Annotated in this window: 57 protein-coding genes, 1 other RNA gene and 1 other annotated feature (2 of these 59 running past the window's edge); of the genes, 13 read left to right on the top strand and 45 right to left on the bottom strand. The window is 37.1% G+C overall.

Features of this window, described 5'->3' with window-relative positions:
• The 7 genes in view from IGL56_RS04515 to ulaG are tightly spaced (at most 17 nt apart) and all read right to left on the bottom strand, a layout consistent with a single transcriptional unit that may run on beyond the window.
• Positions 1 to 565: the 5' portion of an L-ribulose-5-phosphate 4-epimerase gene (locus IGL56_RS04515; protein ID WP_002358015.1), read on the bottom strand. The gene continues 146 nt to the left of window position 1, outside the view; 565 of the gene's 711 nt are visible here — the first part of the coding sequence; the start codon lies at positions 563 to 565; its stop codon lies off the left edge, out of view.
• Positions 555 to 1,415, bottom strand: a complete 861-nt coding sequence (locus IGL56_RS04510; protein WP_002358016.1) for an L-ribulose-5-phosphate 3-epimerase — start codon at positions 1,413 to 1,415, stop codon at positions 555 to 557. The genes IGL56_RS04515 and IGL56_RS04510 overlap by 11 nt, the downstream gene beginning before the upstream one ends.
• Before the next feature lie 4 nt (positions 1,416 to 1,419).
• Positions 1,420 to 2,058 (bottom strand): 3-keto-L-gulonate-6-phosphate decarboxylase UlaD, encoded by a 639-nt coding sequence (locus tag IGL56_RS04505; RefSeq protein ID WP_002381985.1) that lies wholly within the window; start codon positions 2,056 to 2,058, stop codon positions 1,420 to 1,422.
• 13 nt (positions 2,059 to 2,071) lie between these two features.
• A complete protein-coding gene (locus tag IGL56_RS04500; RefSeq protein WP_002358018.1) occupies positions 2,072 to 2,371 on the bottom strand; it encodes a PTS sugar transporter subunit IIB in 300 nt (99 codons plus the stop codon).
• A 14-nt stretch (positions 2,372 to 2,385) separates the two neighbouring features.
• On the bottom strand, positions 2,386 to 3,873 hold the full coding sequence (locus IGL56_RS04495) for a PTS ascorbate transporter subunit IIC (RefSeq protein WP_002381988.1): 1,488 nt from the start codon (positions 3,871 to 3,873) through the stop codon (positions 2,386 to 2,388).
• Positions 3,874 to 3,885: 12 nt separating this feature from the next.
• Positions 3,886 to 4,344, bottom strand: a complete 459-nt coding sequence (locus IGL56_RS04490; RefSeq protein WP_002358021.1) for a PTS sugar transporter subunit IIA — start codon at positions 4,342 to 4,344, stop codon at positions 3,886 to 3,888.
• A gap of 17 nt (positions 4,345 to 4,361) precedes the next feature.
• The gene (gene ulaG, locus IGL56_RS04485) at positions 4,362 to 5,429 is read right to left on the bottom strand and encodes an L-ascorbate 6-phosphate lactonase (RefSeq protein ID WP_002358022.1); all 1,068 of its coding nucleotides are present in this window, start codon (positions 5,427 to 5,429) and stop codon (positions 4,362 to 4,364) included.
• A 193-nt stretch (positions 5,430 to 5,622) separates the two neighbouring features.
• On the opposite strand from ulaG, the gene IGL56_RS04480 reads away from it, so the two are divergent.
• Complete coding sequence (locus IGL56_RS04480; RefSeq protein ID WP_429861289.1) at positions 5,623 to 6,387, top strand: DeoR/GlpR family DNA-binding transcription regulator; 765 nt, start codon at positions 5,623 to 5,625, stop codon at positions 6,385 to 6,387.
• Positions 6,388 to 6,480: 93 nt separating this feature from the next.
• On the opposite strand, the gene IGL56_RS04475 is transcribed toward IGL56_RS04480, so the two are convergent.
• Genes IGL56_RS04475 through racE form a run of 3 tightly spaced genes read right to left on the bottom strand, consistent with a single transcriptional unit; the run spans position 6,481 to position 9,181 of the window.
• Complete coding sequence (locus IGL56_RS04475) at positions 6,481 to 6,993, bottom strand: metallophosphoesterase (RefSeq protein ID WP_002381991.1); 513 nt, start codon at positions 6,991 to 6,993, stop codon at positions 6,481 to 6,483.
• Between the two features lie 12 nt (positions 6,994 to 7,005).
• Complete coding sequence (gene rph / locus IGL56_RS04470; protein ID WP_002358026.1) at positions 7,006 to 8,361, bottom strand: ribonuclease PH; 1,356 nt, start codon at positions 8,359 to 8,361, stop codon at positions 7,006 to 7,008.
• A complete protein-coding gene (gene racE, locus IGL56_RS04465; RefSeq protein ID WP_162783342.1) occupies positions 8,354 to 9,181 on the bottom strand; it encodes a glutamate racemase in 828 nt (275 codons plus the stop codon). Before racE ends, rph begins: the two co-directional genes overlap by 8 nt.
• A gap of 264 nt (positions 9,182 to 9,445) precedes the next feature.
• On the opposite strand from racE, the gene IGL56_RS04460 reads away from it, so the two are divergent.
• The 4 genes from IGL56_RS04460 to IGL56_RS04445 are packed head-to-tail and all read left to right on the top strand — an operon-like array spanning position 9,446 to position 12,475.
• Positions 9,446 to 10,177, top strand: coding sequence for an amino acid ABC transporter ATP-binding protein (locus IGL56_RS04460; RefSeq protein ID WP_010815953.1), 732 nt, complete (start codon positions 9,446 to 9,448; stop codon positions 10,175 to 10,177).
• A 34-nt stretch (positions 10,178 to 10,211) separates the two neighbouring features.
• Complete coding sequence (locus tag IGL56_RS04455; RefSeq protein ID WP_002360586.1) at positions 10,212 to 11,039, top strand: transporter substrate-binding domain-containing protein; 828 nt, start codon at positions 10,212 to 10,214, stop codon at positions 11,037 to 11,039.
• A gap of 45 nt (positions 11,040 to 11,084) precedes the next feature.
• A complete protein-coding gene (locus tag IGL56_RS04450) occupies positions 11,085 to 11,798 on the top strand; it encodes an amino acid ABC transporter permease (protein ID WP_002363695.1) in 714 nt (237 codons plus the stop codon).
• 11 nt (positions 11,799 to 11,809) lie between these two features.
• On the top strand, positions 11,810 to 12,475 hold the full coding sequence (locus IGL56_RS04445) for an amino acid ABC transporter permease (protein WP_002382114.1): 666 nt from the start codon (positions 11,810 to 11,812) through the stop codon (positions 12,473 to 12,475).
• A gap of 197 nt (positions 12,476 to 12,672) precedes the next feature.
• Here IGL56_RS04445 and pheT read toward each other — a convergent pair whose 3' ends face one another.
• The 9 genes from pheT to IGL56_RS04400 form a co-directional block, all read right to left on the bottom strand.
• Entirely contained in the window at positions 12,673 to 15,096 is a 2,424-nt protein-coding gene (gene pheT, locus IGL56_RS04440) for a phenylalanine--tRNA ligase subunit beta (RefSeq protein ID WP_002358033.1), read from the bottom strand.
• A 7-nt stretch (positions 15,097 to 15,103) separates the two neighbouring features.
• A complete protein-coding gene (gene pheS / locus IGL56_RS04435) occupies positions 15,104 to 16,150 on the bottom strand; it encodes a phenylalanine--tRNA ligase subunit alpha (protein ID WP_002358034.1) in 1,047 nt (348 codons plus the stop codon).
• 56 nt (positions 16,151 to 16,206) lie between these two features.
• Positions 16,207 to 16,425: a binding site (T-box leader), on the bottom strand.
• Between the two features lie 43 nt (positions 16,426 to 16,468).
• Entirely contained in the window at positions 16,469 to 16,813 is a 345-nt protein-coding gene (locus IGL56_RS04430) for a winged helix-turn-helix transcriptional regulator (protein WP_002358035.1), read from the bottom strand.
• Positions 16,814 to 16,882: 69 nt separating this feature from the next.
• A complete protein-coding gene (gene addA / locus IGL56_RS04425; protein WP_002358037.1) occupies positions 16,883 to 20,677 on the bottom strand; it encodes a helicase-exonuclease AddAB subunit AddA in 3,795 nt (1,264 codons plus the stop codon).
• The gene (locus IGL56_RS04420; RefSeq protein WP_002386005.1) at positions 20,670 to 24,260 is read right to left on the bottom strand and encodes a PD-(D/E)XK nuclease family protein; all 3,591 of its coding nucleotides are present in this window, start codon (positions 24,258 to 24,260) and stop codon (positions 20,670 to 20,672) included. Before IGL56_RS04420 ends, addA begins: the two co-directional genes overlap by 8 nt.
• A 110-nt stretch (positions 24,261 to 24,370) precedes the next feature.
• Positions 24,371 to 24,919, bottom strand: coding sequence for a signal peptidase I (gene lepB, locus IGL56_RS04415; protein WP_002358039.1), 549 nt, complete (start codon positions 24,917 to 24,919; stop codon positions 24,371 to 24,373).
• Between the two features lie 220 nt (positions 24,920 to 25,139).
• Complete coding sequence (locus IGL56_RS04410) at positions 25,140 to 25,859, bottom strand: LutC/YkgG family protein (protein WP_002361597.1); 720 nt, start codon at positions 25,857 to 25,859, stop codon at positions 25,140 to 25,142.
• On the bottom strand, positions 25,852 to 27,324 hold the full coding sequence (locus tag IGL56_RS04405) for a LutB/LldF family L-lactate oxidation iron-sulfur protein (protein WP_002358041.1): 1,473 nt from the start codon (positions 27,322 to 27,324) through the stop codon (positions 25,852 to 25,854). Before IGL56_RS04405 ends, IGL56_RS04410 begins: the two co-directional genes overlap by 8 nt.
• A 12-nt stretch (positions 27,325 to 27,336) precedes the next feature.
• The gene (locus IGL56_RS04400; protein WP_002365495.1) at positions 27,337 to 28,098 is read right to left on the bottom strand and encodes a (Fe-S)-binding protein; all 762 of its coding nucleotides are present in this window, start codon (positions 28,096 to 28,098) and stop codon (positions 27,337 to 27,339) included.
• Positions 28,099 to 28,467: 369 nt separating this feature from the next.
• Here IGL56_RS04400 and IGL56_RS04395 point away from each other — a divergent pair, with 369 nt between their 5' ends.
• The 4 genes from IGL56_RS04395 (at position 28,468) to IGL56_RS04380 (ending at position 31,156) form a co-directional block, all read left to right on the top strand.
• On the top strand, positions 28,468 to 28,755 hold the full coding sequence (locus tag IGL56_RS04395) for a hypothetical protein (RefSeq protein WP_002386008.1): 288 nt from the start codon (positions 28,468 to 28,470) through the stop codon (positions 28,753 to 28,755).
• Between the two features lie 180 nt (positions 28,756 to 28,935).
• Entirely contained in the window at positions 28,936 to 29,121 is a 186-nt protein-coding gene (locus tag IGL56_RS04390) for a hypothetical protein (protein ID WP_002358046.1), read from the top strand.
• Positions 29,122 to 29,291: 170 nt separating this feature from the next.
• Positions 29,292 to 30,644 carry an amino acid permease gene (locus IGL56_RS04385; RefSeq protein WP_002382100.1) on the top strand — a complete coding sequence of 451 codons (1,353 nt, stop codon included), beginning with the start codon at positions 29,292 to 29,294 and terminating at the stop codon, positions 30,642 to 30,644.
• Between the two features lie 110 nt (positions 30,645 to 30,754).
• Positions 30,755 to 31,156 carry a YxeA family protein gene (locus IGL56_RS04380; RefSeq protein WP_002358048.1) on the top strand — a complete coding sequence of 134 codons (402 nt, stop codon included), beginning with the start codon at positions 30,755 to 30,757 and terminating at the stop codon, positions 31,154 to 31,156.
• On the opposite strand, the gene IGL56_RS04375 is transcribed toward IGL56_RS04380, so the two are convergent.
• The 3 genes from IGL56_RS04375 to IGL56_RS04365 all read right to left on the bottom strand — a co-directional run bounded on the left by IGL56_RS04375 (position 31,153) and on the right by IGL56_RS04365 (position 35,419).
• A complete protein-coding gene (locus IGL56_RS04375; protein ID WP_002386010.1) occupies positions 31,153 to 31,887 on the bottom strand; it encodes a class I SAM-dependent methyltransferase in 735 nt (244 codons plus the stop codon). The two genes, IGL56_RS04380 and IGL56_RS04375, sit on opposite strands and share 4 nt — an antisense overlap.
• A 69-nt stretch (positions 31,888 to 31,956) precedes the next feature.
• The gene (locus tag IGL56_RS04370) at positions 31,957 to 33,552 is read right to left on the bottom strand and encodes an ATP-binding cassette domain-containing protein (protein ID WP_002358050.1); all 1,596 of its coding nucleotides are present in this window, start codon (positions 33,550 to 33,552) and stop codon (positions 31,957 to 31,959) included.
• 124 nt (positions 33,553 to 33,676) lie between these two features.
• Complete coding sequence (locus IGL56_RS04365; RefSeq protein ID WP_065813839.1) at positions 33,677 to 35,419, bottom strand: collagen binding domain-containing protein; 1,743 nt, start codon at positions 35,417 to 35,419, stop codon at positions 33,677 to 33,679.
• A 334-nt stretch (positions 35,420 to 35,753) separates the two neighbouring features.
• Between IGL56_RS04365 and IGL56_RS04360 the strand changes: the two genes are divergently transcribed.
• Positions 35,754 to 36,059, top strand: coding sequence for a DUF898 family protein (locus IGL56_RS04360; protein ID WP_002358053.1), 306 nt, complete (start codon positions 35,754 to 35,756; stop codon positions 36,057 to 36,059).
• A 138-nt stretch (positions 36,060 to 36,197) separates the two neighbouring features.
• Positions 36,198 to 36,564: a transfer-messenger RNA gene (gene ssrA, locus IGL56_RS04355) on the top strand.
• A 134-nt stretch (positions 36,565 to 36,698) separates the two neighbouring features.
• On the opposite strand, the gene IGL56_RS04350 is transcribed toward ssrA, so the two are convergent.
• The 3 genes from IGL56_RS04350 to IGL56_RS04340 all read right to left on the bottom strand — a co-directional run bounded on the left by IGL56_RS04350 (position 36,699) and on the right by IGL56_RS04340 (position 37,944).
• Complete coding sequence (locus tag IGL56_RS04350) at positions 36,699 to 36,884, bottom strand: hypothetical protein (RefSeq protein WP_002384733.1); 186 nt, start codon at positions 36,882 to 36,884, stop codon at positions 36,699 to 36,701.
• Complete coding sequence (gene entV / locus IGL56_RS04345; RefSeq protein ID WP_430599874.1) at positions 36,869 to 37,381, bottom strand: enterococcin EntV; 513 nt, start codon at positions 37,379 to 37,381, stop codon at positions 36,869 to 36,871. Before entV ends, IGL56_RS04350 begins: the two co-directional genes overlap by 16 nt.
• Before the next feature lie 359 nt (positions 37,382 to 37,740).
• Positions 37,741 to 37,944 carry a DUF378 domain-containing protein gene (locus tag IGL56_RS04340; protein WP_002381996.1) on the bottom strand — a complete coding sequence of 68 codons (204 nt, stop codon included), beginning with the start codon at positions 37,942 to 37,944 and terminating at the stop codon, positions 37,741 to 37,743.
• A 194-nt stretch (positions 37,945 to 38,138) separates the two neighbouring features.
• Here IGL56_RS04340 and IGL56_RS04335 point away from each other — a divergent pair, with 194 nt between their 5' ends.
• Positions 38,139 to 38,432 (top strand): hypothetical protein, encoded by a 294-nt coding sequence (locus tag IGL56_RS04335; protein ID WP_002358125.1) that lies wholly within the window; start codon positions 38,139 to 38,141, stop codon positions 38,430 to 38,432.
• Positions 38,433 to 38,499: 67 nt separating this feature from the next.
• On the opposite strand, the gene srtC is transcribed toward IGL56_RS04335, so the two are convergent.
• The 4 genes from srtC to ebpA form a co-directional block, all read right to left on the bottom strand.
• Positions 38,500 to 39,354, bottom strand: a complete 855-nt coding sequence (gene srtC / locus IGL56_RS04330) for an Ebp pilus assembly class C sortase (RefSeq protein ID WP_002358126.1) — start codon at positions 39,352 to 39,354, stop codon at positions 38,500 to 38,502.
• A 93-nt stretch (positions 39,355 to 39,447) separates the two neighbouring features.
• Positions 39,448 to 41,331 (bottom strand): endocarditis and biofilm-associated pilus major subunit EbpC, encoded by a 1,884-nt coding sequence (ebpC, locus tag IGL56_RS04325; RefSeq protein ID WP_002358127.1) that lies wholly within the window; start codon positions 41,329 to 41,331, stop codon positions 39,448 to 39,450.
• Complete coding sequence (ebpB, locus tag IGL56_RS04320; RefSeq protein WP_002358128.1) at positions 41,328 to 42,758, bottom strand: endocarditis and biofilm-associated pilus minor subunit EbpB; 1,431 nt, start codon at positions 42,756 to 42,758, stop codon at positions 41,328 to 41,330. The genes ebpC and ebpB overlap by 4 nt, the downstream gene beginning before the upstream one ends.
• A gap of 3 nt (positions 42,759 to 42,761) precedes the next feature.
• The gene (gene ebpA / locus IGL56_RS04315; protein WP_002358129.1) at positions 42,762 to 46,226 is read right to left on the bottom strand and encodes an endocarditis and biofilm-associated pilus tip protein EbpA; all 3,465 of its coding nucleotides are present in this window, start codon (positions 46,224 to 46,226) and stop codon (positions 42,762 to 42,764) included.
• A gap of 174 nt (positions 46,227 to 46,400) precedes the next feature.
• Here ebpA and IGL56_RS04310 point away from each other — a divergent pair, with 174 nt between their 5' ends.
• A complete protein-coding gene (locus tag IGL56_RS04310) occupies positions 46,401 to 47,822 on the top strand; it encodes a helix-turn-helix domain-containing protein (RefSeq protein WP_002382000.1) in 1,422 nt (473 codons plus the stop codon).
• 185 nt (positions 47,823 to 48,007) lie between these two features.
• On the opposite strand, the gene IGL56_RS04305 is transcribed toward IGL56_RS04310, so the two are convergent.
• From IGL56_RS04305 to IGL56_RS04230, 16 genes are all read right to left on the bottom strand, one after another.
• Positions 48,008 to 48,403 (bottom strand): DUF805 domain-containing protein, encoded by a 396-nt coding sequence (locus IGL56_RS04305; protein WP_002358131.1) that lies wholly within the window; start codon positions 48,401 to 48,403, stop codon positions 48,008 to 48,010.
• Between the two features lie 70 nt (positions 48,404 to 48,473).
• Positions 48,474 to 49,187, bottom strand: coding sequence for a DsbA family oxidoreductase (locus tag IGL56_RS04300; RefSeq protein WP_002358132.1), 714 nt, complete (start codon positions 49,185 to 49,187; stop codon positions 48,474 to 48,476).
• A gap of 139 nt (positions 49,188 to 49,326) precedes the next feature.
• Positions 49,327 to 49,773, bottom strand: a complete 447-nt coding sequence (locus IGL56_RS04295) for a GNAT family N-acetyltransferase (RefSeq protein WP_002386013.1) — start codon at positions 49,771 to 49,773, stop codon at positions 49,327 to 49,329.
• 369 nt (positions 49,774 to 50,142) lie between these two features.
• Positions 50,143 to 50,385 carry a hypothetical protein gene (locus IGL56_RS04290; RefSeq protein WP_002358134.1) on the bottom strand — a complete coding sequence of 81 codons (243 nt, stop codon included), beginning with the start codon at positions 50,383 to 50,385 and terminating at the stop codon, positions 50,143 to 50,145.
• A gap of 70 nt (positions 50,386 to 50,455) precedes the next feature.
• Complete coding sequence (locus IGL56_RS04285) at positions 50,456 to 50,887, bottom strand: universal stress protein (RefSeq protein WP_010815952.1); 432 nt, start codon at positions 50,885 to 50,887, stop codon at positions 50,456 to 50,458.
• A gap of 52 nt (positions 50,888 to 50,939) precedes the next feature.
• Positions 50,940 to 51,245 carry a hypothetical protein gene (locus IGL56_RS04280; protein ID WP_002397742.1) on the bottom strand — a complete coding sequence of 102 codons (306 nt, stop codon included), beginning with the start codon at positions 51,243 to 51,245 and terminating at the stop codon, positions 50,940 to 50,942.
• A gap of 17 nt (positions 51,246 to 51,262) precedes the next feature.
• Positions 51,263 to 51,460, bottom strand: a complete 198-nt coding sequence (locus IGL56_RS04275; protein ID WP_002360617.1) for a hypothetical protein — start codon at positions 51,458 to 51,460, stop codon at positions 51,263 to 51,265.
• Positions 51,461 to 51,531: 71 nt separating this feature from the next.
• The gene (locus IGL56_RS04270) at positions 51,532 to 51,921 is read right to left on the bottom strand and encodes a hypothetical protein (RefSeq protein ID WP_010815951.1); all 390 of its coding nucleotides are present in this window, start codon (positions 51,919 to 51,921) and stop codon (positions 51,532 to 51,534) included.
• Between the two features lie 4 nt (positions 51,922 to 51,925).
• Positions 51,926 to 53,248 (bottom strand): Y-family DNA polymerase, encoded by a 1,323-nt coding sequence (locus tag IGL56_RS04265; RefSeq protein ID WP_002386016.1) that lies wholly within the window; start codon positions 53,246 to 53,248, stop codon positions 51,926 to 51,928.
• A 144-nt stretch (positions 53,249 to 53,392) separates the two neighbouring features.
• Complete coding sequence (emeA, locus tag IGL56_RS04260; RefSeq protein ID WP_002358140.1) at positions 53,393 to 54,547, bottom strand: multidrug efflux MFS transporter EmeA; 1,155 nt, start codon at positions 54,545 to 54,547, stop codon at positions 53,393 to 53,395.
• 192 nt (positions 54,548 to 54,739) lie between these two features.
• The gene (locus tag IGL56_RS04255; RefSeq protein WP_002378167.1) at positions 54,740 to 55,180 is read right to left on the bottom strand and encodes a GNAT family N-acetyltransferase; all 441 of its coding nucleotides are present in this window, start codon (positions 55,178 to 55,180) and stop codon (positions 54,740 to 54,742) included.
• 23 nt (positions 55,181 to 55,203) lie between these two features.
• Positions 55,204 to 55,962, bottom strand: a complete 759-nt coding sequence (locus IGL56_RS04250) for an aminoglycoside adenylyltransferase domain-containing protein (protein WP_002386017.1) — start codon at positions 55,960 to 55,962, stop codon at positions 55,204 to 55,206.
• Positions 55,963 to 55,992: 30 nt separating this feature from the next.
• Positions 55,993 to 56,505, bottom strand: coding sequence for a GNAT family N-acetyltransferase (locus tag IGL56_RS04245; protein ID WP_002386019.1), 513 nt, complete (start codon positions 56,503 to 56,505; stop codon positions 55,993 to 55,995).
• A gap of 66 nt (positions 56,506 to 56,571) precedes the next feature.
• Positions 56,572 to 56,871: a hypothetical protein gene (locus tag IGL56_RS04240; protein WP_002384750.1), complete on the bottom strand. Its 300-nt coding sequence runs from the start codon at positions 56,869 to 56,871 to the stop codon at positions 56,572 to 56,574.
• A gap of 27 nt (positions 56,872 to 56,898) precedes the next feature.
• Positions 56,899 to 57,465 (bottom strand): kinase, encoded by a 567-nt coding sequence (locus IGL56_RS04235; protein ID WP_002386021.1) that lies wholly within the window; start codon positions 57,463 to 57,465, stop codon positions 56,899 to 56,901.
• Between the two features lie 9 nt (positions 57,466 to 57,474).
• Positions 57,475 to 57,671: the final stretch of a LacI family DNA-binding transcriptional regulator gene (locus tag IGL56_RS04230; RefSeq protein WP_002358146.1), read on the bottom strand. 808 nt of this gene lie beyond the right edge of the window; 197 of the gene's 1,005 nt are visible here — the last part of the coding sequence; the start codon falls outside the window, past its right edge — the gene reads right to left on this strand; its stop codon occupies positions 57,475 to 57,477.

The following is a 57,671-nucleotide window of genomic DNA, read 5'->3' as shown; positions in this document are numbered from 1 at the left end:
CTGCTTTTTCCGGAGTCATTCCCCAAGTAAATGGGCCATGTCCATAAACTAGCACTCCTGGAACTGCTAAAGGATCTAGTTCTTGTTCATGAAATGTTTCAACAATGACTTTGCCAGTCTCTTCTTCATAGTTTTCTTTAATTTCACTTTCAGAGAGCGCTCTTGTGCAAGGTACAGCGCCATAAAAAGCATCCGCATGGGTGGTACCGTAAGGAGGTAAGGCTCGCCCTGCTTGAGCCCACGTAACACTATTCAGGGAGTGCGTGTGCGCAATCGCTCCAATTTCTGGCATTTTTTGATAAAGATAAAGATGCGTGGGTAAATCAGAAGACGGCTTTAATGCATTGGTTTCCAATAGTTGTCCGTTTAAATCAGTCACTACCATCTGTTCCTTGGACATTTCTTGATACTTGACGCCGCTTGGTTTAATTACGATAATCCCTAATGACCGATTGATTTCACTAACATTGCCCCACGTTAATTTGACTAAGCCCAGTTTTGGCAAAGCCAGATTCGCTTCATAAACACGTTGTTTCATTGCTTGGATGATCGCTTTATTGTTCATAATAACCCACCTCTGCTAATTTGGGATAGAGATACTGCTGCGCGGCTTGAATTTTTTCTTGAAAATTCAAATCCGTTTCATTCCACATTTCAATTAAAAAAGGACCACTATAGTTTAAACGCTTGAGTGTTTTCAATAAGCCTGTAAAATCAACACAGCCTTCTCCAAAAGTAACTTCCCGAAACTTCCCTTCAAATGTGTCTGTTACAGCGAAGGTATCTTTTAAGTGAATAGCAGCGATTTCAGCAATTCCCTTTTCAAGCTCAACCGCCGGATTATTTTCCGGCCAAGCAGACAAATTACCTAAATCAGGATAGACATGCAAAAAAGGAGACGGAATTTGTTCCTTAATTTCTAGAAATTTTTGTATGCTATTCATAAAAGGGTCATCCATAATCTCAACAGCCAGAATGACACCGTATTGTGCAGCTTCCTCAACGCCCTTTTTCAGACCTTGAAGAAAAAATTCCCTTGTTTCGGCAGTTTTTTCTTCGTAAAAGACGTCATAGCCAGCTATTTGAATTACCCGTATGTTTAATTGATGAGCCAAACGAATCGCTTGAGATAAAATTTTCCGTCCTTTTTCACGTGTTTCTTTATTTAAAGAGCCTAAAGGGAACCGCCGATGACCACTTAAACACAAAGAATGGATAAAAAAATCTTCTTTCACCATTAATTGAGAAAGTTCTTGTAACTGGCTTGGTGTCCAAGCCAATCGTGCTAAACGTTCATCGGATTCATCAATTGACATTTCTAAAAAATCAAACCCTAACTTTTTGGCCCATGTTAATCGTTCTGCCCAAGTTAAATTTTGCGGGAGTGCTTTTTCATACAGTCCAATTCGTGCCATTTTATCACTTCCAAATCTGATCGATTTTTTTTTGAAAATCTTTGGCTGCTTGTTCAGGATTTTTTGATTCAGTAATCCCACGGCCCGCAATAAATGTTGCAACTGCCATTGTTTGAAACAATTCAAGCGTTTCGACAGTTAAACCACCTGTGACGGACACTTCAAAGCCTAAGTCAATTAGTTCTTGAACTTTATTCAAATCTTTTTCTCCCCAGCTGCCGCCAGCTAAAAGAGCATCTCTACTTTGATGATAAATCACCTGATTAATCCCTAATTCTCGCCATTGTCGAGCTTGTTGCATTGTCCAATTTCCATATAGTTCTACTTGTAATTCTCGGACTTCTTTTTGAGCTGCAGCCATCGTTGGTAAGGTGGCGCAACAAATGACCGTCATGAAATCAGCGCCTGCTTGTGCGACATTACGAGCAACTGTACCGCCCGCATCAGCACATTTTGTATCAGCAACAATCGTTTTATTAGGAAACATGCGTTTTAAACAACGAATTGCTTTTTGGCCTTCTTGTAAACACAAAATAGTGCCAACTTCGATAATATCGACAATTTCTCCGACTTTCATACAATCTGCTAAAGCGTCTTCTAAGCTATTATGATCTAAAGCGATTTGTAAGTTTGGTCTTTTCATCTTTCCCATCCTTTTATTCAGATTTTTGATAACGATCTGAAGCCATATATTTTTCTTGAATTTCTTTTGCAGACATTACATTTTTAATGCCAATCACTGTGACTCCACGTTTTTCTGCTTGCTGAAACATTTGTAAAAAATTGACTGGAGTAAAAACAACGTCGTATTGGCTAGCAGAGCTTTTTCCTTCTGAAATGGCGCAATGATGAATTTTTGTAATCGGTACACCTAGTTCTTTCATTGCTTTTTCAACACTCCGCATCATCATTAGACTCGTGCCAGAACCATTGGCACAGGAAACAAGTATTCTCATTTTAAATTCCTCCTTTAATTCTCTTGAAATTTTTTAGCATATTGTTCATAATCATTGACAATCATAAAGTAACCTTCTGGATTTCTCCGATACTGAAGTTGCGGAATTATTAGTAACCCAATCACCACCACTGCTACGCCAACATAGCCTAGAACTTTCATAATGATTGTAAATAACGGCCAAGCTGTTGCCCAATCGAACATACCCAAATAACCGCCATATTGAGATAATCCAATCCATGTAGCAAATAAAGCTGAGCCACCTACTTGGATTAAACCTGAAAGGAAGGGGAATAAACAAGCAGCTTTTACTCCGCCACGATTATTTGCATAAACAGCTATGACAGCGTTATCAAAAAACAATGGGATAAAACCCGCAATAACGATTGTCGGAGACTTTAATAGAATCAGTAAGCCAATCATTAAAAACTGGCCTAATGCGCCAAAGAGAAACCCAATTGTTACTGCGTTGGGCGAGCCAAACCCGAAAGTCGCTGCTACATCAATCCCAGGAACAGCGCCTGGTAAAATGGTATTTGAAATCCCTTGGAATGACTGCGTCAACTCGTCGACAAAGGTTCTAACGCCTAATTGTAAGATAGCTAAATAGACAGCAAAATTTAATGAAGTGGTCATGATATAAAAGAAGAAACTCTGCCCTTCTTGCATAAATTTAGCTTGAATTAAATAATCTTGTCCCAAAACAAGCAAGATAATGCCAAAGAAAAAGAGCATCAAAATGGACGTAGCAACCATATTTTCATTAAAAATGGATAGAAATCCTGGTAATTCAATATCTTCCAATTTTTTATCGGCCTTCTCTGAACGATGTTTCTTTTGATCACGTTTTTTCAACCATTCTGCTAATTTTGCAAAAATAAATATGCCAAACATTTGTTGATGGGCTACCGCAAAACCAGCACCTTCTGTTAATTCCTGCGTAATCCCTACCGTTAAATTTGAAGCAACTGCCCAATAACACCCAAGAATTAAGCCCATAAAAATTAGTACTTCGATTCTACCTAAGTTAGGAAAACAAAAGAGTAAAATCCAGAAAGCGGTAGCTGCTTGTTGAATCTGAACATTCCCTGTTGTAAAAACGGCTCTCAATTTTGTATATTTTTGAAAACGAACCAACAAAATATTCATAATAAATGCGATCAATAACAAAATCATCACATCACCAAAGGTTCGTCCAAAGGTTTTCATCAATCCAGCATCGACTGCATTTTGCCCGAAATATGGATCGGTAACCATTGCCTGTAAATTAAATCGCTCTTTCAAGCCTACTAGAATAGGGCGAAAATTATTAACCAAACCACCAGAACCAACACTCAAAATAAAATAACCAACTGTCGCTTTCAGAAAACCTGCTAAACATTCATAAAAGGGCCTCCGTAACAAGAGATAACCTAATAACACGATGAAACCAATCAAATATGCTGGCTGTGTTAAAACGTTCGTAGCAAAATAAGTCCAACTATTTAACAAGAACTCCCCCATTGATTTTTCCCCCTATAATTGATATTTCTCCATAACTTCTTTAAAATCCATTGGCGTATTTGTTTCTAACAAGTCAGCAATCACGCCATCCGTCATCAATAAATCCATCAATTGCTGAATATTTTCAAGATGTTCGGCGGGATTTTGGGCTGCCAATGTAAAAAATAATGTTGCTGTTTTTGCTTCTTGATCGCCAGCAAAAGTGACTGCTTGCTTAAATTTTGTAAAAGAAATGGCCGTTCCAAAAACGCCTGCGCTTTCCTCTGATGAATGTGGCATGGCTACTTCAGGAGCAATGATGATATAAGGTCCAAACGTTTCGACACACTGGATAATCTCATCGACGTAACTCTGATCGATGATGTGTTTTTGGAGTAAAATCAAACAACTTTCCTGAATCGCCTCTTGCCAACTAACCGGTTCTTTATCAGGGTAATGAATAAGCTCTTGCTCCCAAAAATAAGTTAACATTGTACATCCAGCCTTTCTTACAAGAATGAAGGAAATGGTGTATCATTTTCTTTAACAAAAACATCATCAAAGCCACGATCAAAGTTAAATTCTAAGTTGTCTTTGTCATCTGGATAAACAAATTTGCCACCCACTTGCCAAATATATGGTTTAAATTGATAATGTAAACGATTTTTTTTAAATTTCCAAATTTCCATGATTTCTTTTGGATCCGCCATAAAATTAGACCAAATATCATAATGAACAGGAATGACTACTTTCGCATTTAAAGATTCTGCCATTCTCAACATATCAACAGAAGTTATTTTATCTGTGATACCGCGAGGATTTTCGCCATATGCTCCTAAGCAAACATCAATTGCATATTGATTACCATGTTTCGCAAACAAGTTAGAATAATGAGAGTCTCCGGCGTGATATACCGTACCACCTGAGGTTTCAAATAGATAATTGACAGCTAGTTCATTCATGTCCTGAGGCATTTTACCTTTAAATGTATTTTCAGGATCATCAGAAGTAATTAGCGCGGTTCGATCAAAAGCTTCCAAGGCCAATACGTTCACATCATTCACTTTTATTTCTTGACCAGGCTCTATAACCCGTGTTTTTTCTGACGGAACACCCCAACGCTGCCATGTTTTCACTACTTCTTTTGGACCAATAAATAGAGCCTTAGGACAATTTTGATGAACAGCAGCAGCTGTGTGAATATCCAAATGGTCTGAATGAATATGTGTGACAACTAAAGCATCTACCTCTTTTATTTCAAAAGGATCAATCACAAAAGGTTGTGTTCTTAAATTAGGTTGCATTTTTTGGCAACCACTCATGCGCATCATTTGATGGCCATTTTTCATTAAGCCGTTCCCGTGCGTTTGTTTTCCTGTTCCACACCATAAATCACATAAAATATTCGTGTTCTCATGCGTTTTCAGCCAAATGCCTGTACAACCAAGCCACCAGAGTGCAACCGTTCCTTGAAGCACATTTGTCTGATTAATTTCTTCGTTTAAATAAGTGCCCCATTCTGGAAATGTCGCCTTCAACCAACTTTCTTTTGTAATTTCATGAATCGATTTGCTCATGCTACCACTCCTCTTCTCAAATGATTGTGTTATGCTTTATAAGAAAATCATAGCCGCAAAAAATCACAATGAAAACCCTTTTATATGATTGTTTGCACTTTTAATGATTCTTTTACGTGTTTTGTTTTCCTATGAGTTATACTATTTCATGGGGGACCGTGTCCAAAAAAATAACTAAAGGAGGTTGTATTACTTGAAAAGTTCATTAGAAACCATTGAAAAAAGGCAACAAAACATTCTCGCGCTGCTGCAAAAAAACAAACAAATGACTACCTATAAATTAGCAGATGTTTTAAATGTTTCCTTAAGCACAATTCGTCGTGATTTAAATGTCTTAGAAACTAAGAATGACATCATTCGAAAATATGGGTATTGTATTTACAACGACCAAAATCAGAAAGACTTTGATCAATCAGGACCGGAGTTATTAAAACAAGCCATTGCTCGTGTTGCTTGTAGCTATCTAAGTGATTATGATATCGTTTTCATCAATTCAAGTTCCACTGCTTTGAATATTCTCCATTATTTAAAGGCCGACCATCTGACCATCGTAACGAATAATTTAAAAATTGCCACCAAGCCTCATGTTTCTCAATACAATTATATTTTGACCGGAGGCGAATTACGTTTTCCCAAAGAAGTTCTGGTAGGAGATATTGCCATTAACACAATCACCGCAACGCATGCCGATGTTTGCGTAATTGGCTGTAGCGGGGTCAGTTTAGAACATGGCGTCACTACAAAAATTTTCAATGAAGCAAAAATTAATGAGCTTATGATAAAACAAACAACAAAAGTAAAAATTCTGGTCGCGGACCATCGAAAAATCGGCTTGACATCTAAATTTAAAATTGCTGATATTACCGCTTTTGATTGTTTGATTACAGACAAACATTGCTCATCAACTTTAATTACAGAACTTCGTAAGACCGGCTTAAAGGTTATCCAAGTCGACTAAAAAAAGAGCGTAGGACAAAAATCAAAAAGAGATTTTTGTCCTACACTCAAAATCTGATAAATAAAAAAGTAGCACTTATTTCTTAACATTCACTTACTTCGTAAACGTTGCCTTTAATCGTTCCAATGGTTGGTGCTCTTTGTTATAGTACTGAACGAGATATTGTTCAGGTGTACTTTCAATTATGGCATATGTTTTCTCTTGAACTGGTCCACGAGGTAAACGAATACTTCCCGGATTAACAAAGAGAATGTTATTGTGTCGCTCTGCGCCCAGTACATGAGTGTGACCAAATAAGGCAATTGTCGCTCCTGCTTCTTCCGCTTGTAAAGCAAGTGTCGTGAGCCCCATTCTAACATTGGCCAAATGACCATGTGTCATATAAATAACTTGATCCCCCACTTTTTTAGTCACAGTTTTGGGAAATTCATCATAAAAATCACAATTTCCTTGGACTACAATTAATTTCTGCCAAAGTTCATCTGTCGGTTCTAATTCAGAATCACCACAGTGAAAGAGTGCATCGACTTGTCCTTCATAATGATTCACTAAGTCAACTAAACAGTCACGGTCGCCATGATTATCGCTTACTACCAAGATTTTCATACGTTTCAACTCCTATTTTTTTAGCCATTCTTCCCATTGTTCTTTTAATTTTGCCACTGCTTGTCCACGATGACTAACTTTATTTTTCTCTTCTCCAGACAATTCAGCTGCCGTCTTACCAAGCTCTGGGACATAGAAAAGTGAATCGTACCCAAAGCCTCCTTCACCACGAGGAATCGTGCCGACTTCTCCTGGCCATTCAGCTTCGACCACCAGACTTTCTTTCTTTGGTTCAGCAAAAACCAATGTACAATGGAAACGCGCTTGTCTTTTTTCTTTTGGCACGCCCGTTAACTCGTGCAATAGTTTCGCATTATTTGAAGCATCATTAGTTGGTTCACCAGCAAAACGAGCAGAATAGATTCCTGGCATTCCCCCTAACGCATCAACAATTAATCCCGAATCATCTGCTAATACTGGTTTCTGTAAAATTTCTGCAATTGTTTCAGCTTTTAGACGAGCATTTTCTTCAAATGTTCGACCAGTTTCTTCTACATCTGGCAAATTCGGATAATCTAATAACGTCTTAACTGTATATCCTTTTTCACCAAAAATTGAACTAAACTCTTTCGCTTTACCAGGATTTCTAGTTGCAATGACAATCACTTTCTCTTCTGAATCTTGCGAAGGGACTTCTTCAGAGGCTAAAGCATAAAGCGCTTCTTTCTGATACGCAATTAATTCCTCGATCCCTGTTTTTCCATAAAAGAGCATGGCATTTAACTCATCTCCTGAGAAGGTAGCTTCTTCACCCGTTCCTTGAATTTCCACAAATTCACCAGACTCGGTCATCACGATGTTCATATCCACTGCAGCATTCGAGTCCTCTGCGTAATCTAAGTCCAGCACACAATAACCATCGGGTAAAATACCCACGCTGACAGCAGCTAAATGCTCTTTAATTGGGTCTTCCGCTAGCGCACCAGTCATCAATAAATGATTAACTGCTAAGCGTAGAGCAACAAAAGCGCCTGTAATACTAGCAGTACGGGTTCCCCCATCTGCTTGAATCACATCACAATCGACAACAATGCTCCGTTCCCCTAACTTTTCTAAGTCAACAACAGCTCGCAATGACCGCCCAATCAAACGTTGAATCTCCATTGTTCGCCCTGTTAATTTTCCTTTCGCACTTTCCCGAATATTTCTTGTGTTCGTCGCGCGAGGGAGCATGCTATATTCAGCTGCTACCCAACCTGTTCCCGCGCCTCGTAAAAATGGGGGAACCTTTTCTTCGACAGTGGCTGAGCAAATTACTTTGGTATCGCCAAACGAAATAACCACCGAACCTTCTGGATGTTTAAAAACATTGGTTTCAATAGTGATCTTTCGCAATTCTTTTGGTGCACGACTATCATGTCTAATCATTTTCGTTTCCTCCTAAGTGAATCTGTTGTGCTTTTAAGTTCTCTATACCAAGCCAACTGCTTGCAATCTCTTCAAACATTTTTGCAGAACCAGTTGTATAAAATTCATGGGGCTGTGTAGGCGCTTCAGGCGTGTGGGCAATGTCAAAATAATCGAGAAGCATGCTGACTTCGCCAACTGTTTCGGCTCCTGAGTCAATTAATGTCACATGACTCCCCATCACATTTTGAATCACCGGACGTAACAACGGGTAATGGGTACAACCTAAAATCAACGTATCAAGTCCTTTTAATTGTAGTGCTTGAAGTGTTTCTGCCACAATTTTTTTTGCTACGGAAGAACGATATTGATTACTTTCAACAATGGGGACAAATTTAGGGCAAGCTAAACTAGTCACCTCAATTGCTGGTGCCTTACTTTTAATGGCGATTTCATAGGAAGCACTTTTGATTGTCCCTAAGGTACCTATGACACCAATTTTGTTATTTTTTGTGACTTTAACGGCTGCTCGTGCGCCAGGTAAAATAACACCGACAACTGGAATTGACAAGGCAGCTTTAATTTCTTCTAATGCGACAGCCGTCGCGGTATTACATGCGATTACTAGCATTTTTATTCGTTTTTTCAATAAAAAATCGGCCATTTCCCAAGTAAACTGAACGACTTGTTCGGCTGGTCGTGGACCATATGGGCAACGGGCTGTATCTCCTAAATAAATTAATCGTTCATTTGGTAATTGTTTTAGCGCTTCCTTTAAAACAGTTAATCCACCAACGCCAGAATCAATTAATCCAATGGCTTCTTGATTGCTCATTCTCATCCTACCTTTGCCTTTTATTCACTGCCTTTATTTTCTACTTTTTAAGGACTATTGTCAATTTTTCCTGTTTTGCTCTCATTTATTTCTTTTTTTGAAGGAAATCTTTTTCGATTAAAAAACTAGTAATTCATTTTTTTGTATGTTATAATTCCTAACATTGAGAATACAATTAGAAATACATTTGGTTAATTTAATTTAAATAACACGTTTCTCACCGAATCCTCTGTTATCTTTTCTACCAAATGATTGCAAAGGAGACTGCCTATGATTTCTTTAGAACATGTAAATAAGTATTTTGGGGAGCATCACGTTTTAAAAGATATTACTTTGAATGTAGAGCAAGGAGAAAAAATTGTCATTATCGGACCCTCCGGCTCTGGCAAAAGTACATTAATTCGGTGTATGAACCAATTGGAAAAAGTCAATGATGGTTCCGTCGTAATTGATAACATTGACATCACCAAACCGAAAGCACCGATTCAAAAGGTTCGCCAGAAAGTTGCCATGGTCTTTCAAAATTTTAACTTATATGCTCACAAAACGATTATTGATAATTTAACGTTAGCACCGATTAAAGTGATGGGCGTTTCCAAAGACGAAGCGATTCGTACTGGCATAGAGTATTTAGAACGAGTCGGTTTGGCTGATAAAGCTTCTGCTTATCCTTCGCAGCTTTCTGGCGGGCAGCAACAACGGGTCGCTATTGCTCGTGCCTTAAATATGCATCCTGAGATTATCCTTTTTGATGAACCGACTTCGGCACTTGATCCAGAAATGATTCAAGAAGTTTTAGATGTAATGGTCGATCTTTCCAAACAAAATATTACCATGGTTTGTGTCACACATGAGATGGGCTTTGCTCGTCAAGTGGCTGACCGTGTAATCTTCATGGACCAAGGACAGATTATTGAACAAGGAACGCCTGAACATTTCTTTACAAGCACTGAAAACCCTCGTGCAAAAGAATTTCTAAGTAAAATTATTCATAACGGGTAATGAATAAAAAACAAAAAATTGGAGGAATGAAGGAATGAAAAAACAAAATAAATGGCTGGCTGGACTCTCCTTACTTGTATTAGCAGGCATCATTGTGGGCTGTGGTAGCGGCAACAATGACTCAACTTCCAAAAGTGCTTCATCAAACAAAACGGTCACAGTAGAACAATTAAAAAAAGCGGGGAAAATTAAAGTAGGTGTCAAAGAAGACATTCCTAATTTTGGCTATATGAATCCTGATACAAACAAAAATGAAGGAATGGAACCAGATATTGCACGCTTGATTGCGAAAGAAATTACCGGCAGCGAAGAGAATGTGGAATTTGTGGGCGTGACAGCGAAAACGCGCGGTCCCCTTTTAGACAATGGTGAACTAGATATGGTAATTGCTACATTTACAATTACTGATGAACGTAAAAAGACTTATAATTTTACAACTCCTTATTATACAGATGAGATTGGTTTCCTTGTGCGCAAAGAGGATAACTTCTCAAGTATGAAAGATTTAGACGGAAAAACAATCGGCGTTGCACAATCTGCTACGACAAAAGAAAACTTAGAGAAAAAAGCGCAAGAGGAAGGAATCAAATTTACTTATCAAGAATTAGGTTCCTATCCAGAATTAAAAACAGCGTTAACTTCTAAACGAATTGATGCATTTTCAGTGGATAAATCAATCCTATCTGGCTATGTGGATGGCAAGACAGAAATTTTAAAAGATGGTTTTTCGCCACAAGAATATGGAATTACCACAAAGAAAGCAAATACTGAATTAAATGATTATCTAAATGGTTTAATTGAAAAATGGGAAAAAGACGGCACACTAGAAAAAATTTATCAAGACTGGGGCTTAAAAAATTAATCATTCCTAAGACTTGAAGAATCAAAAATTTTAGGAGGGATTTTTATGTTTTTGTTAGCCAATATTTCCTGGCTTGAAGAAGGGCCATTTGCCTTATATCGTTGGGAAGCTTTATTTCAAGATTGGCGAATTTTTGGTCAGGCATTTCTCTATACTATTCTGCTTTCTTTAGGAGCGATCTTAGTTGCCTTTGCTTTAGGCATTTTCTTTGGCAGTTTATCAGCGACCAAAAGTAAACTTTTACACGCAATTAGTCGTGTCTATGTAGAATTTTTTCAAAACACACCTTTGTTGATTCAATTTATCGTAGTCTATTATGGCTTTCCTCTGCTAAGCCCGCTGCTTTCATTTTCTATTACTACGATTGCCATTCTGTGTGTAGGCCTCTATCATGGCGCCTACATTTCTGAAGTGGTTCGCTCAGGAATCGGAGCTGTCCCAAGAGGGCAATTTGAAGCGGCTTACTCCCAAGGATTAACGTATGGTCAAACGATGCGGTATGTGATTTTACCACAAGCATGGCGGATTATGTTACCGCCTTTAACCAATCAAGTAGTGAACCTAATTAAAAATACGTCAACAGTTGCCATTATTTCTGGCGCTGACGTAATGTTTGCTGCCAATAGTTGGTCGTCTGTCAACTTGAACTATATTCCCGCCTTTGCGCTTGCTGGTTTCTTATATTTCATTCTTTGCTTCCCATTAGCGAATTTGGCTAGAAAAATGGAAGAAAAAAATAAGAAAGCATATAGCAGATAGGAGGAAAACAGATGCCTTTTTCAGAAGAAATGCGTCAATTACTGACAGCAAATAATTTTCAATTTCTATTTAACGGCTTAAAATTGACGCTCTATATTTCCTTCGTCTCAATTATTTTGAGTACGATTTTTGGCACCATTCTAGCCGTTTTGCGAAATCAAACCCATGGACCACTGAAGTTACTTGCCAGTATTTATGTAGAAGTGGTGCGTAATATTCCAAACTTATTGTGGATTTATGTTATTTTTTTGATTTTCAAAATCAAATCCACACCTGCTGGAATTGTGAGTTTTACTGTGTTTACCACCGCTGCTTTAGCGGAAATTATTCGTGGTGGTTTAAATGGGGTCGACAAAGGCCAAATTGAAGCGGCACGTTCTCAAGGTTTTTCAAATTGGCAAATTCTTTATCATATTGTTTTGCCTCAAGCCATTCGCAATGTCTTACCAGCAATTGTTTCTCAGTTTGTTACTGTCATCAAGGATACAAGTTTCTTGTATTCCGTGATTGCTTTACAAGAACTCTTTGGCAAATCTTATATCTTAATGGGGCGCTACGCACAAACAGGACAAGTATTCACTATTTACGGAATCGTCGCCCTAATTTATTTCATTATTAACTTTAGTATCTCACAATTTTCACGTTGGCTTTCACGAAATTGGGCGAAAAGTTATTAATGTAGTTAAAAACAGGAGGCTGAGACAAAAGTGTTTAGCTCCAAGAAATAAGAAGGAATTTCCGAAAATTGTTCTTTAATTTTTGGAGAATTTCGGCTTATTTCCGAAGGAGCTGCTTTTGTTCAGCTGATTATCTTAAGATTTAGAAAGTGGGGCATAAGTCATTTCGACTTATGCCCCACTTTCCTGTTTTTATTTTATCTTACTTCTACTTGATGTTTTTCAATTAGCGCTTTTTCAACTTTTTCCATTGAACGGTTAATTTCTTCATCCACTAATGTCGCTTCTGCATTAACGAAAGTTAAACTATACGCCATTGATTTTTTGCCAGCGCCTAGTTTTTCACCTTGATATACATCAAATAAATGAATCTCTTTCAAATATTTACCTGCGTTATCTGAAATAGTTTTAACTAGTTCTTGATTGGTAACTGTTTCATCGACTAATAAAGCAATATCTCGAGAAACTGCTGGGAATTTAGAAACTGCTTCATAAGTAACCCCGCCTGCTTCTGTGGCTACTAATTGTTGCAAGTTTAATTCAGCAACATATGTTTCAGGAATATCGTACGCTTTTGCTGTCGTTGGGTGAACTTGTCCGACAAAACCAACCACTTCATCTTCTAAATAAATCCATGCTGTCCGGCCTGGATGCATTTCTGGAATCGCCGTTGTCGCTTGATAACTGATTTTTTCTGTTAATCCTAAAACAGCTACAATACTTTCCACTAAGCCTTTTACTGTATAAAAATCAACGGCTGTTGCTTTTGTTTGCCAATCTTTAACCATTGTATTACCAGTTAAAGCAAGTGCTAAGTGATTTTCTTCTGTAGGTAAATTTTTTGTTGGATCTTCTGTTTGGTAGAAAACGCGTCCTACTTCGTAGAAGGCGATATTATTATTTTTACGCGCCACATTGTATGCGACATCATCTAATAAACCAGAAATTAAGTTCATACGTAACACAGAACGCTCTTCACTCATTGGCCATTGCAAACGTGTTGTTTGACTTTCTTTCATCATAAATTGACGGGATTTTTCTTCTGTTGTCAACGCATAGCTGATGGCTTCACTCGTACCATGACCTTCCAGTAAGCTCTTTAATTGGCGCGTAACATGTTGTGCTTTGGTTAGACTTCCAGCAACTGTTTCTCCACTTGGCAATGTTGAAGGTAAATGATCATATCCATAAATGCGCGCCACTTCTTCAATAATATCTGCTTCAATCGCAATATCCCAACGTCTTGGTGGAATCGTAATTTCATATGCGCCTTGATTTACTTCATAAGCAAAACCGAGTGCTTCAAAAATTTCATTCACCGTTGCTTCATCTAATGCAGTACCTAAATATTGGTTGATTCGTTCTAAAGTCACAGCTACCTGCGCTTCTTTAACGGCCACTTCAGAACCAACTGCAGTGCCTGAAACCACTGTTCCGTCGGCTAACTCTGCAATCATCGCGGCTGCCACATCACAAGCTAACCCAACTGTCGCTTGGTTGATGCCTTTTTCAAATCTACTTGAAGATTCACTCCGTAAATTGAATTGTTTAGACGTTTTGCGAATAGACAATGGATTGAACAATGCCGCTTCTAAAGCCACAGTTGTTGTTTCTTGACTGATTTCAGAATTAGCCCCACCCATTACTCCGGCTAAGCCGACAGGCGTTTTTCCATTCGTAATGACGATATTTTCTTCTGTTAATTGACGTGTTTCACCATCTAATGTAATTAGTTCTTCTGCTGCTGTTGCTCGACGAACCAAGATTTCTTTGCTATCTAATTTTTGATAATCAAATGCATGCAATGGTTGACCAAATAATAATAAAATATAATTTGTCACGTCCACCACATTGTTAATCGGACGGATTCCTTCATTCATCAATCGATTTTGCAACCACTGAGGACTTTCTGCAATCGTCACATCTTTAATGACACGAATTTGATACGCTGGTGCATCTTGTGAATCTTCAACAGTCACTGTTACGTAATTTTCCACGTTATCTGAAGCATCTTCTTTGAGTTCGGGATCATTAAACTGAGGCGTTTGACGATAAATTGCGCCAACTTCATAGGCTACCCCTCTCATACTTAGTGCATCTGCACGGTTTGGTGTAATTGATAATTCAATAATCGCATCATCCATGTCTAAATAAGGGAAAACAGGTGTCCCATTCACTGCTTCTTGAGGTAAATAATAAATCCCTTCAGCATAGGCTTTTGGTACGACATTATCTGAATACCCTAGCTCTTCTAACGAACAAATCATTCCGTTAGAGACTTCGCCACGCATTTTGCCTTTTTTAATTTTTTGATTTCCTGCAATTCTTGAACCAGGTAATGCTACGATGACTTTAATTCCGGCTTTTACATTTGGTGCTCCACAAACAATTTGTGACAATTCTTCTTCACCGATGTCTACTTGGCAAATTGATAAGTGGTCAGAGTTTGGATGAGGAACACATTCTTTTACTTCACCGACAACAATTTTCTTTAAGCCTTCTTCAGGTACAGCAACGCCCTCAACTTCGATACCTGTCACAGACATTTTGTCCGCTAATTCTTGCGGAGTAACGTTTGAAAGATTAACATATTCATTTAACCATTTATAAGAAACTAACATTTTTCAACTACTCCTTTACCTTGAATTGATTTAAGAAACGTAAATCATTTTGATAAAAATTACGGATATCATTTACACCGTAACGTAACATAGCAACGCGATCTGGTCCTAAGCCAAAGGCAAAGCCTGAGTACTCTGTTGGATCAATCCCTGACATTTGTAACACATCTGGATGAACCATCCCCGCACCTAAAATTTCAATCCAACCTGTATGTTTGCAGACGTTACAACCTGCGCCGCCACATTTAAAACAGCTAACATCTACTTCGACTGAAGGTTCTGTAAAAGGGAAATAGCTAGGACGTAAACGAATTTTACGATCTTCACCAAACATTTTTTTCATCATGACTTCTAACGTCCCTTTTAAATCACCCATTGTGACATTTTTATCGACAACAAGGCCTTCAATCTGATGGAATTGGTGACTATGTGTCGCATCATCTGTATCACGACGGAATACTTTCCCAGGAGAAATCATTCGTAATGCACCTTTTGAAAAATCGTGTTTTTCCATTGTTCGAGCTTGAACTGGTGAAGTATGCGTACGAATTAACATCTCATCTGAAATATAAAACGTATCTTGCATGTCGCGTGCCGGATGATCTTTTGGTAGATTCATGCGTTCGAAATTATAATGATCGGATTCTACTTCGTATCCTTCCACTACTTGATAACCCATGCCTAAGAAAATATCTTCAATCTCTTCCATAACTTGTGTCAAAATATGACGTGTGCCTTGAGGCATTTGTTTTCCAGGTAAAGTTACATCTAAACTTTCTTCTTTTAGTGCCGCATTTAACGCTTCGTTTTCTAAAACAACTTTGCGCGCTTCAATTGCTTCTGTTAATAAATCACGAATTTCATTTGCAAAGCCCCCCACCACTGGTCGTTCTTCTGGTGAAAGGTTTTTCATGCCTCTTAATACTTCGGTGATTGGCCCTTTTTTTCCTAATGTTTCTACGCGAATTTGGTTTAATTCTTTTAAAGTAGCAACTTGTGCGATTTCTTTGAGCGTATTGTCTCTAAGAGCTTCTAATTGCGCTTGTAATGTCATTATGCGTTCCCCTCTATCTTTTATTTAAACTAAAAAAAACGATAACCCATTCCTTTCAAAGGAACGAGCTATCGTGTTACCATCCTAATTCATAACAAATTGTTGTCATGCACTCATTTCATTTAACGGCAATTACCGGTTTGCTTTCTTCTTGAAAACAAACAAACTCAGGAAGTGAATTTCGCTTGGTGACTGTGTAAATCAGCTTCCAGTCTCTGGCTGACTCTCCCTAAAACACGTCAATTCAAACTACTTGTTTCCATCACTGTTTTTTTAGTTATTTAATTACGTTTAGTTTACAAGAAGTTTTGCTTGCGGTCAACTGCATTCTTCGTCTTTTACCCATTTTTCTGCCCAATGTTGAATTTGTTCCATTGCTAATTGCAAGTCTTCGCCTTTTTCGGTTAGGAAATATTCTAAGCGATTTCCTTCACCGCAACGAACAGCTTTGGTGATAATTCCTTCAGCTTCTAGTTCCTTCAATCGCTCTACTAAGACACGATCACTTAACATTGGAATTTTTTCTTTTAATTCGCCAAAACGTTGAGGACCTCGTTCTAATAAAACATCAATAATTAAACCATTCCATTTTTTACCAAGTATTGAAAATGATTTTTCAAATTTGGGACAAAGTACAAACGATTCTGTTTTTACTTTTTCCATCTTCCTCACCTCTTCAATGAGTATAGCACATTCCTTACAAAATGTAAGTGTTTCTGCTTCTAATTTTTTCTACTTTATAAAATCTACAACATTTCCTGTCTGCATGTCAATAATTACTCCTCCATTTAATAAAATTAAATAGACGTGCGACACCTCTTTATGCGTTGCCTCTTGTAGTGCTCTACGATAAAGATTCATCTGTCCGCGATACCGTTCGACAATTTCAGAAATCGCTTGGGGAGAGGTGCTTTTTACATGATCGGTTTTATAGTCATACAAAATGCATTGATTGTCTAATTCGATATAGCCATCAATAATCCCATGAATTAATAAATCATCTTGTGTCGTTTCTGGATAATTTTGAATGAGCTCTTCTGCTTCAATCAGCATAGAAAAAGGTTGTTCCCTTCTAACGGTTTGATGGTGTTGAATCAATTGTTTTCCTAAGGCGGTGTCAAAGAAGGCCACGATTTGTTCCAGATTCATTTTTTCAGCAATTGCTGGTAAAATCAATTTATTTTCCACTAAGCGTTCTTGAACAGCTCGCACTTCCTCGTAAGAAGGTTGCTTACTTAAATCAATTAGTTGTAATAAATAATGGGTTGCTGTCCCAATTTCAGCTGCTGAGGGCGCTTGAACCGTATCTAAAAATTTAGGCTTACTTAAATCTCCTTCAATCATTCGATTGACAATCAACGGTTGCGCTTGAATAGTATTGTCTTCCCGAACCTCAATTTTACCAATTTCTTTGTTATCGGGGTCATCAAATACTCGCTTGATTTCAGAAACAGACTGATAACTGGTGGTCCGAGTAGCCACTTCAAACGGATAATTGAAACTTAACCGTGCAAGGCCACGATTGATTTTGTCAGCAGATAATTGCGCTTTTTCGGCTAAATCCTCTGCTTGTCTTTCTGGCAATTGTAATTGCTGAATGGCTGCTCGTAGTTGTTCTTCGTTGAACCACTGAATATGAAAGTTAGCTGGGTGCTTTTTGACTTGCGGAACGTTACTTACTACTACTTCTTGCTGATATTCATCGGCTTTTTGATGGCGTACCAATGTCATCCCAACCCAATTCATTAAACTACTTTTACTTTGCAAGCGATTTTCAGCTGGTAGCACCAGTGTTTCTACATCGCCAACTTTCAGCCACTCTTTCCACATCGCCGCTTGGTCTTTATAGGAGCCCACCAGAAAAAGTTTCTGTTCTGCACGTGTCAACGCCACATATAACTTCCGCATTTCTTCGGATAGTAATTTTCTTAATCGTACTTGTTTAATCGCCAAAAATGGTAAAGTATCGTACATAACTCGTTCTTCAGGTTGTAAATAACGAATGCCTACCCCTAAATTTTCTTCAAAGATATAGCGTTCATTCAAATCACTGACATTAAATTCTTTGGTCATATCTAAAACGAATACCACCGGAAATTCTAACCCTTTACTAGCGTGAATCGTCATGACGCGTACGGCATTCTCTTCACTTAAAACGACTGGTTCTGCTAAATCTTTGTCTTTTTCTTGCATTTTTTCGATGAAGCGAACAAATTGAAATAATCCGCGGAAGGTTGTTTTTTCATACGCCGCGGCCCGATCAACCAACGCATATAAATTGGCTTGGCGTTGTTTACCAACAGGCAACCCGCCAACATAATCAAGGTAGGCCGTTTCCCGATAAATCGTCCACAGCAAGGTGCTAATCTGGTTGCGTCGAGCCTGTTCCCGCCATTTTTCTAATGATTCAGCAAAACGTATAGTTTTTTCCTGAACAACTGCTTCCTCCATGGTTGGTTCCATCTTTTGATTAAACGTTAAAAATGCTTCGTAGTAACTGGTTTCCTTATTAGCCAAACGAATAAGCACTAATTCGTTTTCTTTTAATCCAACAATTGGTGAACGTAACACAGCTGCCAAAGGAATGTCTTGATAGGGATTATCAATCAATTGAAGCAAGGCAATCATTGTACGAATTTCCGTTGCTTGGAAATAATTTTGAGCATCATTGACTTGAACTGGAATTTCTAATGATTTAAAAACATCTAAAATAGTTAAATTATTTTTCTTTGTAGGCGTTAATAAGACAATATCTTGATAAGTAATCGGTCGATCCGTTTTCAGCTTTTTATCATAAATTAAGAAATTTTGGTCAATTAATTCACGAATTTTCAAAGCAGTAACGTAAAGTTCCCCTTCTGTCTTATCTTCAATCAACAACTCAGGGGATTGTAATTCTGGAAATTCAACTGATTCTGTTGCTTTTTTTTCATAAATTAGCAATTCAGTTGAATAATCAGCCGCCTCCGAAAATTGATCAAAACCATGAACCAAAGCAGCTGACTCATCGTAAGCAATTTGGCCCACTCGCTCATCCATTAATTGACTAAATACTAAATTCGTAAAGTCTAAAACGTCTTTGCGGGAACGAAAATTTTCAGCTAGAATGATTCGTTTACCCTCTTTGCCTTGCCCATACTGATTGTATTTTTCAATAAACAATGTAGGATCTGCCAAGCGGAAAGAATAAATAGACTGTTTCACATCTCCTACCATAAAAAGGTTTCCTTCTGTGCTAAGCGGACGGCGCAACCAATACAAAATAGATTCTTGTAATTGATTGATATCTTGGTATTCATCGACTAACACTTCATCAAATTTTTCGCGATAGTAAACCGAGGCTTCTGATGCATGCCAGCCATCTGCCTGATTTTTCGCTAAAATAGCTAACGTATAATGTTCTAAATCGTTAAAATCCACTAAATTTTTAAGCCGTTTTTCTGCGCCATAGGCCTCCATAAATTGTTTCCCCACGTGAGCCATTTCTTGAACAATGGGCGTGGCCTCTTTCAAGACTTGTTTCATGGCATCTGGAGAAAGTGTAAACAGTTGCTTTTTCAAATCATTTAACGCTTTTTTATTTTGTTCTCGTAACTGTTTGGCTTGTTCCGCGGTTGGTTTCAACTCTTCGGCACGAACCGTTGGGTAGCGGTCAAAGCTTAACAATTCAGTCAAATTATAGGCGCTTTCTAAATCATTTCTCTCTAAAAATTGTAAAAATTGTTTTGTTTGTTCCTTTTCATTTTGAGCTAAATACCAAATCTTTTGAAGTTTCTCTTCGCCCTCTGTTAAGGTCACCATTTCTTCGTAACGCTGAAGAGTTCGTTGTAACGTCTCAACGGCTAGCGGTTTTAAATACGTCTGAAATAACGTTGATTCGCCTAGCTGATCCCCTACTTCGTAGGCTTGTGTTAAGCCATTAATCCACGCCTCTGGATCAGGATTGGCTTTGGCAAATTCATAAAAAGAAAAAATTAAGTTAGTGAGTCCGTCATCACTACGGTCATTGGAAAAATTCGCTGTTAATTGGTAAAACGCTTCTTGATTTTCCGCATAAAATTGTTCACGTAATGCATCCCAAACATCTTCTTTTAATAACAATGTTTCTGTTTCATCTGTTAACATCCGAAAAACTGGATCTATGTCAATTAAATAATAAAAACGACGAATAACAGTTAAACAAAAGGCATGTAACGTGCTGATATTGGCTGTTGGCAAAAGAGCAATTTGACGAGAAAAATGCCGTCTTCTTTCTGGATCTTGTTCTTCATTCATTGCCTTTTGTAAAGCCACTTGGATACGTTCTTTCATCTCACGGGCGGCGGCTTCAGTGTACGTCACAATCAAGAGACGATCGATATCGACGCCGCTTTTGACTTTTTCAATGACACGGCGGACTAAAACGGTGGTTTTTCCTGAGCCAGCCGAAGCAGAAACTAAGATATTTTCATCGCCATCAAACACCGCTTGCCATTGACTGTCGGTGAATTGCTCATTGGCTGGACGTAGTGGAATTGTTTTACTCATCTTCGGTTGCTCCTTCCTCATCTTTGTTTAACAAGCGCGCCATAATTTCCTCTTTGGATAAATTCTCAATACGATGATAATTATTTTCTTTTAACATCACATCAAAATCACAGACACTTCGAAACGGACAATAACGACAAGCAATCCGTTCCTTGCCTTGATAAGCGGGATTAAGTTGAACTTCGCCGCCAATAATTTGATTCCCCGCTTCAATAAATTTATTTCGGTTATGGGAAAGCAACGCGCCTAGTTCTGGTTCTGTCACAAATTTATCTTCTTGGCGACGACCAGGTTTAATTTGTTCTTTGGCGGATTCTTCAATCGGAAACAGCAACGAACTTTGTTTAGCTTGCAGACTCGTATCTAAATGATCCAATAAATCTGGGTCTTTCATCAAAAGACCATCAAACTGATATTTTTTAAGCATTTGTTGTTCAATGTCGTCTTTGCCTTCATAAGATAATGTAGGATTGTGTACATGCAGATAAAGTGAGCCAGCAGGTTTAGCTTCTTGACCAACTAATTGCACAGCATCCATTAAAGCCACATCCAAGTACGTCAGCATTTGCATGGCTAAGCCGTAATACGCTTCTGTCATATTAAATTTACGGTGACTCGATTTATAATCAATCACACCTAAATAGGTTGATTCGGGTGTAACCAATTGATCAATCCGGTCGATTTTTCCCCGAACATGAATTTTCCCTTGATTTTTTAATGGTAATTCCAAACCAGAAATTCCTTTTTTAGCGGCAATTTGGCCAAATAACACTTCCGTTTGAACAGTCGTCATGCCACTTCGTTGGCTTTGGCGTTTCAGCGCCCAACTGACTTTTTTAATTGTTTGACTCAATTGATAGCGAATATAGTTCATGCGACTAGAGGTCGTTAATACAGAAAAACGTGCATCCCCTAAAATACTATTTAGTACTTCCTCCGCCAATAAATTGACTTCCTGATCGGTTAATTCAGATAAGTTCCGTTGATTCATAATCAATAATTTAAAGAACTGATCCAATGCTTCATGGAAAAATTCCCCTGTAGCTGCTGGCGAAAGCCCAAAGACATCTCTTTCTTTCAAACGTAAGCCATAGCGAGAAAAGTATTGATATTGACACCGATAAAAACTCTCCATCCGAGAAACGGATGTATAAATATCTTTACCATATAAAGGTTCTGCTAAGACCTCATCAATCTTTTCAGGAATATTTTGATGCGTTAAACTTTCGAAAACTTGCTTGGCTAGCGGCGCAATTGATTGGTTCATTAGCGCTTTTTCCATATTTAACCAGAAAGGCAACAATCCTTCTTGTGTTTCTTTCCGTTGTCTTTTCAAACGCGTTAATTCACCGATTAACGTCCGATACGTACTAATATGGGCTAAACTGGTCGTTTCATCATCGAAAATGGTTGTTTCATTTTTTTCAAAAACGGGCAAGTTTAAATCTTTTTGGATATTTTTAAAATAAGGAGACGGTTTGACTTCTTGAGCGGTGTCTTTAACACTTGGATAGGTTAAATATAACCGTTCTCGCGCTGAAGAAAAGACGAGATACGCAACATAAGGTTCTTGCGCAATTTTGCGTCCGGTTGTCCCACGTAAATATTGGTTTTCCGTTAAAGTATCATTGATTGTCTGACGTTCTTCATCAGACAATAGTGTTTTATTTTCAATCTTTTGTGGAAAAATTTCTTCCGTCATCCCAATAGCAAAAGTAACCTTGGCAGCGCCAGGTCGAGTTAAATCCATTGCGCGAACTTGTACTTGGTCAATCGCTGTCGGCACTTTACTATAGTGCAAACCTTCCAAGCCACTAACAAATATTTCTTGAAACGTTGTAAAATCAAACGAACTTTCTCCGTAAACAGTGACGTATTCATCTAGTAACGACATCAATGCATCCCAAGTCTGTTCATGGTTACGAGCTGTTTCTAGTTGACCTGCTTCGATAGCTTGTAAGCGCCACATTTTTAATTGTGTTGCCACACCACTTTGCAGTAAAAAGTGATAGAAGACGGTCGCTGCTTCCAAACCAGTTTTGGCACTTATCATTGCTTGAAAGTAACTAGGTAGCAGCCGTTGAAGCGATTGACGAATCGCATTTGACTCTTCTTCCATCGTAGCGACATCTTCTTGCTCTTCCGCTTCAAAATCATACCGAATAAATTCCCAATCTTTTTCTTGTGACCAATAATAACCTTCATAGCCGTATGCCAGGACTACATTTTCGGTAATATCAACTTTTCTGCGCCAAGCGTTCCGTTGGTTTAACCAATCAGTCAAGCTTTCTTCAGAAGTAGCGAGTTGATTCATTGGCATAAATAATTCCGTTCTCAAAAAACGGAGCACATCACGATAACGATAATTGTACGAATGAATAGCAAATAAAGATTCAATCCATTCGACTAAAGGATGCCGATCCATAGCCATATCTCGGTCGACATAAACAGGAATCTCGTGTTCCGCAAAAATCGGTTCTAATAAATTTTCATAACAATCTAAATCACGAGTCAACACCTGAATTTCTTTGTACCGATACCCTTCTTCCACCACTAAACGGCGAATTTCGGTTGCAACATGTGTTAATTCTTCTTTAACGTTTTCAGCACGCCACAGAAATAAGCCATCGCCCCTCCAGTCAGCTGCGCTTAATGGAGGCAGGTGTTCTTGCGATTGAATCCAATAATCGTTTAATCCTTGCAAATCTGGATTTGTAATTAATACCTCTTTCTTTTCCACATAATCTGAAAGAATCGGGATTTGCTTCTGTCTTGCTAGTTGATAAAGCTGATGATAGGTTTGTCCCGCTTCATAAAATAACGACCGCGGATCAGGTAAGTCATGCGGATATTGTTTGTCCAATAAAAGGGCTACTTTCACAGAACCTGCTTGCGCCATTAGCACTTCAATCAACTTTAATTCTCTGGCAGTAAACTGCTGATAGCCTGAAATAACGAATTGAACATTCGACAAATCAACCGTTTGTAAATACTCGCTTAAATGTTGAATAATCTCCGCTGATTCATAGCCATACTGACTCATTTGCAATTGGAATCGCGTAAAAATTAACGTTAAATCTTGAAACTTAAGTTGTAAATCTTGTCCTTTAGGGTTCTCCGTTTGTTTTTCTAAAAATGGATAAAGCTCCGCAATCTCAATATTGCCTTCGCGCATTTCTTGATAAAGCTGAAATAGTTGCTGAATAAAGCCAGGCTTGTTAATTTCACCTCTAAAAATTTGTAACTCTTCTTCTGCTTCTACTAAAATTTTGCGAAAAATCATCGCAGCACCTGCATCAGATAAAACATCTGCCGAGTAAAAAGGTGTATGTTGTAAATAGTACCAAGCCAAACGATAAAAACTAAAAACCTGCAGACGGGTACTGGTTATTGAATCAGACGTAGTTGTCTGTAATTGACGTAACTTTTGCAAGACTTGAATTTCTTGCTCAAACTTAATATGGTTCGGGACTAAATAGAATACTTCATGCTGTGCGTCTTCCTCTAGCCATTGTTTTGTCGCCTGTATAAGTGGCGCTTCTAAGTCTGCCACGGCGGTTCCTCTAATAAACTGCACACTCATGGTTTCACATCCTTTTCCTTTGCACTGCCTTTATTTTACCACAAAAGAAGGACGGAAACATGTGTTTGTTTTTACACATTTCCGTCCTTCTCTTTTACTCATTGTCTCTTTTATTGTTTTGACACTTCTGGTATTGGACCAAACCGTGAGAATGGCCACATCACAAATTTCACTTCACCCAAAATATCTTTTTTATGAATAAAACCAATGACACGACCGTCTTTTGAATTCCGTCGATTATCACCTAAAACAAAGTAGCTATCTGCTGGTACTTTTTCTTTTAATGAAAAATCGCCTGTCAAAGGTTGACCATCTGTTAAGGCTTTTTTAAATTCATCTAAATAGGGTTCGTCAACTTCTTTTCCATTGATGTACAACGTATCATCCTTGTACGCAATTGTATCTCCAGGTAAACCAATCACACGTTTAATATAATTTTTATCTGGTTCATCTGGCGCTGGGAAAGTAATAATATCGAAACGATTAATTTCTGTGTTTTTTAACGTAATTACCCGTTCACCATCTGCTAACGTTGGATCCATTGAATGACCTCTCACTACGACAGGCGTAAATACAAATTGTCTCAGTAAAAACAGACCCAAAGCTAAACAGGCAAAAAAGACGACTGTTTTAATTAATTCTTTTGATTTCAAACTCATTCCTCCAAAAACCTTATTATCTTATGTCTCATATTCTACCACAAAGTAAATCAATCCTATAGTGCTTAACACCCAATTAATTTTTATGTACGCTTTTTTTACAAAATGGTCAGAAAAAAAACGTATTTCTTTCAAATTTGATTCTTACTTTTTTGATCCTGCTCATAAAAAAAGCATAATCAATTCTAAAAAGGGCTGAATTGATTATGCTTCTAGCGTTTTAGCGATCCATCACAACCACGTAACAAACTTCTAAAGGACCATGCAACCCGACAACCAGTTGCATTTCAATATCTCCTGAATTAGAAGGCCCTGAAATAAAGTGAATCGCTGAGCCGATTTTTTCGCCTTTTTCTATTTTTTCTGTATAAAAAGCTGCTGGCTGAGTCGAACGTGGAACGAGTTTGCTAAACGGTATAATTGAAATGTAATGCTTCGGTAAAAAATGTAAGGCTCTGCCTTGTCCCGCATTGGACTCCACCACAATCGTTCCTGATTCAGCTAGTAAAAACTCAGCAAAGGCAATCGCAATATTTGCCTGAGCAGCTGTTTGAATATTCGCTTCTCGTTGCTCACTTCCAGGTTGCCATTGCTTAACAGAAACAGCCTCTAATGACTTAGCTAAATCAGCTAATCCATAGGCTTCAAAACGTGCATCTGTTGGCAATAAAAGATTGCCCCCACCAAACTCAGCAACAATTTGCTGAATCGTCGTCAGTAAATTTTCTTGTGTGGTTTCCACTAAGTTCGTGTGAATCGTTTCCACACGTTCTTTCACAATCGTTAATAGCTCTGCTGGTGTTTTATCTGCCAACTGTTCTTCTGGTAAATGATTAACTGGCTCAAATGGATGGGCCGAAACAGGCTGTTTTTCTACGCCTAATTTTTCTCGTAGATTTTGTAAAAAAGGTTCTCGATTTTGAATCGCTTCGTTAGTCATTTTTTTCACCTTCTTGATGTTTTTTGAACCAACTTCTGAAGTTTTCTGAAGATTTTGGTGGTCTTGGCAAATCACGAACATCGGTCCAACCTTTTACTAACCCTGGTCCTTTATCAAGGTAGCCCCCATGATTGTACATGTTTTCAACAGTAATTTCTTTTTGTTTACTTAAAATGCCCGCTGCAGCATGATCGACTTTCATGGCTGCTTTAAACATTGCTGGTGAACCAGTGGCTTTACCTACCATACGCATTTGGAAATCTTCAAATCCATGTTTCATTTTCAGATCATCGGTCATCACTTTACGATGTTCAATTAATAATTCGTGCAATGGAATTTTCACAGGACACGTTTCCGTACATGCCCCACAAAGACTAGATGCATAAGGCAATTCCCCAAACTGTTTATATCCACCTAAAATTGGAGAAAGCACAGCACCAATTGGGCCTGGATAAATAGAGCCATAACCGTGCCCTCCAATATGGCGATAGACCGGACAAACATTCAGACAAGACCCACAACGAATACACTGTAAGACTGGCTGAAAGGCTGTTCCTAACGCTTTTGAACGTCCGTTATCCAAAATGACCACGTGAAATTCTTCTGGACCATCGGATTCATCCGCATTTTTTTGCCCGGCAAACGTCACATACGTTGTTAAATTTTGACCAACGGCACTTCTGGCTAAAAGGTTATCTAAAACCTCTGCTTCACGCATTGTTGGTACGATTCTTTCCATCCCCATTAACACGATTTGTGTCTTAGGAATACTGATGGTCAAATCAGCATTTCCTTCATTTGTATTTAAGTTAATTAAGCCGCTATCCGCAATAGCAAAATTACAACCTGTAATGCCAATCTCCGCTTCCAAAAAGAATTTGCGCATCACTTCTCGTGCACAGCGTGCCAAATTTACCGGGTCATTATCTCCTTGATACCCTAATTTTTTCGCAAAAACCTGACGAATCTGTTCGCGATTTTTATGAATACTTGGGAAAACAATATGTGACGGCTCATCCCAGTCATCCATTTGTAAAATGAATTCCGCCAAGTCTGTTTCCATCACACTGACATCGTCTAATCCCAATAACATTGGATCAATATCGACTTCGGTCGTCACCATTGATTTAGATTTCACAATTTTTTTCGCCTTTTTTTCTAGAACCACTTGTTTCACATATTCATTGGCCTCTTCGGCGGTTTGAGCAAAAAAGACTTTGCCACCTCGTTTGGCGACGTTATCACTGAACTCTTCTAAATAGTCAGGCAGATACTGAATTGTATGTTGGCGAATTTGTTCTCCCAGTTCACGCCATTGTGGCCAATTGCCTAAAGCTTCCCGCGCACCTTCTCGTTTCTCCCATTGGGCATCTTGTGCTTTGGCGACAGCCTTTTGCATAAACACATCTTTTTTACTTTCTTCAATTCGTTCACTTAACGGCTTATTGCTCGTTGATAATCCCACAGTTCTTCCCCCTTACCCTACCGATATGATTTGCGGTTGATCCATGCGTGCTTCATCCACTTCGTGATTAAGGACTTCTGCAATATGCATAATCTTAATCTTTTTCCCATCACGATTGAATTTACCGCCGATATTCATCAGGCAACCCATATCCGCACTAATTAAAATTTCTGCGCCTGTATCAATCACATCGTTCATTTTTTCCGTCACCATTTGTTCAGAAATAGCTGGCATTTTCACTGAAAACGTTCCGCCAAATCCGCAACAATTTTCAAGATGTCCTAAAGGAATCATTTCTAATCCTTTCACATGATCCAACAAAACAAAGGGTGATTCTCGTTCATTTAAAATTCGCGTCATATGACAAGAACGATGATAAGTGGCTTTCCCATGTAACGTTGCGCCAACATCTTTGACCCCTAAGACACGATAAAGAAACTGACTAAACTCATAAGTTCGCTCAGCTAAACGTTGTGCTTTTGGTCCATAAATAGGATCATCTGCTAAAAATTTGTGGTATTCTTTCATCATGCCGACACAAGACCCCGCAGGTCCCACCACATAATCGGCACCGTCAAAACTATCAATTTGATTCTTAAGCGTTGTCGTGCTCTCTGTCACATAGCCACTATTGTACGTTGGCTGACCACAACACGTTTGGCTTGTTGGTAAAACCGTTTCACAGCCATAACGTTCCAAAACCTCTACCATTGCTTGCCCTACATTTGGAAAAAGTAGATCCACCACGCATGTCGAAAATATACTCACTTTCACGCAAAATAACCTCCTCGTTTTCTACGAAAAGGCTCCATGAAATTAATTGGGCGGCTGTCATTAAAAGTCACTTGGCTGTCGTCTCTAACTACTTCACAGTGCCTTTTCAACAAATACGTTATTTGTAACAAAAATCGTTTTTTAAAATGATTCTTATACAATAATTATTTTACCAGTATCTGGTTTTAACAGCAAACGATTCCAGAAATTTTGTGCATTTTCACACAAAAAAGGAGGCTTTTTTATAAAAGTTTCTTTTAACCCCTTTGAAATTCGTTTTTTCTGAAGAAAAGAGTGACGAAATTTTGAAATTTTGGTAAACTAAGAAAAAACGAGAAACGAGGGCCATGCATGTTCATTTCATTTAACATGTTTATTCTATTAATTGTTGCAACGATCCTAATGATTTTTCTGATTATCTATTTGACAGTCACTGGAAATGATAAAAATAATAAAAAGAAACAAAAGAAAGAAACAAAAAGAACTACGCCAACTTTAAACAAAAAAACAACTGTCCCCCCTTCTCAGAAGCCAAATGTTGTGACTGATGTTGCCAAAAAGAGCGAGCCGGAAAAGCAAGCCGTACAACGAACACAACAACCAACCACTAGAGAGGACGAGACTTCTCAATTTACACGAAGCCAACGTCATAAATGAAAATGGGCCATAAGTCGAGATGACTTATGTCCCATTTTCTAATTCTTAAGATAATCAGCTGAACAAAAAATCCGCTAGTGGTTTCACTTTTTCTTTTAATTAATGATAGTTTATTCTTCTTTTCAGGTGTATACTAAATGATTGAAAAGAGACTTTAACTAATTAGGAAGAGGTGATTTTTTGTCTGCAAAGCGGTTTATTCAATTATTCATTTGTTATGCTATTTCAATGATTGTCGCAATACTTTTAACGGACTTATTTAATTTCTCGAGTCCTATAGCTTATTTAGTAGTGGCTAGTATCATCGGCTATGTAGTCATTACTGTTCCATTAACAATTATGACTCTATTAAAAAATAAAAATTAATAAAAAAATTGAGCGATTTTAATCACTTAAATTGCTCGATTTTTTTATTTTCATAATATTTTTCACTTATTTTTTCATTTTCATTGACAGAATAGTTGTAATTGTCAGAAAATTGTATATAATAAAGAAAGTTATTTTCATATTATTTTTTTCAATTAAAGGAGAATCCTATGAGTGAAACACAACAAACAACCTTAAAAAAACAATTAAGCTCGCGCCACATTACGATGTTAGCCTTAGGGGGAGCGATTGGCGCAGGTCTTTTTAAAGGAAGTGGCGAAGCAATTGGTATTGCTGGTCCTTCTGTTTTAATCGCCTTTCTAATTGGCGGTGCTGTTCTCTTCATCGTCATGAGTGGTTTAGGAAAACTCGTTTTAGATGGCGGAGACACACATCATGGTTTGTCTGGCTTAGTTCGACCATTTTTAGGTGCACATTCTGCTGACTTTATTGATTGGGTTTATTATTCCATGTGGACAATTAATATTATCGCAGAAGCGGTTGCCGCAGCTTCCTTTTTACAACTTTGGTTTCCTAATATTCCTGCTTGGTTTTTTGTTTTTATTTTAGCTATTTTAACGACGCTCATTAATCTTTACTCGGTTCGTTTATTTGCAGAAACAGAATATTGGTTGGCGTTTGCTAAAATTAGTGTCATCATTTTGTTAATTATTTTTGGTGTTTATCTGGTGGGACAACAAATGCTAGGCAGTGGTGTCTTCCCTACTTTACAAAGTATCACCGATCATGGTGGCTTCGCCCCACATGGCATGAAAGGTATTGTTAATTCTTTATTAGTAGTTATTTATTCTTATGGCGGTTCAGAATTAATCGCGATCACTGTCAGTGAAGCAGATGATCCTAAAAAAGCCATTCCTAAGGCGATTCGTGGTGTGATGGGACGGATTATTTCCTTCTATATCATTCCATTATTCTTACTTTTGATTATTTTCCCTTGGAATACATTAGCAGGCACAACGGTGAGTCCATTTGTTATGGTTTTTGAAAAAATGAATATTCCTTTTGCTGCTGACATCGTAAATTTTGTGATTATTTTAGCCTTGTTTTCTTCTATTAATTCTGGGGTATACGCCTCTTCTCGCCTTTTATATTTTCGCTTAAAAGATAAAAAAGGACCCATGAGTAAACTTGCGGTTTTAAACAAGCACCAAGTACCTCAACGTTCAGTTTTCTTCTGCGCCAGTGTTTTATATCTGGGCGTTATTCTTTCTTATTTTGTTGGCGATGAATTATTTGGTTACTTAGCCGGTTCTCTCTCTTACACTGTCTTGCTAATTTGGATTTTAATTAGCGCTGCGGCGTTTGTTCTTTCTTTAAAACGAGGGTCTCTCTTTGAAAAAAGTATTAATCTCCTTGCTTTAATCATTTTAGGTCTCATCTTTATTGGCATCTTATTTACAAATTCGTTAGGCGTCACTCTTTTAACAGGCCTACTGTACTTTGTTATTTTCTTTAGTTATCGTAAGAAAAATGATTCCTTTCTACTCTCTGATGAAAGCTAAATAGACCAAAAAAAACGAACAGTTTTGTAAGACAACTGTTCGTTTTTTCGATGTTCCATCTCCTTCTTCTTTTGCTATGCTATTTTTGTAAATTGTTAGGAGGAGAAAAAATGAAAAAAATCGGCGCTATTTTATTTATTGGCTTATTCATTGTTGGTGGTTATACAGGCTATCGTTATTATGCAGATACATATAAGGGTGAAAAAGCCTATGCACAAGTTCCTCTAGAAATTCCTGAACGAAAACAAACAGTAGATGACAATCAAAAAAGCATAGATGGCCAATATTCTTTACACTATCGACTAACTTTTGTTAAAAGTAATGGAAAAACACAAGTCATGGACTACGAACGGACAGACAAAAATCCTCAACCTTTGGAACCAAATGCTTACATAGAAGCAACCATTAGTAAAAAAAGAATCATCCAATCTCCTGTCAAAATTGATAAAAAAGAGATTCCAGAAAAAGCTTTCGCACAATTAAATAACCGAAAAACAACCAGCGATAATTAGTCATCGCTGGTTGTTTTTTTACATGGAATAACAATTAATTCATAAATAATGGTACGCTGATTTTGCTTAATTTCATGAGAACCAAAAATTTCTTGTATGCGTTGTTCTAAAATTGGAACTGACCATTGTTCTTCAAAATAGTTGCGGAAAAAGTCTTTTGAAATAGCTTCTGATGCTTCAAAGAAAAATTTTTTTGTGAAAAAAGGTCGCTGTTCTTTTTTTAGAAATGCTTTGTATTTTGCCATCCAATTTAACTGCGGGTTGCTCTCTTGCTCAAAAGGAGAAAATAACGAATCTTGCTCTTCCACTAGCCGAAATATAAGACACCATTCCTCACTTAATTGGCACAATGCCTTAACTTTTTCCGGCGTATCCAAAGCAGGATTCATCGCTGAAAAAACGACTTGAAATTTTTTCCCAGTCTCAATCAGTCTTTCTTGGCTTTGGTGAAGAAAAACAACGTTGCTTTGTGCTTTTGCTTCCGCAATCTCCAACATTCTCTGAGAAATATCGGCTAGCGTATACTCCGTGACTTGCTCTTGAAAAAAAGGTAAGTATCGTCCTGTCCCACCTGCGATATCCAGAAATGTCTGACACGGAAAAAGACCTTCTTGGACCAAGAAATCACGTAATTCTCGGGCAATTGGAAATGGCGATTCTTGTTGAACTTCTTCATATTCTTCTGCAAATTCATCCCAAAATTCCGCTAATTCTTGCTCATTATTATTCATCAACAGTTGCCCCTTTCTCTCAATTCTTATAAAAAGTGTAGCAAAAGAAGCGCCAAAGAGCTAACAAGTTCACTCATTTAAATCAATAATTTCATCTACAAATCGCAGGGTTTTAGGTCGATGAGTAACCAAAATAGTCAACTTATTGTGGGTAAATTTTTGTACTTCTTGTAACACTTTTTCTTCGGTCTTTTCGTCCAATGCAGAAGTCGCCTCATCTAAAATAAGGATCTCTGCTTGTGTAAATGCTAAGCGTGTAAAAGCAATCCGTTGTTTTTCACCACCAGAAAAATTCATTCCTTTTTCACTCACAATAGTGTTTAAACCTTCCGGTAACCGTTCATAAAGTTCCCCCAACTGAAAACGATACATAGCTTCAATTACTTGTTCATCAGAAATTTCTTGATTAAATACAATATTTTCTTTCAACGTTCCTTGAAATATTGGCACATCTTGAGATAAATAAAAAACTTTTTCATAATAATCTTCCAAATTAAATTGTGTTAGAGGAAATTGATTCACATAAACTGTCCCCTCTGTCGGCTTCAATAATCCTAAAATCAATTTAATCAGGGTAGATTTACCTGTCCCACTTTTTCCAATCAAGCCATAGGTTTTATTCATTGAAAATTGTCGATTTTGTTGGGACATAATCGTTTGACTATCTACGCTAAAACACACATCTTTTAATGAAATTGTTTGAATTTCAGGTAACGCTTTGCCGGAAACCGCTAAGTCAGGATCATCTTCTTTTTTATAAAAATCTTCCAAGCGCTGATAGGCTACTTTATCCAAATTATATTGAACAAATAAAACATTAAATATGGCTATCGGCGTATAAATTCGATCGATATACATCACTATCGCTACAAGTCCACCTAAACTTAGCGTCACGACGTTAGTAAAACTAAGTACGACAATACTTACTTTGATAAGTGCAACTAACAAGGCAAAAAAGCCAAAGAAAAATTCATGGATCATAGTCATTTTTGTTATATTTTGACTATTTTCCTCTGCCATTAACGCGTAATTTTCAATCTCTTTTTTATATTTTCGATTAATTCTAAAAGTTACTAGTTCGGTCATCCCTCGTATCAAAGTAGCATTCATTGCTTCTTCAGAAATAAGTGTTTTTTCTTTCATTTTTTGTAGCGTTTTCAAAAGTATTTTGGTTAAAATAAATACAATCACATAACCAATTAGAATTGCTGGTAATAATTTTTTATCAATCAATGCTATGAAAAATAAATTAAATAACGTCTCTGGAATTAACTCTCGAAATAAGCGCCCATAAAAATTCAAGTGGATATTTCTCCCAGCTGCTGCACCAACTTCTACTTTTTGTAGTAAAGCACCCGCTCCCAGTTTTAGATATTCTTCATAGGAAATCTTGCTCATTTTTATTAAACTTAATTTCTTCAAATAGAAATAGATGCCATTAGTTAAGTAAGCTTTCGGTTTCTGTTCACAGTAAGACAATAGCGGAATTAAAATAATTGTCGTTCCATACGCTACTAACAACCCTAGTTGGAAACTTTTTTGATAATGATCTAACAACTGTTGAAAAAAATAAATTGCTAAAGCACTACATAATGAAACAATCACACCAATCAAAATGTACCAAGTGAAGCTTTTCTGAAAGTGCGACCATATTTTTTTAGTCATTTACTCCCTCCTTTTCGAGCATTATATACCTTACTGTAGCATAGTTTTTGATTGGCGCCTATCAGCAATTTATCTCCAGATAATAGAAAAGCCCCCCAGCGAAAGCTGGATGGCTTTTCTATTGTTAATTCTTTCTGATTTGTAGATAACTTACACCTAAAACGGCAAATGTACTTGCCAGTATTCCTGCTATTAACATAAACGGTGTTTTTGTTGTGCCTGTTTTGGGAAGTTCTCGTTGCCCGTTTGCTTCATTTAATTTTTGAATTGGTTCACTAAGCAGTTGGGGAGCCAACTGTGGGCTTCCTTCATTTTTCAATGTATTTAATGGAGCGTTTAGTATTTGTGGTTGATTTTTTGATGTAACATTTTTATTTGTCTCCACAGTTGTTTCTGTGGATGGCTGTTTTTTCTCAGTTATAGTAATTTCTTTTGTTGGTGAGACATGAACTTCTGATTGGCTGCTTTCTGCCGTTTCTGTTGTGCCATTCTCTTCAGTTGTCACACTTGGTTTTTCAGGTATGATTGGTGCAATTGTACCTAACGTTTCACTTTCATCTGGATTTTCTTCTTCTGTTGGTGAGACATGAACTTCTGGTTGGCTGCTTTCTGCAGTTTCTGTTGCGCCATTCTCTTCAGTTGTCACACTTGGTTTTTCAGGTATGATTGGTGCAATTGTACCTAACGTTTCACTTTCATCTGGATTTTCTTCTTCTGTTGGTGAGACATGAACTTCTGGTTGGCTGCTTTCTGCGGTTTCTGTTGCGCCATTCTCTTCAGTTGTTTCTGTTGCCTGTTCCGAAGTAGGTATCTTTGGTTCCCATTCTTCTATTGTCTCTAAAGGAATGTCTAGACTTTCTTCTGTTGGCATTTCCACATTTTGATTGCCGCTTGCCTCGCCTTCTACAAAAACATTTTTAACCTGTGATGTATTTTTTTCATTCGTTGCGTCTTGATTGTTTAGTTGATAATTGATGTCATAACTATTTTCAAATGTTGCTTGATGTTGGCCTGCTTCCGTGATTGTCGAAGTGTAACGGACGATAAAGGAAGTAAAGCGTGCTTTATCCCGATAAAAACGTAAATTAAAGTCATTATCTGTTACGAAGTCAATTTTGCCATAACCTTGTTGCTCAAACTCGGCAAGTGAAATATATTTAGTTTCTTTGTCATTCACAATATCAAATGTAAAACTCTCTTTATTTAATTGTTGACCACTTCCTTGTCGATCCGCAATTGAAATATCTTCTGTGACATCGGATTTATTGAGGTTCACATTTAAAAACCAACGTACTTGATTTGACTCTCCAGCCAAATCGCCTACTTTATAAAAAAACGGATAGTCTCGCTCAATTTGGCCAGTCTCTGTGTTGGTCACTCCTTCAATCGTCAAACGTTGAGTCGCCGTTGCTGTTCCGAAATCCGTTTCTATCACATTCGGTTGCGAACTATTGGTGATAAGCGTTTTAATCCCGAAAGAAAAATGCCCATTCACATTATGTAAAGATTCAACTTTTTCATTAAATGTTGCTACAACATGATCTTTATAGATAAAAACTTCCCCTAAACCATTTAAATTGATTTTTCGTGGTGAGCCATCGTTCTCGGTCATTCCAACTAATGCATTTGGTAAAGTTAAAGTAATAGTATCGCCAGGTTTTATTTTCTGATTTTCTTTGTCACTAAAAGATACTTTAATTGAGGTCATCTCTCCTTGATATAAAGTAGTGTGATCTAATTCTACTTTGTCAACGATTGAACTTTTGCTCAATTCGGCGCCAAACGAAATTGGACCAATCAATAACGCCCCCGCAATTGGTAGAATCATTACCAACAGTAACACTAAAAATTTTACATTTTTTGTCATAAAAAATTATTCACCCTTCTTTTCTCTTGTTTTTTCCACTTAGTGGTCTTTTTCAGAAGTTGACAATAGCAAAAAGATATGTCTCGTACAATATTAATGCTCATTTAAGTAGCCTTTTTTTTAAATTTCTAATTCACTTCCTAAGGAAAACGTTTTATTATGGTAGTTACATTAGATAACATTTGTTACAAAATATCTAATGCTGCCAAGTTTGAGTTGCATAAATAACATATTTCACATTAATAATGAATAAAAATACTTATTTCATCCTCATTTTGTTTCCCAGGCCATTTATTCTTGTTATAATAAAAGTTATGAGATAAGAAGGAAAAGAATGAAAAATTCATATTTTGACGGTGATTTAGCCACGTATATCGGGACTTCAATTTTAGCAACCTTGATTACTGTCTTTACATTAGGCATTTGCGCACCTTGGGGAATTTGTATGATGTACAACTGGAAAATCAAGCATACCGTTATTGATGGTAAACGCCTTTATTTTGACGGTACAGCTATGCAATTATTCGGTCATTGGATTAAATGGCTTTTATTAACTATAATTACTTTAGGAATTTATGGTTTTTGGTTGAATATCCGTTTGCAACAATGGATTACAAAACATACCCACACACTTTCATAAAAAGAGGAAGGATGAACTGAGTTACGGTCCATCCTTCCTCTTTTTATGAATATCTAACAGAGTGTTATCCTACTCTTTGAAAAAACAAGGAATTTATGCTATACTTTGATAAGTATCAAGGGATACTTATGTTATTTCGGGGGCGTTACGGATTCGACAGGCATAGTTGAGCTTGAATTGCGTTTCGTAGGTTACGGCTACGTTAAAACGTTACAGTTAAATATAACTGCTAAAAACGAAAACAATTCTTTCGCTTTAGCTGCCTAAAAACCAGCTAGCGAAGATCCTCCCGGCATCGCCCATGTGCTCGGGTCAGGGTCCTAATCGAAGTGGGATACGCTAAATTTTTCCGTCTGTAAAATTTAGAGGAGCTTACCAGACTAGCAATACAGAATGCCTGTCACTCGGCACGCTGTAAAGCGAACCTTTAAATGAGTGTCTATGAACGTAGAGATTTAAGTGGCAATATGTTTGGACGCGGGTTCGACTCCCGCCGTCTCCATTTTTAGAAAAGTAGAGAAAAACAAAAAAGAGCTAAAACCTTATAAAATAAAGGTTTTAGCTCTTTTTTTCTATAAGCAAGAGAAGGCTCGTTACCTCCTCTTACACTTCCTATCACATTATCTTTCTAAAACCACTTCATTTTCTTTTTCTATTGGTGATTTTGGGTATTGCATAGAACATGGCTAAAAATATTATTGTTATCAAAAGAGTTTTTAAGATTTCAATTTCTCCTGAATCTATCCAAGTATACACAAAAGCGATGATAAAAGTAATTACTATTTCCGTAACATGATCTTTTAAATTCATTAGCTTAGCCCACATTGAACTGCCCATAAAGCTAGTTGTCCAGCTACAATAATAGCATTCGTCTTTAACCCATTGGCTTTAGCGAAGCGTAATACAGTCACTGCTAATTCTTTCCAGGCTTTCTTTTGTGCAGCTTTTACAATTGCGCTGATACTAATCATTGCAAAAAACTCATCTTTGATTTTGTTAGCAACGCAACTTCCTAATGCATTCCAATTAAAACGTGCTTGAACTACTGTTGAAGCATCAGAAATATTTACATTTAACTCTTCCTCAACTGAAGAAATCTCTTGCTGAGCAAAATTATTTTTGACATAGTTTTTAAAGTTATCTTCCGTCACTCCATTCTCATACATTTCTTCCAGTCCTTTTGCTACAGCCTCAACTTCTGAATCCTCTAGCTGGTCAGATGCATAAACACTTGTACCAGCGCTGATAAAAATACCTAATGTCATTAGTAATGCCATCGCCAAACAAAAAAATTTAGCCTTTTTTGTCACCTGTAATTCCATAAATAAATCCCTACTTTCTTTTTCCTTGTTATAATCATAACAAGGAAAAAGATAATTTATCATCAAAATCCCTATTTGATGCTTATATTTTCCTATATATCCTAGAGCTGATTTTTCTCACTAGTGATCACATCAATTTGAACTAATGATTCAAAAAAAGACACAGGTTATTTGAGGTACGTTCGAGGTAATGCTAGGTTCTATTTTGAAAACAACGCAGCTCTCTTGAAATATTTTTTGAGCTTGTCTAAACCTTCTGAAACGAATATAGAAAATAAAAAAAGAGTCCCCTTTCTCAAGGAAACTCTCAATTGCTAAGTCAAAATAACTTCACGTTATCTAAATCTTTTAAATCAATCCTATGGTTCGCGGAACAAAGGAGCTAAAAACTTAATAGAATAAATCGCACAAATTCCGACAATAATATAGATAATTTTTGCTAATGGTGTGGTTGCACCGCCACTAATTGTTGCAACTAAATCAAAATTAAATGCACCAACTAATAACCAGTTTAAACCTCCGACAATCAATAAAATTAAAGCAATAATATCCAGATATTTCATTTTTAACACTCCTTCCAAATTTGATAAGCCAAGAGTAACACGTTTATTCTTTATTTACGAAAATAATGATTCAGGAAAAAAACTTTTTTCAATTATTTTCTTGAATCATTTTTTCATTATTAAGAATTTTATGATATAACTAAAGAGTAGACAAAAACAGATTCATTATCTCTGATAAGAAATGGTGGTTTATTATGCGTGCTAAGTTATTTTTAATTTTGCGGAATCGAGTGTTATCCCGTGTTGTCTTTGTCATTCTATTTTTACATGTGCTTTTTACCACAAATGATTTCACGGTGTTGCTACTCCTCTTACTATTGAATTATTTACTCACGCTTGAGGATAGCGCGAAAAAAAACAGAAAAATCCAAACTTGGCAGGAATTTAAACAGTCGATTGATTGGCCCTTTGTCGCTTTTTATTCAGGGCTTGCTCTTTTAGTTATTTCGTTAATACTTCTGTTTCTCTGGTTCAATTATGCACGATAAGGAGGATTAAAAATTGAAAAGCTATTTTTTTACTCTTTTTTTTAGTATGTTTAGCCTTTTCGTCATACTACTTTGGTTTTCTGGTCGTCTTTTTCCGTCGCTTGTACCAGATAATGAAGCCGCTAATAATTAACGCACAGGCAATTAAAAGTAATATCCATAATAGTAAATTTTGTTGTTGTGCCACTTTTTTCATCCCCGCTGCTGCTTTTTCTGGTTGATATGGGATACGATGTCCTCGAACTAATAACCGATGACTGTTTATCATATACGGTGTGCAAGTTAATAAAGTGACGAGATCTTGGCCAGACTCAATGTGTAAATCTTTTGTATCAGTTGGTTCAACGGTTTTTATTTGATCTACTTGATAAGCGAGCGTCTTCCCATTAACTTCGATATAAAATTCATCGCCTTTTTTTAATTCTGGCAAATCTGTAAATAATTTGGCTTGAGGGAGACCACGATGTCCTGAAATGACCGCATGTGTATTCGCACCACCTGTAGGATAGGAGGTTCCTTCTAACAAGGAGCTTCCTTTTTCCAATAGCAATGCATTCGTTTTATCAAAAATTGGTAAACGGACATTTATTTTTGGAATGGTTAAAACACCAATCGTATGACTTTCAAAATAGGATTTGTCTGGTTTTTTCGTTGTTTTTTGCGTTTCAGAAAAAGGATCTAATCCAGGATTGCTGCCTTTTTTCGCTAATTCTTGGTTTTTCTTTTCCATTTTTTCTTGAAGTTCAGCCATTTCTTTGGTGTTTTCTTGGCTTGCTTTTGCTTGATAATGAGCGATAATTTGTTGATCCAGATAGTTATTTAATGCATCGCTAACAAAAGGATACGCAAATGCACCTATTCCAATAATCAGTAAAAGAATCATAAAACCATCAATGATACGACGTTTCTTTTTTGACTTCATTGCTTCCTCCTTAAAAATAAAGCATGAAAGCCTGGGACAGTGATTGGCCCAGGCTCTTTGTTTTTCTAAAAATTTCTTCGGTGATGCTAGAAATTAAGCATTTTCTTTTCTACGTCTAGCAAAGTAGACTCCTGCAATAAGTAGCAAGACTGCGCCACTTCCTAAGTAAACGTAGATTCCTTTGCCACCTGTTGAAGGTAAGGTACCTTTGTGTTTGTTTGGTACTTTTTCTGGTGAAACTAGGTTTTCTGTTGTGCCATATGATTGTTCATTGACCACAAATTCAATCCGATTTGTTAACAAGACATAATCATCAGGAGCTACAGTTTCTTCTAAATAATAGGTACCGTATTTAAGCCCTGTGATATCAACTAATCCATCAGCCGTTGTTGTAAAAGTAGTTGCTTCAGCTTTTGTTTTCACCCAAGTTGCTGCTTTCGTTGTTTCATCGATTTTCAAATAATTTGCTGTGTCGCTGTTTTGATCACGGACGACAAAGGAAGCTCCCGCCAAGGCTTGTGTCGCTGTCACATCGCCATCGACTTTAATGAAACGTTTCCCACCTGTCACCACTTCAACAGTTGGTGGTGTTTGGTCGTCGGTATGACCGTTATCAACATTCGCCTCATTTTTAAAGCCTTTCGTAGGATCTGCTTTTTCATTTAAATGCATAAAGTAAACGAATTTTAGTGTGCCGCCTGGTGTTAGCGTAGGAATATACGCTGGATTAACGGCGACAGTGAAGCCATTTGCTTGTTCAGTCACTTGATAATTTTCAGGAGCGATCATTGTATCCCCATCATATAACGCATAGGCATACTCTCCAGAAGTCACGTTATCAAAAGTTAAGGCTGCATCATGTTTATCAACTAAATTGAATTTGACGTATTTATTAGCGTCGCCTTCTTTGTCTGCAATCCCCAATGGAATATTTACAGAAATTTGATATTTAATTTTTTCGCCAATTGCCACATCTTTACCATCTAAGTTTGGTGTTGTTTTATCAACTTTAGAGGTATCATTTTTGACTGTTTTTTCAACAGGTGTTTGATTGTTTGCTTCAATTGTAAATGGTGTTTTTGTTTGATTTTCAATTAATTCTGCATTATTTGGAGCTTTTACTTCTTCTAAAATATACGAACCAACCTCAAGATTTTTAACTGTTAATTCTCCCGTTCCATTCTCTGCTTCTGTAAAATCATTTTCGCCAATTTCATAACTTTTCCCAGTAATAAAGCGTTTTGCTTGTTCTTTATCCGTTGTCCATGTATATAATCCATCTTTGACTCCTTGGATATATTTTACTGTGCCTGGTGAGCCTTCGCTTTTGGAAATAACAAATTCTGCACCATTTAATCCTTCATTTTCAGCAGTTCCTACTTTTTTCACATGTAAACTACCATCATTGGCTACCACATTTTTAGGATAAATATGAACAATCGCTAATTCTTCTGTTCCATATTTATAGGAACCATCTGCTTGCTTGATCATTTCGTAAACTGGGAACGCCACCACCATATTCGTAGCAGCAACTACACCCTCTTTTGGTTCTTCTTTAATGGTATACACTGCATCTTTACCATTTTGTTTTTTAGGTAACTGAACAGTGACATTCCCATTTGCATCGGTGGTTCCTTGAGCAACAGGTTTCCCAGGAGTTAAACTTTGGACAGCTTGTTTAGCTGCATCAACGCTTGCGCCTGCCGCTCGTTGCTCGTAAAATTCGCTCGTCACGTTATAAATACTAAACGTCACATCTGCCAGTCCTTGATATTTATCAAACTCGCTCATTTCTTTCCCGCTATTTTGAATAAGCGGATCTGGTAAATCCGTCATTTTCTTTTTGTGAATCACGAGCTGTGCGCTCTCCCCATTTTCTTCTGCAAATGCAGTTGTTGTCCCTAATACACTCGTGAAAAGTGGCAAAATTAGTAACAAGGTACTAACGGTGTACCAAACTTTTTTTAATTGCTTCATTTTCTCTCTCCTCTTTTTTGTTTTTGATAAAATAGCCAAATGACTACCAGCCCAATGATTAGCAGGCCTGCAATCGTCAACCAAATAGAACGTTCTTCATTTGTTTTTGGTAAGAAGCCTGACTCTTTTACTTTTTTATTGATTACATGTAACGGTGCTGTTCGTTGTCCGTTCGTTGCATAAGAATTTTTTTCCACCGTAAAAGGAATTTCTGTTTGATTCAGAAGATAACCTTTTGGTGCAGAGATTTCTTCCAAGAAGTACTGGCCATCTTTTAAGCCTTTAACTGAAAATTCACCGGCTTGATTAGACGTGAATTTTTTAGCTAATGCTTTTTCTTTTTGCCAACGATACCCGTTTGCTGTTTCATTGAGGTATTCCCCCGCTTGATTTTTGACGATAAAAGCAGCCTCTGGCAAGGTGATTTTCGCATTTTCACTATCAACTTTGACAAAAGACTTGCCGCCTGTACGAACTGCGGCTCTTTTAGTCAAGGTATGCTTGTCCGTGACTAATTGTCCTTCGTTGTTAATCGCAGTGTCTGGTTCAGCGGTCTTTTCTAAACGCATTTGATACGACACAGTCATTGTTTGATTTGCAAAGTTTTGTAAGTCTTTAATTGAAAAATCAAGCGTAAATCCATGCTTTTGCGTCGTCAATGTGTAACCTGTAGTAACTGTTTTTCCAGCCACTTTTACCACAATTGATTCTGGTAAAAGTGTCAACGTTGTATCCGCCTTATCTGACAAACGGAATTCCTGATATCCTAAAATATTCGCTGGAATCTGAGTCGTTAACTGATAGTTAATGTGCTCTCCTTGATTAAAGCCTTGTTGCTTATCGAGTACCGTTTTTTCAAGTGGTGGTAAGTCATAGGCATTTTCTTCATTTTTTGGATATAAATGAATATGCGTTAACGATTGCCCTTGTGGATCTTGAACAGGCAAAATCACTACTAGGTTGCTAGCTTTTTCCTTTACCACTTCCGGTGCTTCCGCTTCAACAAATAAATAGGCTTTATCTCGTTGCTGCGAATCTTTGCTAGCTAATGAAAAAGAAACCACTCCATCTTCTCCATTTATTGTCTGTGTTTTATCTTCTGCAATCGGTTTTCTATTCATTGCACCGGTTTCTGCTAATTGACGCTGTGCCTCTTGGACCGTTTTTCCTTCAGAACGAAGCTGATAAAACGGATCCGTCACATCATAGACTTGATAAGTGACGTCATTTAAGCCCCGATAATTTTGAAGCAGCGTTCCCTCTTCCCCTGTGTTTTGCTGCTGTTCTGGTAATTGACCATCAGGGAACAATAATTTGTGCAACGTAACTTGAACGCTTGCTTGCGATGCCTCTGCTAATGCTTGCTGTGAAAACCCGAAAAGAGCGAGTAGCATGACGCAAATACTTAACCAACGTGCGTTTTTCATTGATTACACACTCCCTTCTGGTCGTCTAATAAAGAGATAAACACCCGCTATCACGAATGTACTAATCGCTATCAAGTAAAACCACAAGCGTCCTATGCCACCAGTTTCAGGTAAAGGAACCTTTGCTTGGTTCGTAACGTCTAAAGTAATTTGATTATTCTTCTCTCCAGAAATTAAAACATCTGCTACTTTTTCCCCATCTATCGTGACTGAACCATCTTCACGAATTATTAATTCGATTGGTTCTTTTAACCCCTGATATCCTTCTGGCGTAAAGGTTTCTGTTAGAACATATTTCCCTGGTTTTAAGTTTTCAAAAACAAAAGTATCCGTTTCTTTGCCATCTTTTGGTAATTCAATATCCGTATCTGGTCCTGTTAAACGGAATTTCGCTCCTTTAAGTGGCGTCTGATTATCGGCTTTTTTATGAACTGTTAAGTCAAAAGGTTTCAAATTATTTTGATGTGTCAGTGTCCATTCTGGCGCATTTTCTTCAATATTTTTGCCTGCATAGTGAATTTTCCCATATTTATCAACAGTAAATTCATAATTTCCAGCAAGAGTGTCGTAGCCTAATGGTCCTGATTGTTCCACCATTCGATACTCACCAGGTTCACTAATTTTAAAATAGCTCAATCCTGTAGTATCTGTTTTTTGAGTTGCCACAGTTTGGTAACTTCCTTGAGCATTTTTTCTTTGCAACGCAAAAGTCGCCTCTGCTAAGTTCACTTGTTTGCCATTTTGCATGGTGTATTTTCTAATTCTGATTGGCAAAGAAGAAAATTTATTTTCAATTTCCAATGGAATAACTTGATTTGTGGTGGTCACTTCTTGTCCATCGATGCTTACTTTGCCTTGCTCACTCACCTCAATTTGCCAAGTCGTTTTCTTGCCTAACTCATGTCCTGCAGGTGCTTTTACTTCAGTTAATGTATAGCGTTCCCCTTTTTGTAGGCGCACATCTTTTGGCAAGGAATAGCTACCATCTTTATTGTCCACTAATGTTGTTTGAACATTTTTACCACTCAATTCAAAGACGGCTCCCACTAAGTTTTTCTCACCTGAGGAAGAATTTTTGATTACTTTTAAATCTAATGGCTTGAACTGCTTCGTGTTTTTCCAAGTAGTATCGTCGATTTTTTCTTGACTGTAACCAGGAACTGCTAATTCACGGGTTGTTTGATAATTGAAAGCTTGTCCTTGATTGTTGTATTGGGGAAGCCCAAGAACTTCTTGATAGCTTTCATCCGCGGTTTTGGAAAGTTGGGTTACATTTTTGCGCTCCCAACTATTGCTGGTATCATTTTCTGGTTTTGATAATTTAATATACCCAGTTTGCCAGTTGGCTGTGTCAGTTACTTGCTTTCTACTAATTTCATAAATCACATTATCTGGCCGACTTGTCGGGTCTTGATCATACTCTTCCCAGATTTTTTTCACGTTTAACTTCACGCCAGGTGCTTTTCCCGAAGGAACCCCAAAATCAACTTTTTCAGGGGCCGTGGCTAATGGCTGAAACGTTGTCCGACCATTCATTTGATACCAAAAATCAGGTTTGAAGTTTTCTGACTCTGTTTGAATACGTACTTGATAATGAATTTGAATTTCTTGCCCTTTACCCAAATAAATCTCATTACTATTAATTGTAGCGCCTGTTAGCGACACTTCTGGTAATGTTTGAACCTGAACAGGACCCACACTTTTCATTGATAATGTATTTGGCTCGTATTTAAAAGGTTCAGCAATTGGATCAACTACTTTTCCGTTTACAACCGTTCCTGAAATCTGAACGGCTTTTTTCGCTAAATAATCAGAAATGTCTGGTGCATAATCCGCGGATTCATAATAAAGGTCTCCATTTTCATCGGCTGACACCATCTCACGCATTTTATCTTCAACTTGTTGTTTAGATAAATTAGCTCGTGGATCGCTTTGCAATTGAATGCCCAATCCATGTATTTCAATCCCACGTTGTTTTAAGGCCATTGCCTCACCTATCGTGGCGATAAACGTACTGTTAATCCGTTTATTGATATTGTTTTGATCTGGCGCATTATAGCTACCAGAGATATAAGAAGTGCTACCTGGTTGATCTTGTCGATTCGTAAATTGTGTCCCGTAAAAGCGACCATCCGCCTCTGTTTGAACTCGACTCACTTTATAAGAGAAGGTTGGGACGCCATCCGTTAAAAGTACAATGACTTTCTTATGTCCATTTGGCGTTGCTAACATATCACCAGCATCTCTTAATGCTTTTTGAGTGAAAGTTCCTCCTCTAGTGCTACTTGGCGTAATATTTTTAATTGGATTTTTGACTGTATCAAACGGCCCCATTTGAATGGCGTTGTTATTATAACCGTCACTTGAGTAGCCAACATAGCCCATGTTGATGTTATTGGTAATACCGCTATCTGCCAATGTATCAACAAAACGGTTCACTCCTTTTTGAACTTCACCAATCCGATTGTTTTCATTCATACTACCGGACCAGTCAACGACTAAGACCAAATCCAATGGCGTGATTTCTTTCTGAACATTCCCACGCACATTAAGATATACATCAAAAAGCCCTGGTGTTGTTGTTTCTCTAGCATATTTTCGGATGGCATAATCGGCTTGGTCTCCTGTACCGCCATACTCAATATAAGAATTTGTGCGATTAGTAGGGTCCCCATTCCAACTCGTTTGGCCGTCCCATTGTGCACTACCGTCTTTATTCCCTTGATGGTTTAACACATTTTGATTGCCTGTGGGCTGCCAATTAGCTGTCGGATAAGTCCCAGAATTATCCGTCGTGTATTGTGGTGCAATTAAAGGCAGTGCCAGATTCGCTCTCAAAGTAGCTGGCGCCATTCTTGCTTCTGCAAATGGATTGGTTACCTCTTCTGTTGCGGTCGGCTGTTCTGTTTTTTCTGGAGCCGAATCATTTTTGTTAGTTTCTTTCGTATTTTCTGGTACAGTTATTTTTTCTGGTTCAGTTGATTCTTTAGCAGAATCCTCTACTGTTATTTTTTCAGAAGTAACTGAAACATCATATTCGTTGTTTTCATACAATAACTTAGGTGGCTGAGCTGTTTGAAGCGAACTTTGCTCAACAGCTAACGAAAGCTGTACCGGCTTTTTTACTTGTGCGTCCAAAGTCAGATAAAGCGTACCATTAGTCACTTGGTAAGAATATCCGTCTTTTTCAATTACAGCAGTATCCATGAACTGTGCATTTTTCAATTGAATTTCTCGTTGTAATGGCTGCTCTGTTTGGTTGAGAAGATTTAACTCGATATTAATATTCGTTTTATCATTCTCATCTGTTATCATTTGAGCGGATGTAATTTCAACTTCTTTGGCTGTTTCTGCATAGCCAATGAGCGGTATGAAATAGGATGAGACAAGTAAAAAGACTACGCCGAAAACCCCAAATTTCTTTAGTAATTTAATGTCTGTTCTCTCCTTTCTTTTATGAATTAACAGTTAAATTAGAATTGCCTAGCACGTAAAATTTCATTATTCTAATCTGATAATTATTATACAGAGAAGGAGCTCATTAAATCACACCAGCTTTCATACCAAGCGGTTTCATTTCTGAAATTGCGTTATTGTTTCGATGATTGTTTCATTAAAGTAAAGGACTTGGGAGGAAACAATATGATTAGGTTTTTAGAAAAAAATTATCGGAAAATGGAAGAAATCATTCGTGTCTTATCCATTTCTGATAAATGGATGACTAAAAAAGAACTTGCAAAATATATTGGTAGTTCTGAGTCTACTTTTATTCGTTATATTGAGGAGATTAAACAGCGTTGGGGCGAAAGTTTAACCATTAAAACATCGCATAAATTAGGCTATCGTTTAGAAAACTTTAATGTGTCCTTATATTTAAACGTGCTGACGGATATGGCAAAAACGTCAACGACCACCCAATTGCTCCATGAGTTTATCCAAAATCCTGGCAAAACCATCGAATATTATTGCGATACCATCAATATTAGTCGCTCTTCTTTTGCTCGAAAATTGAAGCAGTGTAATCAGGTCTTGGAAACTTACTCTCTTCGCGTTATCGTTGATCAAGGCTATCAATTAACTAGCCAAACAGAAGAATTGCCTTTACGTATTTTTACAACCTTTTTCTTTTTAATGTATTATGGTCATTATGAATTGCCTTATCAATTAGATAAGCAGGAAATCAAACAATTAATGCGCCGTAATCAATGCCAATTAAATATTATTAGTATGGATAACAGTTATGAACACGATTTCTTTATTATGTATTTTATTGTTGATTTATTAAGAGAGCATCAAGGCTTTCAGCAACGTTTCCAGAAAAAAACAGATAAAAAGAGTCCAATCAAAATGGAAGATTATCTTTTACTCAGTCGTCATTTTACTGGGCTCAGCCGTGAAACCTATCGGGAAGTTCTCCGGTATTTTCAAAGAGGCGCTTTTCAGCAATACTACTCCGAAGACCAAGAAGTCATCAGTCAAAGAATACGTGAAAATTTAAAATTTAATGCTTTTTCACAGATTGAACAATTAACAGAAGAAGTCGTCGACTTCGCTGTTCACTTGTTAACCTGTCTTTATTTGTTTTCTCAATTAGTGCCTTTTGACACCTCCGAATTGACACAAAGGGCCACCTTTTTCACTCGACAAATTCATTTTACTCAGCTTCACTTATATGCACGATTAAAAGCAGAATTGCATTTCTTTTCCGCTCTTTTAGAAACAAATCTATTAAACTATTCATCTTCTTATATTTTTTGGTTGCTTAATACTTTTCCAGAAATTAACCAGAGTTTCGACTCAAAAAAGATTTTGATTATTAGCGACATGGGCCTGAATCATAGTCAATATATTGGAAACTATGTCCACGATATTTTAGCTTTGCATCGGATTCGTTCAAATACGTTAGCAATTACGGAAGAACAATTAGGTGACCATCGACTCGAAGAATTTGACTTGATTATTACCAATCAACCAATTATTGAAACCAGTGTTCCAAGTATTTTAATTAATGATGCTATCTTATTTTCTAACAAAAGAGAATTGCTCGATTTATTAAACTTTTAACGTCTTAATGGTTTTCCCTATCTACCAAAAAGATAGCCCTTTTAGCAAGAACCGCGTAATGTGAGGTGCCATCATACAGAAGATATTTTTATTTTTCTGAAATAAAAAAGAAAATAGGACATAAGTCATTCCGACTTATGTCCTATTTTCACTCTTAAGATAATCAGCTAAACGAAACCAGCAAATTAAATTTCTGATTGATTCACTGGCCATCTTGTGTGACTTTTACTTGGCAAAATTAATGTAATGAAGATCACTAAAGTACCGATAAAAGGAAGTAAATAGAATAAAATCCACCAGTTACTGTGGTCGCGATCATGCAATCTTCTTGCTCGAACAGTAAAGTTTGCCAACCAAATTAAAGCAGTCAGCAAGAAAAAGATAATGGTCACAGTATTCCATTCTTTAATGATTGTTCCATCATTGGGTGTTACTTCAATATATCTGTAAACGCCCGTAATTGCTGAATAAATCCCTAACACCAAATAATTAATTAATTGTGGCCACCAATATTGTGCTCGTGTTGCTGACGCATTCATTGTTGTAATATTATTCCAGTATTCTCTATACGCGTTAAACATATTATCACCCCCGCATTAACTATTACAGAAGTCTTTCGTTTTGTCAAAGAATAACGTTATTTTATGCTGTTTAATGACACGTCCATGTGCCTTCCTTAAACTCACACGAAGCTGACTCTTCAGAAGAAGGAGTTAATGAAACTAACGGTTGCTGTTGTTTTTCTTCTGCGAGAATTTTTTGAATAGTTTGGCTGATTTGCTGTTTCGGTACTGCACCATTAATTAGATATTTTTGATTAATGATTAGTGCGGGAACTCCTTGTAAACCATAAGCAGAAGCTAGCGCAAAATCTTCTTGAACCGCCGTCCAAACAGCCTCGGAAGCAACAGCTTCTTTCCATAAAGCAAAATCAATCGTTGTCTCTTTTACTAGCTCCTCAATTACTTCTGGCTCTTCAATATTTAAACTTCTCACAAATAAACCTTCTTGTAACTTATCAAACAGTAACCAATAGGTGTCTTGGTTGCCAATGTATCCAGCTGCTTTTGCTGCTAATAATGCATTCTTTGATGTTGGAAAATCAAATCGTTGCTTCCTCATCCCTTCAATATTAAAACGATGCTTTGAATCGTTTTGATTGGCATGCACCCAATGCGTCAAAACTTCTTCTTTTACTGCTGCTCGTGAGCCAAACATTGTTTCAAAATCGTTTGCTGACCATCCTAACGCAAACGACCGATGAATCAATTCAATTTCAGGAAATTCTTGTTGAATCTCATGCATGCGGTCAGACATTGGAAAACAAAAACTACAAATAACATCATGGAAAAATTCTATTTTCATCCTTACCCTCCAGTAACTCTTTTTTCAAAACAGATTGAACTAAATTTACCATTTTACTTACTAAAAGTAAACAAATGAAGCCAATTAAAAGAAAAAGATGAAACAAAATGCGCTATGGCTTTTGTCTCACCTGTTCTATCTACTTATTCTGATGTGTCCATTCCATTACCCGCTCACCATTCGTATCTAATTCACCATTAAATACAAAACCGAGTTGCTGATACAACCGAATTGCTGAGCTGTTCGTATCATAAACACTCAAGTATAGCTTGTTTGTTTGGTATTTTTCTATTAGCTTTAACATTAAAAGTCGACAGGCTGCTTTCCCATAACCTTGTCCTTGGAACCGTTGATCAATTAAAAAGCGGTCTAGCCAAACGCGCCCATCTTGCCAACGTCCATACATGGCATAGCCGATTAATTGATTGCCGTCATAAATACCTGCCGATTCCCATTCTGGAAATTGGTCTGATTCTTTTAGATTTTCTGCCATTGATTCAATGAAGGTTTGTTGTTCAGCGAAAACTTGTAGGTTTTCCACTGCTTTACGATTATCGCTTGTTACTTTTTCAAAATGTATTTCCATTGTTTTCACCTAATTAGTTGTTATTTTCTGCATACTTGTATTCTTTCTTGCTTCTTATTTTAACATACTTATTTCCCTTTGCTTTCTCTAACTCTCTGTGATTATACGTTTCTCTTTTTTATGGGAAATCTTCCCTATAAATGGAGACTCTTTTCAAGAGATTTCTTTTTACACTACCCGTTTCAAATGATATAAATGATATATAGAGTGTTTTAACTATGTGCAACATGATTAAAAGTTAACTGTTGGGGAGCAGTTAACTTTTTCTTTTTAACCACAAAAGAGAGGATCCGCTGTGAGAAATAATTGCAGTGGATGCTCCCTTTTGTATATTATTTATTTACTAGCCGATAGTTGAAAGCTTTCCCGTTACTCAGTAGTATCGATTTTGTCTTCTTGACTATCTAAAGAACGGTCAACTTTTTCGTCGTAACTTTCCATGGAATTTTCATTTTTATGTTTCTGCTTATCGACCGTTTTATCGACTTTTTCTTTCTGTCGATCAATTGTTTTTTCCATCTCTTCGCCAGCCGAGGTACAACCACTCAGTAAAAGGAAACTTGTGAATAAAAACGCTGACAAGATAACTGTTTTTCCGATTTTTGTTTTCATAAACTCACCTCTCGTTTAATTTAAAAAAACGTCCCGATAAAACATTGTTCCCTTGATTATTTACTCACAATTAGCGAACGACTAAGACATTGCACAAAGCATGGTTAACCACATAATCTGTAGTAGAACCAATCAAGGTTCGTTGAATAGCACCTCTTCCCGTGGCACCTAGCACAATTAAATCTATGGCATAATTTTCAGAAATCGTGTTGGCAAGATAACGTTTTGGGCTTCCAAGCTCAACAATTTTTTTGACTGTTTTTACACCAATTTCACTCGCTTGTTTTGCCTTTTCAGTGAGCATCTCTTCTGACTTGTATTTTTCTAAATCATACAATTCTTCAAAAGAAAATGGACTCGTCGTAAATTCAGCATCATTAATAATTGTAGCTAAATAAAGAGTAGCTTGTTCCTCTTTGGCAATCCTGACAGCTTCATGAAAAGCTTTTTCAGATTGATCTGAGCCATCAAGAGCAACCAAAATATGTTGATATACTGACATTTTATCCGCCTCCTTAACCAAATTAAGAATCAAAACTAACACAACAGCTGTGTTACATTTTAGTGGCTATCTGTTGTAATTTTTCCACGGTTAATGCTTGATAATTTGTTTCTTCAAGTAGTCCCGTTTGAATTTCAACAGAAACATCTTCCGTACATGTTTCTAAAAACCTTGTGGCATAATCAAACTGTTGCTCTAAGAATGTTTCATACTCCAGTCGACAACGTAAAAATTCTTTCGCGGTATCCGAAACATGTAAACACATGCGGCGCTTATTCGCTTTCTTGGTTATCACAAAATAGGTTCCCTCTAAAATCGTGGTAATCTCTTCAATAATATACGCTGCATCTTTTACCATTCCGTCAATCCAGTCCTTTATTTGTTTTCAGTGTCGTTGCTTTTTTCTTTGTCGTCACTTAACAGCTCTTTAATTTTTTCACGATTGTCGTATAACTTTTTTCCTACGCCCACTAAGGCACCACCAGCCAATAACTTTGTTAAAAAGCCGCCATTTGCATTTGTTTTTTTGCCATGGTGTCCTTTTAAATGATGTCCCATCCTAGCCACCTCCATAATTTTTATTTCTATTACCTATGAACATTATCTCATATGTTTTCACAAAACGCACGTATAACAATAGTTTTTTAATCAAGGCTCGACCACTTGGTAAACTCATGACTTTTAATATGACGAATCTCTTCAAATAAAATATGTGTATTTCCAACTTTTGCATACTCCATTGAACTCATCCCTTCAAAAACACCAACAATTGGCGGTTGAACACGGCCATAATCATCCAATGTATTCAATTGGATTTCTAAAACCTGGTTATTTTTTAAAGACTGCTCTAAGTATTCTTCAATTTCTTCTGTTGTCTGTTGCGGTAAGCGTTCAAACGCTCTCTTAGAATATTCGTCAGAAGCTTCGATTCCTTCTTGTAACTCCCCCAATGCAAAAGCGGTCGCCCATTTCAGTTCAAAGGGCCGATCATGGTACTCATTATAAGGTGTAAATTCTTTTTTTGTTCGTTTCATGATGTTATCCTCCTAAACCGACATTTCCTCCAGCATGTCCACCGACTAATCCTGAACGATGAATTGCCGTCGCGCCTTCCAACAAAGAAGAGGCGTGGATTAAAGCTTGAAAGCCAAATTTTTGTCGGATTTTATCAATCAGATAGTTTAACTCCATTTCACTAATTTGCTCTTCTGGTTCCGAAAATAAATCTAATTGTAAAGATTCATTCCAAACTAATTTTCCATAAGAAAGCCCTAATTGCCGGACATCGGTTCCCGCTAGATAATGTTCTCTAAAAAGGGCTAATACATAGGTAATCAAAACTTTTGTATTGTTTGTTGCAGGAATCGTTTGTTGTTTTCGCCAACCAGTTCGTCCTTCACGGTCAATTTGTCCTTTGGAATAACCAACGTAGACTGTGATACATTCCGTTTGACAATGCGCTTTTCTTAAACGAGCAGCCACTTGTTCTGTCAGTTCCTTTAAGACTAGTTCAATCTGATCTCTTCGCGCATAATCTCTCGGTAAAATCTGACTATTCCCAAATGATTTTTCAGCTTTATGTGGTGCTTTTTTCCCTAAAAAGGTACGATCAATCCCCCATGAATGAGCATACAATTGAAGCCCCATCACGCCAAATGTTTCTTGTAAAAGATGCGGATTCGCTTGCGCTAACTCATATACAGAATCAATTCCTAAACGATTCAGTCGTTTAGCCATTCTGCGACCAATCCCACAAAAATCTGTCAAAGAAGGCAACTGCCAGACAGTATCTGGTACACGATCATACCGCCATTCTGCAATAAAATCTGGCGAATGTTTGGCGCCATTGTCCAACGCCAATTTAGCCAGTAACGGATTGTCCCCTATCCCAACGGTCACATAAATACCCACATGATTATAAACGACTCTTTGGATAATCCGAGCCATCTTATAGGCGGTTTCACAATGAAAATAACTTAAAGAAGCAGTTACATCAAGAAATGATTCATCTACACTAAACACAGAGTGATCTTCATCTGCGACAAACTTTTTATATAAATTATTGATTTCTTGATTTTTTTTCATGTACAAATTCATTCGTGGCGGAACCACATATAAATCAGGATGAGCGGGCACTTGATTTTTACGCGTAACATTTGAAACACCTAAAACTTTTTTTGCCATTGGCGATGCTGATAAAACTAATCCCCCCGCATTTTCGGCATTACTCATCACTACCAACATCGTTTTCAACGGATCTAACCCACGTTCTGCGCATTCTACACTAGCGTAAAAACTTTTGCAATCAATACAAAGAATATCGCGACTAGGTTCTTTTTCATAATCAAATTTCACAAACATCACCTCACTTGCAAAATCATTATACGAACAAACGTTCGATTAATCAAGCGAACACTGTTTATTTTTTTGTTTTTTTCAAGAACGGTCGGTGATCAAAAAAATAAGTATTCGGAATTATTATATTCCAAATACTTATTTTTTATTTTACATCTTATTTCGATTTAAAAATAACGATAAAAAGCCCGTTCCTAACAGAATTACTGCTGAAACATAATAAGGGAAAAAGTGATTGATATCAAATAAAGCTCCTGCTGCCATTGGTCCTAAAATATTACCAAAACTTGTAAATGTCGAATTTAGTCCGTTGATGGTTCCTTGTTGATCTCCAGCATGTTTGGATAAATAAGTAGTTACTGCTGGTCTAAACAAGTCAAACGCTAAAAAGACAATAAACGTTGAAAATACAACAACTAAATTATTTTTTGTAAAGGCAATCACGGCAATAAAAATGGCACTTGCAAAAAAGGTTAATTGGATTAAACCCATTTCACCTATTTTTTGGACGATTGCATCAAAGAAAAACAGCTGACAAATCAACGCTAAAATACCACTAACCGTAATCACGATTGCTATTTCACTTGTGGTAAAGCCAAAATTAATGGTCGCCATAATACTATAAATAGATTCGAACGCTTGCAGGCCAAAAGAGGAAATTAAGATAATCACAAATAATGAGGTAAACATTGGATTTCTTAAAATATCCATAAATGAACCTTTTTTCGCTTCAACAGCGGCTAAAATTCGTTTCTCTGGCTCCTTCAAAACAGTTAATGTCAAAATAAAACCAATAAACGCTAAAAATGCGGCCGCAAAAAATGGAGCGCGAATTCCTAAATAAGCAATAAAACCACCAACTCCTGGTCCGATAATAAAACCACCACTAATTGCAGCTGACACAAGCCCCATCGCTTTCGGACGTTCAGAAATCGTGGTCATATCTGCCACAAAGGCTGTCACTGACGGCATTAATAACGCGGCGGCAATCCCACCTAAACCACGAGAAATATAAAAACCGCTTTTCGCTTGGGCTAAACCAAATAATAACTCAGAAATTGAAAACACCAACATGCCCGTCGCAATCATTTTTTTCCGACCAATTTTATCCGAAAGGACACCTGCGATTGGCGATGTGATTAATTGGGCAATCGCAAAAATAGAAATCATCATTCCCATTGTGGTACCAGAAAAATGCATTTCTTCTTTTAATTGGGGAATTACGGGAATGACTAGGCCTACGCCTAGAAAAACAAGAAATAAGTTAGAAATTGCTAAGTACATCATACTATTTTTTTTCGTCATAATTTGCCTCCTCCATAAAAAAACAGCCATCAAAAATGGCTATTTCTGTTTCTTTGTATGTACTTTCTTTGACAGTGTTTCGGCTGAAACACTCGTTGAGTCATTGAGATACATTTTACACTAATTCACTGAAAATTTCACTAGTTTTTACTTATTTTTTTAAAGGAAATTGTTATTTTTTAAAGACATAACTTAAGTATCCAAGTATTTAATGAATCGCTTTTGTTTTTTATCAGAAACATAGCCAATGTGTTCATAAAATTGATGTGCTGCTGTACGCTGTTCCCCTGAATTTAAGCGAATCGCAGACAAGTTATACTTTTTAGCTTCCGTTTCTAGTTTCGTCATTAATTGTTTGCCAATTCCACGGCCTTCTGCTTCTTTTGCCACTGCTAACCCCAGAACGTTCAATAACGTTTGGGAATAAATTGTTTCATACAGTTGCGCATGCACATAGCCTAAAATCTTGCCTGTCTTCGTTTCTTCATAAACATATAAAAACTCTCTGTCACTGGCTAGTAGTAATTTCTCAATCTGTTTACAGGTCACGTCAACGGGAACTTCATAGCCCAATTGTTCTTTATTAATGATAGTTAACGCCGCTGCATCTGTTGGCTTCATTTTTCTAATCAAGGGTAACACCCTCCTTTACATTCTTACTTAAATAATAACGAAAGCGTAATATCCGCAAAATCATTTAATTCTGAATCATTGTATTGCTCTAACAAAACTGTTTCGCCTCGATACTCTTTTAAAGCTAGTTGTATCAGCGAATGATAATTAGTAGGAAAATGTACTAGGCCCCATTCCCCGCCAGCCCTTTTTGATAAAATTTTATTCTCTTGCTTAAATGCCATTACTCTACACAGATTTAAAATAACGTACATAGGTTGTTGAACAATTTCTTTTTTTGCCTCTTTCACATCAGCTACAATGCTTTCAAAATATTTCTTTTGATCTATCCAGCCAAAAACGGAATCAATCGGTTTTCCTACGAGTACTTTTCCATATAATTTTGTAATCATAAGATGTGCCACTAGATCCTCATCGTATCCCATCATATCTTCAATATATTTATTTTTATTAGTCAGATATCTGGAACGATGTATCGGAGAAAAATGTAAATCGAAGGGAATCGGATAACTCAAATTTATTGTATCTTTTAATTGTAGCACATGGAATTCTATCCCTTTTTTTGGTGCCCACTTATCTAAAATATTAATTGTATAATCTAATAATTGTTTCTTCTCATCAATAGTAAGCTTTTCATAAACCACAATCAGTACATCCAAATCACTTACTGAATGACAATAGGTTCCAAAAGCATAAGAACCATGAAGATATATTCCAACTAAATTTTCTTTTATTATTTTCATATATCCATTTTCCATTTGAGCTAATAATTGATGAACCACGATTATTCCTCCATTATTGATTGACAATTGCTATAGTTTTTTCGATAAATAAAGAACTAACGCATCATCATTAACACACCGATCGTTTGGTTTCAGCTGCTTATTTTGAAACCAAACTCCTGAACCATCTGGCACATATCCTTGTTTGATATATAATCTTTGCGCTGCACCATAACCAGGATGCAGGCCTACTCCCAAGGAAACAGTATCTGCATAACTTTTGGCAACATTTTCTGCACGATTTAATAATAACCGCCCCACTCCTTGTTTTTGAAATGGCAAGAATACATTGAAATCAGCTATTTCAGGATATAAATTTTTAAAAGGTCCTTCCTTAGCTAATGGCAGTAACGTCACATAACCTAACAGCGTTGCCTTTTTCTCCGCTACAAAAACCGTTCGTTGCTTGACTAATTGTTCTTCTAAATAGTTCATTAAAATCTCTTGGCGACTTGGCCAACCTTGTTGGACAAATTGAGTATCCAGCGCTAAGATATCTTTCTCTTGCATTTCTCTAATAACCACTAGCTCAGACATTAGCATTTCCTCCCGAAAAGCGTTTTCATTTTATAAAACGAAGCGAATACTTCTTCGCTCCCTTATTCATTTTCAAAAACCATCGAGTTGATGATATTTGGGCAAAACAGCAACACATGTTTTTTCTGAATTAACAGCAATAACGAACCCTTGCCATAAGGACCACGTCACCGCTTCACCTAATTTCTCTTTCACTCGTTGAATCATTTCAGCTTGCGTTAAGTCTCGTGCAGGAAAATGTTGAACTTTATCGTTACTGATTAAAAAAATAAATGATTCTGAAAAAGCTGTCATGACTTCAGGTGGTAAATTTTTTAATCGTTCTTGGTAATCCATTGAAACCACTCCTTCTTTTTTATCATACCACAACATCCATTTCTCTAAAAAGCGCAGCACTTACTACTGAATATCTGCTAAAATTTGCCTGATAATCTGCTTTTCAGACAGTTGTTCAGATAACCGCTGTTCTCCCGCAAGCCCTAAATAATCTTCTGGTAGCCACCAACGTTTCATTTCCACGACACCAAATTCTTGATTCTTGTTTCTCTGGCTATGTCTTTTCAGCGTTTCTTCAAAAGAAATATCAAAATAATAAACCTGAACGTTTCCTTCAAAGAGATGAATTATTTCCTGAAAAAAGGAATGATAAATGGCTTTTTGAAAAATCCCTTCAACAATCACATACTGGCATTCTTGATACCCAAAAGCTACCAACTGTTTTAACAAAGCAATACTTAGATTACCTGTTTCATCTTTAACACGAAGCATTTCTCTGCGCACCACATCTTGAGAAATCAATAACGATTGTTCTTTAAGACACTGATGAAGCGCGTTAGCTATCGTTGTTTTACCACTACCAGAATTACCACGTAAAATAATTAATTTCGGTTGCATCTGTTTCCCTCCATTTTCTTGATTGTTGAAAACCAGCAGAAAAGAGCAAAAAACTTGGAAAAAACTCTCCAAGTTTTGCTGTTATTTTGATGAATGTTTCGTTGAATCTCGCTGAATGAATTCCGTTCCGACAATAATTTTTCTAGGAACTGGGGGGGTATTCAAGCATAACTCTTTCATTGTCTCAACGGCTAGCTCACCCATCCATTCAGTATGAACTTTAACTGTTGTTAATGTTGGTGAAACATATTTTGCGACACTAATATCATTAAAACCAA

The organism is Enterococcus sp. DIV1316a, assembly GCF_050536915.1.
Classification (GTDB): domain Bacteria; phylum Bacillota; class Bacilli; order Lactobacillales; family Enterococcaceae; genus Enterococcus; species Enterococcus faecalis.
This window is presented reverse-complemented; position numbering and strand designations above follow the sequence as displayed.

Bases quoted from the DNA above. Each gene is read 5' to 3' on its own strand.
- IGL56_RS04510 (WP_002358016.1), bottom strand. From the start codon at position 1,415: ATGGCACGAATTGGACTGTATGAAAAAGCACTCCCGCAAAATTTAACT.
- IGL56_RS04505 (WP_002381985.1), bottom strand. From the start codon at position 2,058: ATGAAAAGACCAAACTTACAAATCGCTTTAGATCATAATAGCTTAGAA.
- IGL56_RS04500 (WP_002358018.1), bottom strand. From the start codon at position 2,371: ATGAGAATACTTGTTTCCTGTGCCAATGGTTCTGGCACGAGTCTAATG.
- IGL56_RS04495 (WP_002381988.1), bottom strand. From the start codon at position 3,873: ATGGGGGAGTTCTTGTTAAATAGTTGGACTTATTTTGCTACGAACGTT.
- IGL56_RS04490 (WP_002358021.1), bottom strand. From the start codon at position 4,344: ATGTTAACTTATTTTTGGGAGCAAGAGCTTATTCATTACCCTGATAAA.
- ulaG (WP_002358022.1), bottom strand. From the start codon at position 5,429: ATGAGCAAATCGATTCATGAAATTACAAAAGAAAGTTGGTTGAAGGCG.
- IGL56_RS04475 (WP_002381991.1), bottom strand. From the start codon at position 6,993: ATGAAAATCTTGGTAGTAAGCGATAATCATGGCGACCGTGACTGTTTA.
- rph (WP_002358026.1), bottom strand. From the start codon at position 8,361: ATGATTAGACATGATAGTCGTGCACCAAAAGAATTGCGAAAGATCACT.
- racE (WP_162783342.1), bottom strand. From the start codon at position 9,181: ATGAGAATGAGCAATCAAGAAGCCATTGGATTAATTGATTCTGGCGTT.
- IGL56_RS04460 (WP_010815953.1), top strand. From the start codon at position 9,446: ATGATTTCTTTAGAACATGTAAATAAGTATTTTGGGGAGCATCACGTT.
- IGL56_RS04455 (WP_002360586.1), top strand. From the start codon at position 10,212: ATGAAAAAACAAAATAAATGGCTGGCTGGACTCTCCTTACTTGTATTA.
- IGL56_RS04450 (WP_002363695.1), top strand. From the start codon at position 11,085: ATGTTTTTGTTAGCCAATATTTCCTGGCTTGAAGAAGGGCCATTTGCC.
- IGL56_RS04445 (WP_002382114.1), top strand. From the start codon at position 11,810: ATGCCTTTTTCAGAAGAAATGCGTCAATTACTGACAGCAAATAATTTT.
- pheT (WP_002358033.1), bottom strand. From the start codon at position 15,096: ATGTTAGTTTCTTATAAATGGTTAAATGAATATGTTAATCTTTCAAAC.
- pheS (WP_002358034.1), bottom strand. From the start codon at position 16,150: ATGACATTACAAGCGCAATTAGAAGCTCTTAGAGACAATACGCTCAAA.
- IGL56_RS04430 (WP_002358035.1), bottom strand. From the start codon at position 16,813: ATGGAAAAAGTAAAAACAGAATCGTTTGTACTTTGTCCCAAATTTGAA.
- addA (WP_002358037.1), bottom strand. From the start codon at position 20,677: ATGAGTAAAACAATTCCACTACGTCCAGCCAATGAGCAATTCACCGAC.
- IGL56_RS04420 (WP_002386005.1), bottom strand. From the start codon at position 24,260: ATGAGTGTGCAGTTTATTAGAGGAACCGCCGTGGCAGACTTAGAAGCG.
- lepB (WP_002358039.1), bottom strand. From the start codon at position 24,919: ATGAGTTTGAAATCAAAAGAATTAATTAAAACAGTCGTCTTTTTTGCC.
- IGL56_RS04410 (WP_002361597.1), bottom strand. From the start codon at position 25,859: ATGACTAACGAAGCGATTCAAAATCGAGAACCTTTTTTACAAAATCTA.
- IGL56_RS04395 (WP_002386008.1), top strand. From the start codon at position 28,468: ATGTTTATTCTATTAATTGTTGCAACGATCCTAATGATTTTTCTGATT.
- IGL56_RS04385 (WP_002382100.1), top strand. From the start codon at position 29,292: ATGAGTGAAACACAACAAACAACCTTAAAAAAACAATTAAGCTCGCGC.
- IGL56_RS04380 (WP_002358048.1), top strand. From the start codon at position 30,755: ATGAAAAAAATCGGCGCTATTTTATTTATTGGCTTATTCATTGTTGGT.
- IGL56_RS04375 (WP_002386010.1), bottom strand. From the start codon at position 31,887: ATGAATAATAATGAGCAAGAATTAGCGGAATTTTGGGATGAATTTGCA.
- IGL56_RS04370 (WP_002358050.1), bottom strand. From the start codon at position 33,552: ATGACTAAAAAAATATGGTCGCACTTTCAGAAAAGCTTCACTTGGTAC.
- IGL56_RS04365 (WP_065813839.1), bottom strand. From the start codon at position 35,419: ATGACAAAAAATGTAAAATTTTTAGTGTTACTGTTGGTAATGATTCTA.
- IGL56_RS04360 (WP_002358053.1), top strand. From the start codon at position 35,754: ATGAAAAATTCATATTTTGACGGTGATTTAGCCACGTATATCGGGACT.
- IGL56_RS04350 (WP_002384733.1), bottom strand. From the start codon at position 36,884: ATGTGGGCTAAGCTAATGAATTTAAAAGATCATGTTACGGAAATAGTA.
- entV (WP_430599874.1), bottom strand. From the start codon at position 37,381: ATGGAATTACAGGTGACAAAAAAGGCTAAATTTTTTTGTTTGGCGATG.
- IGL56_RS04340 (WP_002381996.1), bottom strand. From the start codon at position 37,944: ATGAAATATCTGGATATTATTGCTTTAATTTTATTGATTGTCGGAGGT.
- IGL56_RS04335 (WP_002358125.1), top strand. From the start codon at position 38,139: ATGCGTGCTAAGTTATTTTTAATTTTGCGGAATCGAGTGTTATCCCGT.
- srtC (WP_002358126.1), bottom strand. From the start codon at position 39,354: ATGAAGTCAAAAAAGAAACGTCGTATCATTGATGGTTTTATGATTCTT.
- ebpC (WP_002358127.1), bottom strand. From the start codon at position 41,331: ATGAAGCAATTAAAAAAAGTTTGGTACACCGTTAGTACCTTGTTACTA.
- ebpB (WP_002358128.1), bottom strand. From the start codon at position 42,758: ATGAAAAACGCACGTTGGTTAAGTATTTGCGTCATGCTACTCGCTCTT.
- IGL56_RS04310 (WP_002382000.1), top strand. From the start codon at position 46,401: ATGATTAGGTTTTTAGAAAAAAATTATCGGAAAATGGAAGAAATCATT.
- IGL56_RS04305 (WP_002358131.1), bottom strand. From the start codon at position 48,403: ATGTTTAACGCGTATAGAGAATACTGGAATAATATTACAACAATGAAT.
- IGL56_RS04300 (WP_002358132.1), bottom strand. From the start codon at position 49,187: ATGAAAATAGAATTTTTCCATGATGTTATTTGTAGTTTTTGTTTTCCA.
- IGL56_RS04295 (WP_002386013.1), bottom strand. From the start codon at position 49,773: ATGGAAATACATTTTGAAAAAGTAACAAGCGATAATCGTAAAGCAGTG.
- IGL56_RS04290 (WP_002358134.1), bottom strand. From the start codon at position 50,385: ATGAAAACAAAAATCGGAAAAACAGTTATCTTGTCAGCGTTTTTATTC.
- IGL56_RS04285 (WP_010815952.1), bottom strand. From the start codon at position 50,887: ATGTCAGTATATCAACATATTTTGGTTGCTCTTGATGGCTCAGATCAA.
- IGL56_RS04280 (WP_002397742.1), bottom strand. From the start codon at position 51,245: ATGGTAAAAGATGCAGCGTATATTATTGAAGAGATTACCACGATTTTA.
- IGL56_RS04275 (WP_002360617.1), bottom strand. From the start codon at position 51,460: ATGGAGGTGGCTAGGATGGGACATCATTTAAAAGGACACCATGGCAAA.
- IGL56_RS04270 (WP_010815951.1), bottom strand. From the start codon at position 51,921: ATGAAACGAACAAAAAAAGAATTTACACCTTATAATGAGTACCATGAT.
- IGL56_RS04265 (WP_002386016.1), bottom strand. From the start codon at position 53,248: ATGTTTGTGAAATTTGATTATGAAAAAGAACCTAGTCGCGATATTCTT.
- emeA (WP_002358140.1), bottom strand. From the start codon at position 54,547: ATGACGAAAAAAAATAGTATGATGTACTTAGCAATTTCTAACTTATTT.
- IGL56_RS04245 (WP_002386019.1), bottom strand. From the start codon at position 56,505: ATGCTAATGTCTGAGCTAGTGGTTATTAGAGAAATGCAAGAGAAAGAT.
- IGL56_RS04240 (WP_002384750.1), bottom strand. From the start codon at position 56,871: ATGTTGTGGTATGATAAAAAAGAAGGAGTGGTTTCAATGGATTACCAA.